59 protein-coding genes and 1 tRNA gene (1 of these 60 cut by a window edge) are annotated in these 55,555 nt (G+C 71.3%); 40 read left to right on the top strand and 20 right to left on the bottom strand.

Features of this window, described 5'->3' with window-relative positions:
* Together FCH28_RS37125 and FCH28_RS37120 are read right to left on the bottom strand one after the other, a co-directional pair.
* Positions 1-249: the start of an alpha/beta fold hydrolase gene (locus tag FCH28_RS37125; RefSeq protein ID WP_136744842.1), read on the bottom strand. 834 nt of this gene lie to the left of the window's left edge; only the first 249 of its 1,083 coding nucleotides appear in the window; it begins with the start codon at positions 247-249; the stop codon falls past the left edge of the window.
* Positions 246-1,835 (bottom strand): flavin-containing monooxygenase, encoded by a 1,590-nt coding sequence (locus FCH28_RS37120; RefSeq protein ID WP_136744841.1) that lies wholly within the window; start codon positions 1,833-1,835, stop codon positions 246-248. Before FCH28_RS37120 ends, FCH28_RS37125 begins: the two co-directional genes overlap by 4 nt.
* Positions 1,836-2,008: 173 nt before the next feature.
* Between FCH28_RS37120 and FCH28_RS37115 the strand changes: the two genes are divergently transcribed.
* Positions 2,009-2,815 (top strand): MerR family transcriptional regulator, encoded by an 807-nt coding sequence (locus FCH28_RS37115; protein ID WP_425472076.1) that lies wholly within the window; start codon positions 2,009-2,011, stop codon positions 2,813-2,815.
* Positions 2,816-2,891: 76 nt separating this feature from the next.
* On the opposite strand, the gene FCH28_RS37110 is transcribed toward FCH28_RS37115, so the two are convergent.
* Positions 2,892-3,695, bottom strand: coding sequence for an exodeoxyribonuclease III (locus FCH28_RS37110; protein WP_136744840.1), 804 nt, complete (start codon positions 3,693-3,695; stop codon positions 2,892-2,894).
* A 78-nt stretch (positions 3,696-3,773) separates the two neighbouring features.
* On the opposite strand from FCH28_RS37110, the gene FCH28_RS37105 reads away from it, so the two are divergent.
* From FCH28_RS37105 to FCH28_RS37090, 4 genes are all read left to right on the top strand, one after another.
* Positions 3,774-4,265, top strand: a complete 492-nt coding sequence (locus FCH28_RS37105) for a GNAT family N-acetyltransferase (RefSeq protein WP_136744869.1) — start codon at positions 3,774-3,776, stop codon at positions 4,263-4,265.
* 175 nt (positions 4,266-4,440) lie between these two features.
* On the top strand, positions 4,441-4,836 hold the full coding sequence (locus FCH28_RS37100) for a GntR family transcriptional regulator (protein ID WP_136744868.1): 396 nt from the start codon (positions 4,441-4,443) through the stop codon (positions 4,834-4,836).
* A 170-nt stretch (positions 4,837-5,006) separates the two neighbouring features.
* Complete coding sequence (locus tag FCH28_RS37095; protein ID WP_136744839.1) at positions 5,007-5,792, top strand: MerR family transcriptional regulator; 786 nt, start codon at positions 5,007-5,009, stop codon at positions 5,790-5,792.
* A 67-nt stretch (positions 5,793-5,859) separates the two neighbouring features.
* A complete protein-coding gene (locus FCH28_RS37090) occupies positions 5,860-7,146 on the top strand; it encodes a glycosyltransferase (RefSeq protein ID WP_136744838.1) in 1,287 nt (428 codons plus the stop codon).
* Between the two features lie 34 nt (positions 7,147-7,180).
* Here the strand turns inward: FCH28_RS37090 and FCH28_RS37085 are convergent, their stop codons facing one another.
* Positions 7,181-8,041, bottom strand: coding sequence for an LLM class flavin-dependent oxidoreductase (locus FCH28_RS37085; RefSeq protein ID WP_136744837.1), 861 nt, complete (start codon positions 8,039-8,041; stop codon positions 7,181-7,183).
* Positions 8,042-9,141: 1,100 nt separating this feature from the next.
* Here FCH28_RS37085 and FCH28_RS37080 point away from each other — a divergent pair.
* Positions 9,142-9,690 carry a hypothetical protein gene (locus FCH28_RS37080; RefSeq protein ID WP_136744836.1) on the top strand — a complete coding sequence of 183 codons (549 nt, stop codon included), beginning with the start codon at positions 9,142-9,144 and terminating at the stop codon, positions 9,688-9,690.
* Between the two features lie 909 nt (positions 9,691-10,599).
* Here the strand turns inward: FCH28_RS37080 and FCH28_RS37075 are convergent.
* Together FCH28_RS37075 and FCH28_RS37070 are read right to left on the bottom strand one after the other, a co-directional pair.
* A complete protein-coding gene (locus FCH28_RS37075; protein ID WP_169314351.1) occupies positions 10,600-11,283 on the bottom strand; it encodes an HAD family hydrolase in 684 nt (227 codons plus the stop codon).
* Positions 11,273-12,139, bottom strand: a complete 867-nt coding sequence (locus FCH28_RS37070) for a GntR family transcriptional regulator (RefSeq protein ID WP_136744835.1) — start codon at positions 12,137-12,139, stop codon at positions 11,273-11,275. Before FCH28_RS37070 ends, FCH28_RS37075 begins: the two co-directional genes overlap by 11 nt.
* A 137-nt stretch (positions 12,140-12,276) precedes the next feature.
* Here FCH28_RS37070 and FCH28_RS37065 point away from each other — a divergent pair, with 137 nt between their 5' ends.
* The 15 genes from FCH28_RS37065 to FCH28_RS37000 all read left to right on the top strand — a co-directional run bounded on the left by FCH28_RS37065 (position 12,277) and on the right by FCH28_RS37000 (position 20,225).
* On the top strand, positions 12,277-12,606 hold the full coding sequence (locus tag FCH28_RS37065; RefSeq protein WP_136744834.1) for an SCO3933 family regulatory protein: 330 nt from the start codon (positions 12,277-12,279) through the stop codon (positions 12,604-12,606).
* A 2-nt stretch (positions 12,607-12,608) separates the two neighbouring features.
* Positions 12,609-13,958, top strand: coding sequence for an FtsK/SpoIIIE domain-containing protein (locus tag FCH28_RS37060; protein ID WP_136744833.1), 1,350 nt, complete (start codon positions 12,609-12,611; stop codon positions 13,956-13,958).
* 84 nt (positions 13,959-14,042) lie between these two features.
* Entirely contained in the window at positions 14,043-14,225 is a 183-nt protein-coding gene (locus tag FCH28_RS37055; RefSeq protein ID WP_136744832.1) for a hypothetical protein, read from the top strand.
* Between the two features lie 70 nt (positions 14,226-14,295).
* On the top strand, positions 14,296-15,006 hold the full coding sequence (locus tag FCH28_RS37050) for a DUF2637 domain-containing protein (protein ID WP_136744831.1): 711 nt from the start codon (positions 14,296-14,298) through the stop codon (positions 15,004-15,006).
* Between the two features lie 14 nt (positions 15,007-15,020).
* Positions 15,021-15,200 (top strand): hypothetical protein, encoded by a 180-nt coding sequence (locus tag FCH28_RS37045; RefSeq protein ID WP_136744830.1) that lies wholly within the window; start codon positions 15,021-15,023, stop codon positions 15,198-15,200.
* Between the two features lie 3 nt (positions 15,201-15,203).
* On the top strand, positions 15,204-15,392 hold the full coding sequence (locus FCH28_RS37040) for a mobile element transfer protein (protein WP_136744829.1): 189 nt from the start codon (positions 15,204-15,206) through the stop codon (positions 15,390-15,392).
* A gap of 13 nt (positions 15,393-15,405) precedes the next feature.
* Complete coding sequence (locus tag FCH28_RS38450) at positions 15,406-15,561, top strand: hypothetical protein (RefSeq protein WP_169314350.1); 156 nt, start codon at positions 15,406-15,408, stop codon at positions 15,559-15,561.
* Between the two features lie 23 nt (positions 15,562-15,584).
* Entirely contained in the window at positions 15,585-15,926 is a 342-nt protein-coding gene (locus FCH28_RS37035) for a SpdD protein (protein WP_136744828.1), read from the top strand.
* Positions 15,927-15,937: 11 nt separating this feature from the next.
* Positions 15,938-16,177, top strand: coding sequence for a hypothetical protein (locus FCH28_RS37030; RefSeq protein WP_136744827.1), 240 nt, complete (start codon positions 15,938-15,940; stop codon positions 16,175-16,177).
* Between the two features lie 93 nt (positions 16,178-16,270).
* A complete protein-coding gene (locus FCH28_RS37025; protein WP_136744866.1) occupies positions 16,271-16,453 on the top strand; it encodes a hypothetical protein in 183 nt (60 codons plus the stop codon).
* Between the two features lie 5 nt (positions 16,454-16,458).
* Positions 16,459-16,665 carry a hypothetical protein gene (locus tag FCH28_RS37020; protein WP_136744826.1) on the top strand — a complete coding sequence of 69 codons (207 nt, stop codon included), beginning with the start codon at positions 16,459-16,461 and terminating at the stop codon, positions 16,663-16,665.
* Positions 16,662-17,369, top strand: a complete 708-nt coding sequence (locus FCH28_RS37015) for a DNA cytosine methyltransferase (RefSeq protein WP_136744825.1) — start codon at positions 16,662-16,664, stop codon at positions 17,367-17,369. Before FCH28_RS37020 ends, FCH28_RS37015 begins: the two co-directional genes overlap by 4 nt.
* Entirely contained in the window at positions 17,366-18,772 is a 1,407-nt protein-coding gene (repSA, locus tag FCH28_RS37010) for a replication initiator protein RepSA (RefSeq protein ID WP_136744824.1), read from the top strand. The genes FCH28_RS37015 and repSA overlap by 4 nt, the downstream gene beginning before the upstream one ends.
* Positions 18,769-18,978 carry a helix-turn-helix domain-containing protein gene (locus FCH28_RS37005; protein WP_136744823.1) on the top strand — a complete coding sequence of 70 codons (210 nt, stop codon included), beginning with the start codon at positions 18,769-18,771 and terminating at the stop codon, positions 18,976-18,978. Before repSA ends, FCH28_RS37005 begins: the two co-directional genes overlap by 4 nt.
* The gene (locus FCH28_RS37000; RefSeq protein ID WP_222852483.1) at positions 18,966-20,225 is read left to right on the top strand and encodes a site-specific integrase; all 1,260 of its coding nucleotides are present in this window, start codon (positions 18,966-18,968) and stop codon (positions 20,223-20,225) included. Before FCH28_RS37005 ends, FCH28_RS37000 begins: the two co-directional genes overlap by 13 nt.
* A 73-nt stretch (positions 20,226-20,298) precedes the next feature.
* On the opposite strand, the gene FCH28_RS36995 is transcribed toward FCH28_RS37000, so the two are convergent.
* From FCH28_RS36995 to galU, 7 genes are all read right to left on the bottom strand, one after another.
* Positions 20,299-20,371 (bottom strand) — tRNA-Ala (locus tag FCH28_RS36995).
* Positions 20,372-20,446: 75 nt separating this feature from the next.
* Positions 20,447-21,472, bottom strand: coding sequence for a divisome protein SepX/GlpR (gene sepX, locus FCH28_RS36990; protein ID WP_136744821.1), 1,026 nt, complete (start codon positions 21,470-21,472; stop codon positions 20,447-20,449).
* A 159-nt stretch (positions 21,473-21,631) separates the two neighbouring features.
* Entirely contained in the window at positions 21,632-22,261 is a 630-nt protein-coding gene (locus tag FCH28_RS36985; RefSeq protein ID WP_136744820.1) for a GNAT family N-acetyltransferase, read from the bottom strand.
* 14 nt (positions 22,262-22,275) lie between these two features.
* Complete coding sequence (locus FCH28_RS36980; protein ID WP_136744819.1) at positions 22,276-22,779, bottom strand: MogA/MoaB family molybdenum cofactor biosynthesis protein; 504 nt, start codon at positions 22,777-22,779, stop codon at positions 22,276-22,278.
* Positions 22,776-23,258: a cyclic pyranopterin monophosphate synthase MoaC gene (gene moaC / locus FCH28_RS36975; RefSeq protein ID WP_136744818.1), complete on the bottom strand. Its 483-nt coding sequence runs from the start codon at positions 23,256-23,258 to the stop codon at positions 22,776-22,778. The genes FCH28_RS36980 and moaC overlap by 4 nt, the downstream gene beginning before the upstream one ends.
* A gap of 63 nt (positions 23,259-23,321) precedes the next feature.
* Positions 23,322-24,638 carry a molybdotransferase-like divisome protein Glp gene (glp, locus tag FCH28_RS36970; protein ID WP_136744817.1) on the bottom strand — a complete coding sequence of 439 codons (1,317 nt, stop codon included), beginning with the start codon at positions 24,636-24,638 and terminating at the stop codon, positions 23,322-23,324.
* 4 nt (positions 24,639-24,642) lie between these two features.
* Positions 24,643-25,545 carry a UTP--glucose-1-phosphate uridylyltransferase GalU gene (gene galU, locus FCH28_RS36965; RefSeq protein WP_136744816.1) on the bottom strand — a complete coding sequence of 301 codons (903 nt, stop codon included), beginning with the start codon at positions 25,543-25,545 and terminating at the stop codon, positions 24,643-24,645.
* Between the two features lie 81 nt (positions 25,546-25,626).
* On the opposite strand from galU, the gene FCH28_RS36960 reads away from it, so the two are divergent.
* Positions 25,627-26,340, top strand: a complete 714-nt coding sequence (locus FCH28_RS36960; RefSeq protein ID WP_136744815.1) for a 5-formyltetrahydrofolate cyclo-ligase — start codon at positions 25,627-25,629, stop codon at positions 26,338-26,340.
* A gap of 88 nt (positions 26,341-26,428) precedes the next feature.
* Here FCH28_RS36960 and FCH28_RS36955 read toward each other — a convergent pair whose 3' ends face one another.
* Entirely contained in the window at positions 26,429-29,149 is a 2,721-nt protein-coding gene (locus tag FCH28_RS36955) for a penicillin acylase family protein (protein ID WP_136744814.1), read from the bottom strand.
* A 205-nt stretch (positions 29,150-29,354) separates the two neighbouring features.
* On the opposite strand from FCH28_RS36955, the gene FCH28_RS36950 reads away from it, so the two are divergent.
* From FCH28_RS36950 to mscL, 6 genes are all read left to right on the top strand, one after another.
* The gene (locus FCH28_RS36950) at positions 29,355-30,971 is read left to right on the top strand and encodes a potassium/proton antiporter (protein WP_425472077.1); all 1,617 of its coding nucleotides are present in this window, start codon (positions 29,355-29,357) and stop codon (positions 30,969-30,971) included.
* A 343-nt stretch (positions 30,972-31,314) separates the two neighbouring features.
* Positions 31,315-32,697, top strand: coding sequence for an MFS transporter (locus tag FCH28_RS36945; RefSeq protein ID WP_136744813.1), 1,383 nt, complete (start codon positions 31,315-31,317; stop codon positions 32,695-32,697).
* A gap of 68 nt (positions 32,698-32,765) precedes the next feature.
* Entirely contained in the window at positions 32,766-33,107 is a 342-nt protein-coding gene (locus FCH28_RS36940; protein ID WP_136744812.1) for an FmdB family zinc ribbon protein, read from the top strand.
* A 122-nt stretch (positions 33,108-33,229) separates the two neighbouring features.
* Complete coding sequence (locus FCH28_RS36935; protein ID WP_136744811.1) at positions 33,230-34,063, top strand: S-methyl-5'-thioadenosine phosphorylase; 834 nt, start codon at positions 33,230-33,232, stop codon at positions 34,061-34,063.
* Positions 34,064-34,307: 244 nt separating this feature from the next.
* Positions 34,308-34,592 carry a hypothetical protein gene (locus FCH28_RS36930; protein WP_136744810.1) on the top strand — a complete coding sequence of 95 codons (285 nt, stop codon included), beginning with the start codon at positions 34,308-34,310 and terminating at the stop codon, positions 34,590-34,592.
* A gap of 246 nt (positions 34,593-34,838) precedes the next feature.
* Entirely contained in the window at positions 34,839-35,342 is a 504-nt protein-coding gene (gene mscL / locus FCH28_RS36925) for a large conductance mechanosensitive channel protein MscL (protein WP_246103501.1), read from the top strand.
* A 40-nt stretch (positions 35,343-35,382) separates the two neighbouring features.
* On the opposite strand, the gene FCH28_RS36920 is transcribed toward mscL, so the two are convergent.
* From FCH28_RS36920 to FCH28_RS36910, 3 genes are all read right to left on the bottom strand, one after another.
* Entirely contained in the window at positions 35,383-35,613 is a 231-nt protein-coding gene (locus tag FCH28_RS36920; RefSeq protein ID WP_136744809.1) for a hypothetical protein, read from the bottom strand.
* A gap of 154 nt (positions 35,614-35,767) precedes the next feature.
* Complete coding sequence (locus FCH28_RS36915) at positions 35,768-36,976, bottom strand: GDSL-type esterase/lipase family protein (protein ID WP_187364013.1); 1,209 nt, start codon at positions 36,974-36,976, stop codon at positions 35,768-35,770.
* A gap of 123 nt (positions 36,977-37,099) precedes the next feature.
* Complete coding sequence (locus FCH28_RS36910) at positions 37,100-38,623, bottom strand: alpha/beta hydrolase (RefSeq protein ID WP_136744808.1); 1,524 nt, start codon at positions 38,621-38,623, stop codon at positions 37,100-37,102.
* A gap of 141 nt (positions 38,624-38,764) precedes the next feature.
* Between FCH28_RS36910 and FCH28_RS36905 the strand changes: the two genes are divergently transcribed.
* From FCH28_RS36905 to FCH28_RS36860, 10 genes are read left to right on the top strand one after another with little or no spacing between them, the layout of a single operon-like run.
* Positions 38,765-40,138, top strand: a complete 1,374-nt coding sequence (locus FCH28_RS36905) for an ATP-grasp domain-containing protein (protein WP_136744807.1) — start codon at positions 38,765-38,767, stop codon at positions 40,136-40,138.
* On the top strand, positions 40,135-41,004 hold the full coding sequence (locus tag FCH28_RS36900; RefSeq protein WP_136744806.1) for a Rossmann-like domain-containing protein: 870 nt from the start codon (positions 40,135-40,137) through the stop codon (positions 41,002-41,004). The genes FCH28_RS36905 and FCH28_RS36900 overlap by 4 nt, the downstream gene beginning before the upstream one ends.
* On the top strand, positions 41,001-42,164 hold the full coding sequence (locus FCH28_RS36895) for a PLP-dependent cysteine synthase family protein (RefSeq protein ID WP_136744805.1): 1,164 nt from the start codon (positions 41,001-41,003) through the stop codon (positions 42,162-42,164). Before FCH28_RS36900 ends, FCH28_RS36895 begins: the two co-directional genes overlap by 4 nt.
* The gene (locus FCH28_RS36890; protein WP_136744804.1) at positions 42,161-43,321 is read left to right on the top strand and encodes a mandelate racemase/muconate lactonizing enzyme family protein; all 1,161 of its coding nucleotides are present in this window, start codon (positions 42,161-42,163) and stop codon (positions 43,319-43,321) included. The genes FCH28_RS36895 and FCH28_RS36890 overlap by 4 nt, the downstream gene beginning before the upstream one ends.
* On the top strand, positions 43,305-44,756 hold the full coding sequence (locus tag FCH28_RS36885) for an MFS transporter (protein WP_136744803.1): 1,452 nt from the start codon (positions 43,305-43,307) through the stop codon (positions 44,754-44,756). Before FCH28_RS36890 ends, FCH28_RS36885 begins: the two co-directional genes overlap by 17 nt.
* The gene (locus FCH28_RS36880) at positions 44,753-45,634 is read left to right on the top strand and encodes a class I SAM-dependent DNA methyltransferase (RefSeq protein WP_136744802.1); all 882 of its coding nucleotides are present in this window, start codon (positions 44,753-44,755) and stop codon (positions 45,632-45,634) included. The genes FCH28_RS36885 and FCH28_RS36880 overlap by 4 nt, the downstream gene beginning before the upstream one ends.
* 30 nt (positions 45,635-45,664) lie before the next feature.
* A complete protein-coding gene (locus FCH28_RS36875; protein ID WP_136744801.1) occupies positions 45,665-47,311 on the top strand; it encodes an ABC transporter substrate-binding protein in 1,647 nt (548 codons plus the stop codon).
* A 41-nt stretch (positions 47,312-47,352) separates the two neighbouring features.
* The gene (locus tag FCH28_RS36870; RefSeq protein WP_136744863.1) at positions 47,353-48,315 is read left to right on the top strand and encodes an ABC transporter permease; all 963 of its coding nucleotides are present in this window, start codon (positions 47,353-47,355) and stop codon (positions 48,313-48,315) included.
* Positions 48,312-49,193 carry an ABC transporter permease gene (locus FCH28_RS36865; protein WP_136744800.1) on the top strand — a complete coding sequence of 294 codons (882 nt, stop codon included), beginning with the start codon at positions 48,312-48,314 and terminating at the stop codon, positions 49,191-49,193. Before FCH28_RS36870 ends, FCH28_RS36865 begins: the two co-directional genes overlap by 4 nt.
* 44 nt (positions 49,194-49,237) lie before the next feature.
* A complete protein-coding gene (locus FCH28_RS36860; RefSeq protein WP_136744862.1) occupies positions 49,238-50,872 on the top strand; it encodes an ABC transporter ATP-binding protein in 1,635 nt (544 codons plus the stop codon).
* 64 nt (positions 50,873-50,936) lie between these two features.
* Here the strand turns inward: FCH28_RS36860 and FCH28_RS36855 are convergent, their stop codons facing one another.
* From FCH28_RS36855 to FCH28_RS36845, 3 genes are all read right to left on the bottom strand, one after another.
* On the bottom strand, positions 50,937-51,194 hold the full coding sequence (locus FCH28_RS36855; protein WP_136744799.1) for a hypothetical protein: 258 nt from the start codon (positions 51,192-51,194) through the stop codon (positions 50,937-50,939).
* Positions 51,195-51,323: 129 nt separating this feature from the next.
* Complete coding sequence (locus FCH28_RS36850) at positions 51,324-51,857, bottom strand: AMP-binding protein (RefSeq protein WP_136744798.1); 534 nt, start codon at positions 51,855-51,857, stop codon at positions 51,324-51,326.
* Between the two features lie 192 nt (positions 51,858-52,049).
* Entirely contained in the window at positions 52,050-53,417 is a 1,368-nt protein-coding gene (locus FCH28_RS36845) for an MBL fold metallo-hydrolase (RefSeq protein WP_136744797.1), read from the bottom strand.
* Between the two features lie 244 nt (positions 53,418-53,661).
* On the opposite strand from FCH28_RS36845, the gene FCH28_RS36840 reads away from it, so the two are divergent.
* Both FCH28_RS36840 and FCH28_RS36835 read left to right on the top strand, forming a co-directional pair.
* Positions 53,662-54,462, top strand: a complete 801-nt coding sequence (locus tag FCH28_RS36840; RefSeq protein WP_136744796.1) for a GntR family transcriptional regulator — start codon at positions 53,662-53,664, stop codon at positions 54,460-54,462.
* Entirely contained in the window at positions 54,447-55,370 is a 924-nt protein-coding gene (locus FCH28_RS36835) for a sulfite exporter TauE/SafE family protein (RefSeq protein ID WP_136744795.1), read from the top strand. The genes FCH28_RS36840 and FCH28_RS36835 overlap by 16 nt, the downstream gene beginning before the upstream one ends.
* The last annotated feature ends 185 nt before the right edge of the window (positions 55,371-55,555 follow it).

Raw genomic sequence — 55,555 nt, 5'->3', positions numbered from 1 at the left:
GGCCGGGCTGCGGCCGTGGCCGCGCTGGTCGTAGACGATCACCTTGTGGTCGGTGGCCAGTTCGCGGACGACCGGGGCCCAGAAGGCGGTGGAGCAGGTCCAGCCGTGGGCGAGGACGACGGCGGGTGCGTCCTTGGGCCCGTGGATCTCGGCGTACAGCCGGGCGCCGTCGGCCGAGGTGACGGTGCGCGTCTCGCGCGGTGCGGGCGGCGCGTACGGCCCGCCGGTGACATGGGCGGCCCGACTCATGCGGAAACCTCGCTTCGCTCGGCAGCACCCTGGTCAGGTGACCGGTCCGTACCGGCAGCCACCGGCTTGTCCACCGGCTTGTCCACCGACTGACCAGCGGCCCGCGCCCCCGGCACCCGCAGCACCTCGTACTCCGCGAGATCGACCTGCCGCGTCACCTTCCTGAACTCCGAGGTCGTCCCCGGCCAGGCGGTGGTGTTGCGCCCGCTGGAGTCCAGATACCAGCTGTCGCAGCCGCCGGTGTTCCACACCGTGCGCTCCATCCGCTTCTGGATCTTGCGGGTCCACTCCTGCACCGCGGACGGCCGGGCGCTGAGCGCGATCTTCCCGCCGAGGATGTCGAGTTGCCGCATGAAGTCGGCCATGTAGTTCAGCTGGGACTCGATCATCAGGATCATCGAGCTGTTCCCGAGGCCCGTGTTGGGGCCGATGATGGTCAGGAAGTTGGGGAACCCGGCCGCGCTCGCACCGCGCAGCGACTCCATTCCGTCCTTCCACTCCTCGGCCAGCGTGGTGCCGTGGGCGCCGGTCACCCGGTGTGCGATCGGCATGTCCGTGACATGGAAGCCGGTGCCGAAGACGACCGCGTCCACCTCCGTCTCGCTCCCGTCCGAGCCGACCAGCACATTCCCCCGTACCTCCGTCAGCCCGGCGGCGACCACGTCCACATTCCGCCTGGTGAGCGCCGGGTAGTAGGTGTTGGAGAGCAGGATGCGCTTGCAGCCGATGCGGTAGTCGGGGGTGAGGGTGGCGCGCAGCGCCGGGTCCTTGACCGCCTTCTTCATGTGCGCCTTGGCCAGGCCCTCGATCAGCCCCAGCTCGTTGGGACGCTTGGTGAACGCGCTGACCTGGAGTTCCCTGATGCCCCACAGCAGGCCGCGGCGGGCGGCACGGGTGGCCGGGATCCTGGTGTGCAGCCAGCGCTCGGCGGCGGAGATCTTGCGGTCGGCGCGCGGCAGGACCCAGGCCGGGGTGCGCTGGAAGAGGGTGAGCCGGTCGACCTCGGGCTGGATGGCGGGCACGATCTGGATCGCGGAGGCGCCGGTCCCGATCATGGCCACCCGCTTCCCGCGCAGGTCGTAGTCGTGATCCCAGCGCGCCGAATGGAAGACCTTGCCGGGAAAGTCGTCAAGCCCCGGAATGTCGGGAATCTTGGGATCCGACAGCGGTCCGGTCGCCGACACGACGACATCGGCGGTGAGCGCCCCGCTCGCCGTATCGATCTCCCAGTGCAGCTCCTCGTTGCTCCAACGCAGGCTCCGCACATCGGAGTTGAAGCGGATATGCGGACGCAGCCCGAAGGTGTCCGTGACCCGCTCCAGGTACGCCCGGATGTGCGGCTGCCCGGAGAAGTTCCGCGGCCACTCCGGGTTGGGCGCGAAGGAGAAGGAGTACAGATGCGAGGGCACGTCGCACGCGCATCCCGGATAGCTGTTGTCCCGCCACGTGCCGCCCACCGAGTCGGCCCGTTCCAGGACCACGAAGTCGGTGATTCCCTGACGGCGCAGCCGTACCGCCGCGCCCAGGCCACCGAACCCCGATCCGATCACCGCCACCCGCACATGCCTCTGCTCGCGCTCGGCCATGCCGCCGCCTCCCGAGTTCGAAGTCCACATCCTCGCCCCAACCGCGCCAGCAATCACTGGCACAATGGGAGAGTAGGGCAGCGACGTACCGAGCGGTAGGGGTCCCGCGCCACGAAGTTACCGGCGGTCGCACCCCCGAGCCCCCCGAGGCGTTCCCGGCATAGGGTGAACAAGTGGCAGCGAATGAGAACGAAAAGGCGATCGCCGACGAGGACACCGTCGAGCGGCCCAAGACGCGCGAATTCCGAATGCCCGAGCTGGCCAAGGAAGCCGGCATCACGGTACGTACGCTGCGCTTCTACCGAGAGCGCAAGCTGATCCCGGCGCCGCGCCGGGAGGGCCGGATCGCCTGGTACAACGAGCATCATCTGGCCCGGCTGCGCACCATCGGCGCCCTCCTGGAGCGCGGCCACACCCTCGGCGGCATCGCCGAGCTCCTCGCCGCCTTCGAGAGCGGCCGGGACGTCGGCGAACTCCTCGGCCTGGAGGACTCGATCGTGACGCCGTGGTCCGAGGAGACCCCGGTCCGTCTCACGCCCGAGGAACTGGCCGACCACTTCAGCGAGGACATCAGCGCGGAGAACCTCGCCGCGTCCCTGGACCTCGGCTATCTCGCCGTCGACGGCGACGAGTTCGTCCACATCAGCCGCCGCCTCCTGGACGCCTCCACCGACCTCGTCGACAAGGGCATACCGCTCGCCGCCGTCCTCGAAGCCGCCCGCAAGGTACGCGCCCACGCCGACGCCCTCGCCGACATCTTCACCACTCTCGTCCGCACCCACGTCCTCGCCGACGTCCTGGACCGCACCGCCGACGAGCCCCCCACGGCGGAAGAGGCCGAGCGCATCGTGCAGACCATCGAGAAGCTCCGCCCCCTCTCCAAGGGCGTCGTCGAAGCGGAACTCTCCATGGCCATGGACCGCCGCGTCCGCAGGGAAATCGACGCATGGATGCGGGAGCGGGAGTGCGGGGACGACTGACTCGTCCCCGTAGCACGCGCCGCGACGGCGGTCGCCTCCTCAGGCCGTAACCCCCGTCAGAGGCCGTAGCCCACCGTCAGAGGTCGTAGACCACCGTCACCGGAGCATGATCACTCCACCGTGTGTCATAGCTCTCGGCCCGCTCCACGTACGCCTTCACCGCACGCCCCGCCAGGCCCGGCGTGGCCAGGTGGTAGTCGATCCGCCACCCGGCGTCGTTGTCGAAGGCACGCCCGCGGTACGACCACCACGAGTACGGCCCCTCGACATCCGGGTGCAGCGCCCGGACGACGTCGACATAGCCGCCCCGGGTCTCGTCGAGGACGTCGGACAGCCAGGCGCGCTCCTCCGGGAGGAAGCCGGACTTCTTTCCGTTGGCCTTCCAGTTCTTCAGGTCGGCCTCCTGGTGCGCGATGTTCCAGTCCCCGCACACCAGCACCTCACGACCCTCGGCCGCGGCACGTTTCCGCAGGTCGACGAGGTACGGCAGAAACTCCGCCAGAAAGCGTTCCTTCTCGTCCTGCCGTTCCGTGCCGACCTCGCCCGAGGGCAGATAGAGGCTGGCGACGGTCACGCCCGGCAGATCGGCCTCGACATAGCGCCCGCTGCCGTCGAATTCCGCCGAGCCGAAACCCACCTGGACCCGGTCCGGCTCGCGCCGCGTGTAGAGCGAGACGCCGGCCCGCCCCTTGGCGGCCGCCGGGACGTGCACGGTGTGCCAGCCGTCGGGGTCACACACCTCGTCCGGCAGCTGCGCCGCCTCGGCCCGCACCTCCTGGAGGCACAGCGCGTCAGCGCCGGTCTCCGCCAGCCACGGCACAAAGCCCTTCTTGGCCGCGGCGCGCAGCCCGTTCACATTCACAGACGTCACGGTGAGCATCCGGGCACCATACCGACCCGCTGAATCCTTTCCACCACCCGCCCGGGCGCCCGTACCCTTCTCGGAGTGGAGACCCGAATAGAGATACGCACCATCCGCTACGACCACCCCGACGCGGTCAAGCTCGATGAACTCGTCCAGCAGGAGTACGACCGGCGCTACGGCGACGGCGGCGATATGACCCCGCTGGCTCCGGAGATGTTCACGCCGCCCCACGGCATCTACCTGATGGCGTACGAGGACCGGCGTCCGCTGGCCACCGGCGGCTGGCGGGCCATCGAGGACCCGGCCGAGGGGTACGCGGCGGGGGACGCCGAGATCAAGCGGATGTTCGTGCTCCCGGAGGCCCGTGGGCGGGGGCTGGCGCGCCGGATCCTGGCCGCGCTGGAAGCGGATGCGCGGGCCGCGGGGCGTATCCGGATGGTGCTGGAGACCGGGACCAAGCAACCGGAGGCGATCGCGCTCTACACCTCCAGCGGCTACCGCATTCTGGACAAGGCTGACAAGTTCGGGCTCTACCGGACGTACGAGTCGAGCCGCTGCATGGCGAAGTCGCTGAGCGACGGCTAGGCCGCCCCGGCCCGGGACGGCCCGCCGCGGTCGCCGTTCCCTCTTTGGCGCACACCGGCACCCGTAGCACTTCGACTACGGTCGGATGACGGGGACGCAGTGGCAAGGGCCGGACGGCAGCCCCGGCGCAGAAGACACGGCCGGCGGCAGCGCCGGACACGTACACAGCGGTGAGGTGGTGAGCATGGTCGAATTCCGCATCGACCGCCGCAGTGGCGTCGCCACCTACCTCCAGATCGTCCAACAGGTCCAGCAGGCCCTGCGGTTGGGCATCCTGGTGGAGGGTGACCGGCTGCCGACTGCCGCGCAGGTCGCCGCCACGACCAAGGTCAACCCGAACACGACCCTGAAGGCCTACCGCGAGCTGGAACGCGAGGGCCTGGTCGAACCCCGGCCCGGCCTCGGGACCTTCGTCAGCCGCACCCTCGCCCGCCCCAAGTCGGCGGCGGACGCCCTGCTGCGCGAGGAACTGCGCTCCTGGATGGCGCGGGCACACGCCGAGGGCCTGGCCCGCGAGGACGTCCAGGCACTGGTCGACTCGGCCCTGGGGGAACGCTATCCACAGGAGTGAGGCCGGGGCGGCGGGGCGCTCCCATGGCGCCCTCCGCCACCCCGCTTGACCCTCACGTAACGTCAGGCCACAACCTGATCGGCGTACGGACACCATGATCCGTACACCGGTGCAGGCGCGCTCGAAGGAAGCTGCCGCCCACCGGGCACGACAGGACGAAAGGTGCTGCGATGGGCTACTCGGTCGGGCAGATCTCCGCTTCCGCTGGGATCACCGTGCGCACCCTGCACCACTACGACAAGTCGGGCCTGCTCTCCCCGACCGAGCGCACTCCCGCCGGCTACCGCGTCTACAGCGACGCCGACCTGGCCCGGCTCCAGCAGATCCTCTTCTACCGGGAGCTCGGCTTCCCCCTCGACGAGATCGCCACGATCCTGGAAGACCCGCGGGCCAACGCCCTCGACCATCTGCGCGCCCGGCACCGCGTCCTCAACGAGCAGATCACCAAACTGCAGCGTCTGGTCGAGGTCGCGGAGCAGGCCATGGAGGTCCAGCAGACCGGTGTGAAGCTGTCGCCCGACGAGCGGTTCGAGGTGTTCGGCGAGGTCACCTTCGACCTCACCTACGCCACCGACAGACAGCGGCAGTGGCACGACCGCGAGGGGCACCAGCAGGCCATGGCGCGGGCCGCCACGCACACCAAGGAGGACTGGGCGGAGCTCATGGCCGAGGGCGCGGAGTGGCGGCAACGGCTGATCGCCGCGTTCGAGGCCGAGGAGCCCGCGGACGGCGAGCGCGCCATGGACCTCGCGGAGGAGCACCGGCAGGGCATCATCCGCTGGTTCACCCCGTGCCCCACCGATATGCACGGCCGTATCGCCGACGACTTCGCCGCCGATCCCCGCGCGTTCGCCCTGCTCGTCCCCCCGAGCGAACAGCGTCCGGGACTCGCCGCCTACCTGCGCACGGCCGTCCACGCCAACGCCGTACGCCAGTCGCGCCCCGACGAGGCCTGAGGACGGCACGGCTCCGGCCCCGGCCCCGACTCCGGCCCCGCACACCACCGTTGAAGGGTGAAGTCCGATGAAGATCCTGATCACGGCTGCCGGGTCGTACGGCGATGTCGCCCCGTACACCGGCGTCGGCGCCCGCCTGCGCCACGCCGGACACGACGTCGCGCTCGCCACCCACGACGCCTACGCCCCCCTCGTACGCGCCGCGGGCCTGGAGTTCCGCCGGCTGCCGGCCGACCCACGCACCCGGCGCCCGGACAACGCCCCGGCCCCCGATGCCTCCCCCGGCGGCAAACGGGACCTGATGCGCCGGGCCGCCGCCTTCATCCAGGAGCTGGGCGGCGGCCTCGCCGAGGCCACCACCGAGAGCACCGAACTGCTGCTGCTCTCCACCACCACCGCACCGCTCGGCCGGCAGCTCGCCGAGGCATACGGCATACCGTCCCTGGAGCTCGGCCTCCAACCCAACGCCCCCACCGGCGACTTCGCCCCTCCCGTCAGCGGCGCCCGCTCACTGGGCCGCTGGGGGAACCGCGCCGCGGGCCGCCTCTCGCTGCGCATCGTCGACCGCCTCCACGGGGACGCGACCCGGGACCTGCGCGCCCGCCTCGGCCTGCCGCCCGCCTCGCCCCGTACGGTCCGCCGCCGCGCCGAAGCCGCCGGCCGGCCGGTGCTGCACGGCTTCAGCGAGGTGCTGGTGCCCCGTCCGGCGGACTGGCGCAGTGAGCTGGAGGTGGTCGGGAACTGGTGGCCCTGGCACGCCCCCGACGCCCAACTCCCGTCCCCCGTCGAGGACTTCCTCGCCGCGGGCCCGCCGCCGGTCTTCATCGGCTTCGGCAGCATGGCGGCCGGCCAGGGCGAACGGCTGAGCGGCCTCGCCGTACGCGCCCTGCGCCGCGCCGGGGTCCGCGGGGTGCTCCAGTCCGGCTGGGCCGGCCTGGCCACCGGGCCCGACGGGAACGCCGCGGCCGACGACATCCTCACGGTCGGCGAGGTGCCCCACGCGCTCCTCTTCCCCCGCATGTCCGCGGTCGTGCACCACTGTGGCGCGGGCACCGCCGCCGCGGGGCTGCGCGCCGGGGTCCCCACCGTCCCGGTTCCGGTCACCGCCGACCAGCCGTTCTGGGCCGCCCGGTTGGCCGCCCTGGGCGCCGCCACCACCCCGCTCCCCTTCAGGGCACTCTTCGCCGACGACGCGGTGACCCGCCTGGCCGAGGCCATCACCCAGGCCACCACGAGCCCCGCCCTCCACGAACGCGCCGCCGGCGCCGCCCGCCGCATGGCCTCCGAGGACGGCACCGGCGAGGTCGCCAAGGCCGTCGAGGCGCTCGCGGCGGCCGAGGGGTTGACGGATTAGAAGGGGCGGGCCGGCTCACCGCCCCGCACACGCCCTACAGAACCGGCGGGCCTTCCTCGATACGACGCAACACCGGCGCGAGCCGCTCCAGTTCGTCGTCCATGGGTCGGCGTTCGTCCCACCAGGTGGCGCCCGCGTCGATCAACGGCCCGATCAGGTCGCGCGCCCTGGCCCCCGCCGCCGGGCTGACGCCGCCGACGACGACTTCGAACGGCTTGCCCGCCCCGTCGTGCCGGTGCCTCCCGATGTAGTCCACCAGTTCACGGACTTCTCCGGCGGGCGGCGCGTGGCCGTGCCTGGCGGAGTGGAACAGGGGGACGGCGCCGTCCCATTGGGCGGCACGGCGCATCGGTCGGCGGTGCGGCCAGAACCCGCCGATCCAGACCGGCATCCGGGGGCGCTGCACGGGCGTGGGCAGCAGGCGTACGTCGTCGACCTCGTAGTGCCGGCCGTGATGGGTGACCGGCTCCCCCGACCAGTAGCGCTCCAGGAGATCCAGGCCCTCGTCGAGACGTTCGGCGAGCACGGCGGGATCCGTGGGTTCCCCGAAGCTGCCGTACTCGTCCTCGACCGGCCCGCCCAGGCCGGCACCGAAGATCACCCGCCCTTCGCTGACCCGGTCCAGAGTGGACACCTGACGGGCGAGCTGTTGGGGCCGCCGCCGGGCGACCGGCGTGACCAGGGTGCCGAGCTTGATCCGGCTGGTGGCCAGCGCCGCCGCGGTCAGCAGCATCCACGGATCGCCGAAGGACCGGTTACGGCGTTTCTCGTGCACCACGTGGTCCCAGATGAACAGGGCGTCCCACCCTGCCTCCTCTGCCGCGGACGCCACCGATGCGACCGTCCTCGCGTCGGCGAAATCTCCGAAGTTCGGGATGTTCATCGAGAAGCGCATCCCGGCATGGTGCTCCACGTCACAGCAGGGGAGCAATCGAAATATCCGGCCGCGGCGGTCGCGATGCCGTAGGGCCGAATTGACGGGCGGGGACGCGCTCTTGGGCGCGATGCGCGGCCGCACACCACCAGGGCTTCAAACGCCGAGATCCCGGCCGGACGGTGACCGTCTGACCGGGATCTCGTGTGCGGTGGACCTGAGGGGACTCGAACCCCTGACCCCCTCGTTGCGAACTACCGGCTGCAAGGTCGCTGAGGTCATCCCGCCTGATCAGCCGACCCATTCGGGCCAGGGACGGCCGCCAGAAGTCAGCGTGGTTGCGGTAATTCTCTGCTGTACGGCCGCGCGTGCGCTAGCCTTCATTTGGGCCGATCGCGCTGGCCTGTCTCCGTTGGGTGCCCACGTCGCCCTGGGAAGCGGACAAGGTTCTCCGAATCGCGCGTCCTTATCGCTGCATGTCCAGAGCGGTCGGGGCGTGGGACGGAACCGCAGGAAGCGCAGTGATGAACCGTACTCAGACCACAGTTGCCCGGAAGCCTCAGCAGAAATCTCGGCCCTCGCGGCACGCAGCTTGGGCCTTCTTGCCCGCAGGAGCGGTTGCCGGCCTGGGCACCGTTCAAACCTTGCCTATTCAACTCGTATGGATCGGCTTGTTCGTTTTGGGCCCCGCTCTCCTCGTCTTCCTGGTTTCGGCTTGCGTCCTGCTCTTCACAGGCACCACTGAGCAGCGGCGCAAGGGGGCGAGTTTTCTCTTGGAGCGCCTCCCGTGGCTGCGCTCGCGACCGTAGTCCTCAGTTCGCGCTTTGCGCCGTTCACTCTCGTACTAGCGCTAGCCGCCCATGCACTTGAGGTTCGTGCACGTCTCTAGCCCGGGGACGTACAGCGGAGGCTCCTTACCGGGGTTGGAGACGACCCACTCCACGGATCGGGGCTCCCCACAGCGGGGGCAGGATGACTTGTATTCCTGGGTCTCTTCCTCGGTGTATTCGCCGTGCTCGTTCATCTCCTCACAGTACGGCCGGACAGCCAGCGCCGCTGGCTGCCATGAGCTGGGTGCGTCATTACGGAAGGCGCGGCGCATTTTGTGGTTGGATTCACTAGTGGCTGACTACTGGAATGTGATCATTGGGTCGGCCAGTGCACTGTTGGGCACGACGGCCACTGGCTATTTCGGTCTGCGGCAGGGCTGGCAGAACAGTTACGAAAAGGAACGCGATCGAGAATCCCAGCGGTGGCTGGTCCATCGCGAGGCAAGACGTGCAGCTTGCAGCAAATTAGTCTCGAAACACTACGAGTTCGACAAGTTCGTGGAAGAGCTCTGGTCGAGCAGGCCGGGCGAGAATCGTCAAATCATTGCCGACACTGAGGTGACTGTCGCCAGCCTGCTCGAATTGGTCACTTTGGTGCAGCTTGAAGGCCCGCCAAGCGTCGGCAACGCAGCCGAATCTCTCGGTCGTGCTGACCAGGAGGTCGCCACTGAGCTGCAAGAGCTGAGCTACCAAGCCACCCGGCGGGACGATGACCGTAGCTTGAGTGAAATCACACTGCCAGAGGTCCGAGAGGTCGAAGATATCGATAGCCTGCGAAAAGGTAAACTTGAAGAGTTTATTCATGCAGCTCGGCAAGCTATCGGAGGCGAGTCAGGATAACTCGTGGGTGAATTGCGTAGCTGTTGAGTTGTTTTACTGCCCCGCTGGCCAACTGGTGCCCTCGCTGGTGGTGTGGGGAGATTTTGAGGTCTGGCCCTTGGGGTGAGAGATCTTGGGGCCTTACGCTGCTCCGCGAATCGGGCTGGCTCCCTTGCCTGCCCGCAATGGCCCGATCGGCCCCAAGATCTTAGAGGCTCGCCCCAAGGGCCAGACCTTAAAATCTCTCCGCGCCGCCGGCCCCGCCCCCACCTACCTCCTCACCACCCCTCATCCGCACTTTCCTCGCCGCCCTCGGGGCTCCCCGCCTGGAGCCCGCCCCTGAGACACGGGACGCCCTGTGTGGCTGCTCAGCCTGTGCCGGTGGTGGGTGGCTGTGGTTGGCCTGGTGGAAGGTATCGCCGGTGGTGTTGGTCGGTGGGGTGTCTGCTCGGTCCGGTGCTGCTTTGGGCGGGGCAATGCGTGTGTGGGTCACCTCGTGGCATCTGTGGTGGCGCGCGGCCTGGGGCCGGGCGGCGCGGGCCGTAGGCATGGCGCCGCCCGAGCCCCTGAGGGCCCGCGCCGGCCCGCGTGGCGGGCCGGTGTGGTGTGATCCATCGCGCCGGCTGTCCAAGCCGTTGGCCTGCGCGCCGGATGTCGAAGCCAAGAGCGCCCACAGGGCCAGAGCTACAGGCTGAAGGCTTTCCCACGGGGCTTGCCGCGAGACTCCAGGCCAATGCGGTGGAAGGTGGTTGCTGGCCTCAATCGGCTATCCCCGGGCTTCAACTGGGCGAATACCGTGCGATCGGCACCAGTAGAACCGGCAAGGGAACGGCAAGGTCCTGCGAGAGCTCCCGGAGTGCTCCCCACCTCCCCTTCCCCGCGCGAAGCGCGGGGCTTGATGAGGTAGAGAAACCTGTAACAGCTCCCCCCTCACCGCATCGCAGCTGAGATGGCCTCCATGTGCTCAATGACTGCCTCGGCGCCCGCTTCGGCGAATGCTTCGCGCTTGCGCGGCTTGTTGGCGTAGCCGATGGCTGTGCTGCCGGCCAAGTGAGCCGCCTGGATATCCGTGAGTGAATCACCGATGAGCACGCAGTCAGACGGGTCGACTTGCAGCAACTCGGCAGCTCGGAACAAGGAATGCGGATGCGGCTTCATGAGATCTGGACGGTTCACCGGTCGCCCAATGACTTCGCATACGTACATATCCAGTGAATGCCGCGCAAGAAACGAGCGGACACACTCCGCAGAGTTGTTGCTCACCACGGCAATCCGACGCCCTGTGGCTTTGGCCGCTTCAAGCGCTGACTCGGCTCCGGCTGTGGGATCACCTGCAACTGCTACGGCTTCGACCTCGGCATCAGTAAGGGTCTGTTCCACTTGCAACCCAAGTCTTTGATCGGCCTCGAAGGTCAACCGCAAGACTTCGAGCGGGTCGTCCGTCTCGGTCAGCTTGGCGCCCAACTCCGGATCGCGACTGGCGGCTTGCCGTGCCAGATCGCTCGCTACTCTCGGCGCCGGCAGACCGGCGAACACGTCACACAGCGGGCCGTCGAAGTCGAACAGCATTGCCGACGCTCGGGCGAGCGTTTTACTGAGGTCGTCACTGCCCATCGAGATCGAAGTCCCTTCCGATGGTCTCCCACACACTGTCGAACCACATGCGGGCCTGCTCTACCTGCTGGGTGCCGCTCGACGACTCGCTGTCGTTCACCGAATGATGGAAGAGCACGGTGTCCTTGCCCACCAGGTCGTAGATCTCGATCGCTTCGCCTTGGGCCACCACCTTGTTCGGCTTGATCGGGTAGTAGCCGAAGAACACGTCTTCACTGTTGATGACATACAGCTTGAAGAACTGGGTGCCGCTGTGAACACGCACGTCCACACGCGTATCTGGCACTAGGCCGAGGTGTTGCAGTTCTGCGATCGAGTCTCGAATGCTCCGCGTGTAACCAACCATGATGTCGTGCATCCGGTTGCGGAGGCGTACATCGTCCGCACAGTCTTCGCGACGTACCGGCGCTGCTTGAGGCACCGACATGTCCGGGACGAGTATGCGCACGGTGATGCTCGACGGGGTGAGTCGCCCCACGCGGATCTTGTCCAAGGGTTCTTGGAGCGCGCCGTGAAGGGTCTCGCTGGAGAATCCCGCGAAGTCGATGGTGACATCGCGGGAGGAGAACGCCTGCTCCACGTAGGGACGGAGGCCGGCGGGCCGCTCTGTCCGATTGCGGACATAGACACCACTGCCCTTGCGGGACACCACTAGACCTTCGTCTTCGAGATCCCGCAGAGCACGCTGAATCGTCGCCCGCGCGAAGCCGTACATCTCCGACAGCTTCTTGTGCGACGGAAGTTTCTCGCCGGGAGCGAGCCTCCTCGTGCGGATGGCCGCTCCAAGACTGCTTGCCACCTGCTCATACGGCGGCCGGTCGTCGTCTGGGTCTAGCGGGTCGGGAACGAAGGTCATGCGCCGATGGTACGCGCCGGATCGAACATTGGGACAGCCAGGACAGCCAGGTGTTGACATGACTAGCCAGGCTGCGTACGTTGGTCACGTAGCCAACACGGCTAGCCAAGTCAGTCACCTCGCTGAGGGGAAGTTTCATGCCTTCGTTCAAGATCGACACTTCGACCGCTGTGGTGTTCGTCGCGACCGCGCCGACTCCGAAGATCAAGAACAAGCAGACCGGCGAGATCGCCACCGATCATGAGACCGGCGCCCGGATGATGACGGTGGGCCTGCTGATCTCCGATGAAGGGGAGGGGAACCTCTACCAGGTGGCCGTGCCGGACACGGGCGTCCCGGAGGGGCTGGCCCCGGGCATGCCGGTCTCCGTGGTGGGGCTGAAGGCTCGGGACTGGGAGAACGAGATCAACGGGAAGCAGCGGCACGGCATTTCGTTCCGCGCGGCTGCGGTAGTGGCTGGAGTCTGATCATGTCGGACCTGACCACGGTGCTGGAGGTTGCGGGCGCTCTCGGGGGTGTCGGTGGCTTCGGTCTCGGCTACGCGAAGGTTTGCGCGCCGCGTGTGTACTGGTCGCTAGTGGGTCTGCCGGTCACGTGGGGCCGGTTCACGGTGAGGTACCGGTCGACGATGGATGTGTGCGGGTTGACGGTGCAGCCGTCGCGTCTGCGGGCGTTCATGGCCCGGAACATCGCCCGCCGTGAGGTTCAGCCGGTTCCGCCGAAGATCCGTCGCGTGCGGGGGACTTCGACTGGTCTGCGGGTCTCGCTCCGGCTTCCGGCCGGATTGGAGCCGGCGGATGTGGCGGCGGCCTCGGAACGGCTCCGGCACGCTTGGGGTGTCCACTCCGTCAACGTGGTGGAGACCAGGCCGGGTGTGGTCGAGCTGCGGATGACCGGCTACGACGTACTGAAGCGGGTGCGCATGCCGCGTCGCATCAAGACTGGGCCGATGGTGGTGCCGGTTGCTCTGCGCGAGGACGGCACGGCGTTCGTGCGCGATTACCGGAAGGTGCCCCACGGCCTGACGCTGGGCGCGAACCAGTCGGGCAAGTCGATGTATCAGCGCAACCTGGTCAAGGGTCTGGCGAAGCTGCCCGTGGGCCTGGTTGGCATCGACTGCAAGCGCGGCGTGGAACAGACCGCCTACGCGCCCCGCCTCTCCGCCCTGGCGACCACTCCGGAGGAAGCCTCCCGGCTCCTGGATGTGCTGGTCGAGGAGATGGAATCCCGCTTCGACCTGCTGAGCGTTCACGGGGTCTCGGACCTGTGGGACCTGCCCGAGAGTGTGCGGCCGGTGCCGCTGGTGGTCCTCGTCGATGAGGTGGCAGAGCTGTTCCTGACTGCCGCGAAGAAGGATGAGGAACGCCGGGATCGGATGGTCATGCAGATGGTTCGCCTGGGGCAGATGGCCCGTGCGATCGGCATCTACCTGGAGGTCTGCGGGCAACGCTTCGGCTCCGAACTCGGCAGGGGCGCCACCATGCTCCGCGCTCAGCTCACCGGCCGGGTCATCCACCGCGTCAACGACAAACAGACCGCCGAAATGGGTCTCGGCGACATCGCACCAGATGCGGTATTCGCCGTTACCGCGATCGCGCCCGACCGGCCCGGGATCGCGGTGGCCGGTGACTCCTCCGGTGGCTGGTCTCGTATCCGCACCCCGGAAACCTCGCCCGCTGAGGCTGCGGCGGTCTGCCGTGAGTACGCCCACCTGACGCCGAGCCTCCCGGCTCTGGCCCCGTTTCGGCCGGCCGTTCCCGCCGAGCCTGCGTCCGACGATGCGCCGTCGCTGATCAAGCCGCAGCCCGTCACCGACTAACACCCGCCCCACACGGTCGGCGTGACCGCCTCACGCCAAGTCCCTACCCCCGCCATGCCTCAAACAGAAGGAGCGGTGATTGCGATGGCCACCAAGAAGCCCGCCACGCGGAAGTCGCCCGCCAAGAAGCCGTGCCCGGACTGCAAAGACGTCGGCCAGACCTCCGAGACCTTCCAGGTCGGCGGCCGCAAGAAGCGCGAGAGCCGGCACAAGCAAGAGGCCCTGTGCCTGACCTGCTGGGGAACTGGCGAAGCCCCTACCGCCTGACCTGCTGGCGCCGGGCGGCAGGACCTACGCGCCCCGCCCGGCCCCGGCCCAATCCGGAAGGAGGACCGCGATGCGCCCCAAGCTGCGCCCCGATGCCGTACTCGTTCAAGCCGTGATCGCCGGTGCCCTGTCCTTCGCTCACCTCCACGACATCGCCGAAGCCGCGGGCCAACAGGGCTGGAAGGCCTGGGCCTACCCGATCAGCGTCGACCTGCTGTTTGTCGCCGCCTGGCGCCGACTTCGGGCCCTACGTGCCGACGACCGTGCGGCCCGTGCCGCCTGGACCTGGTTCGTCATCGCCCTGGTCGCGTCGCTCGGCGCGAACATCGCCACCGCCGGACTCCTCGACCTGGGCCACGTGCCCGCCTGGCTGCGCATCCTCGTCGCCGGATGGCCGGCCCTGGCCTTCCTCGGCGGCACGCTCCTTGCCCACACACCCGTGCCCCAACGCCCGGAAGTCGACAGCGATACGGAGCCTGCCCCGTCCGAGCCGATCACGGTGGACCGTGCTCCCGAGGTGGCGCCGGCCGAACTCCCCGCCATATCTCCGCCCGTGCCCGACCTGCCTGATGCGCCTTCGCCGGAAGTCGCCCCGTTGCGGCCGTCGCCCCCCGTCGCCGTGTCGGTGCCGGCTGTTCCTCCGGCGCTGCTCGATCACGCCCGGAAGGTCGCCGACACCCATCGCACCGCGACCGGATCGCCGATCGACGCCGAGACCCTCCGCGCTCGTCTGGGCATCCCGGCACCGCTCGCCGACTCGATCGCTGCCCAACTCACCTGACAGGAGAACCGATCATGCGTCCCGCAATCCAACTCGCCCTGCAGCTCTCCGCTGAGCTCACCCGCCGAAGCCGTTTCGTCGATGCGCTGCAACTCGGAGCGGCCGCGATTAATCAGGCCACCGACGCCGAGCGTGCCGAGATCCGCCAGTGGCTCGACGACCACACCGACGACTTCATCGGCCGGACGGACTGACCGATGCCGCGCCCGAACCGCTTCTACGACGTGATCCGCATCGGCCCCGTCCAGGTCGGCAGCCATTACGACGGACGCGGCCGCACCAAGCACACCGCCGCCTGCACCGCCCCCGGCTGCGGCTTCTCCGCCGACTACCGCGACCGCCCGGCGGCCGAACTCGCCGCCAAAACCCACCGCTGCAAGGCCTAGAAGGAGATCTCCCATGGACATTCCGCTCTGGCTCGCCGTGATCGTCGTCGGCTATCTCGGCATCAAGCTCGCCCGCCCGCCGTGGTGGCTGGTGGCCCTGCTCCTCCTCGGCGGCTTCCTCGTCGCCGGCAGCTCCCTCGGCCCCACCGTCGGCAACCTCCTGAAGTAACCCGACCCGAAAGGACATCCGAGATGTTCACCCCGAAGTACCCACTCCCCGACACCCCGCCGGCCCCGGCCGTGCCGGTTGTCTCGGCCAACGAGGGACATACCCTCGCCGTCCCTGTGGCTTCATCTCCGGCCCCGGCGCAGACAACGGCACCTGCACCGGTGCCCGCCATCTCGGCCCGGCCCACGGTCCAGCTCACCCCCGGCGGCCTGATCGCCGTCGGCGCCGGTGGCACCGCCGTGGTTCTCGTCGTCGGGACGGTCCTGGTCTCGATGCTCCTCGCGGTCGCCGTCACCGCCGTTGCCGTGGCGGTCTGCGCCGTCGTCCTCCGCTCGATCCTCACCAGCCGGCACACCAACCACTGAAAGGAACGGCTATGGGCTTCTTCAGCCGCAAGCAGGAATCCACCGAATCCGCCGACCCGACCATGACCGAACTCGGCCGTGAGTACGCCATCGCCAAGCGACACGGCGACCGCAAGACCGCCAACCGTCTCACCCGCGAGGTCGGCGGCAACGGCCGCACCGACGAGGAACGGGCTGCGTTCTGGAAGGGCGCCGACGACTACGACGCCATCCCGCCCGCCCACTCCAAGCGCCACAACCGCCGACGCTAAACGGCCCCCGGGGCGGCCTCGGTCACCAAACTTCCGCCGCCCCGGGCGCCTGCACCCCTTCCAGACCCAACGACCCGAAAGGGACTCCTCATGATGCCCGAAAGCACCCCCCGCGCCCGCATCTGCCGCGACTGCGACGGCTTCGACACCGTCGCCATCACCACCGGCACCCGCCACCACAACGGCACCCGCCAAACCATCACCGTCACCTGCCGCGCCTGCAACGGCACCGGCCACACCCCCTCCGCTCTCGCGCTCCACCGGATCGGGAGGTGACCACCATGTTCGGCCAGCCCCCCGCCGACCTCTACCCGACCGAGAACACCCCCGGCCTCCGGGTCCGGGCCGGCACTCGGTACACCAGCTCCCAGGGCGACTACATGTGCGGCGGCTGCGGCGCCGAAGACCACGCCAACGGCGACGACAACGTCAAAGCCCTCGTCGACGAGTACACCGACCACAAGAAGGCCTGCGGGGGACGCTCATGAACGCCACCGCACGCAACGGCCTCCGCGTCCTGGACCTGTTCTGCTGCTCAGGCGGCGCCGCCATGGGCTACCACCGCGCCGGCTTCGAAGTGGACGGCGTGGACATCCTCGACCGCCCTCGTTATCCCTTCACCTTCCACCGGGCCGACGCCTTGGAATGCCTGGCCCGGCTCATCGCCACCGGTGAGATCGAGCGCTACACGCTGGTCCACAACTCCCCGCCGTGCCAGGCCGGCTGTGCCCTGACCGTGGGCACCAACCACTCGCGCGGCTGGGGTGGCGAACACGTCCAGCTGATCCCCGAACTCCGCACGCTCCTGGACACCACCGGCCTGCCCTACGTGATCGAGCAGCCCAACGGCAAAGCCCCCGTCCGCCGCGACCTGTCCCTGTGTGGAGAGTCGTTCGGCCTCGGCGTCCTGCGCCACCGCGCCTTCGAACTCGGCGGTTGGAGCACTCCCCAACCGCCGCACCCACGGCATCGGGGGCACGTCAGGGGCTATCGCCACGGCATCTACCGCGACGGGCCGTACGTGGCGGCCTACGGCACCGGTGGAGGCAAGGCCACCGTTCCCGAGATGCAGACGGCCATGGGCATCACCTGGACCGACGTGCGCGAAGAACTCACCGAAGCCATCCCGCCGGCCTTCACCGAATGGATCGGCACCGCCTTCCTGACCTGCCGCCAGGAGGTGCTCCTGTGACCGACCCCGCCACCCTGGCGGGCCTGGACCCGGCCACCCTGGGCGATGTGCTCAGGGTGGCCGGGGATCCGGGCTTCGACCGCTGGCAAGACCAGATCCGCCGCACCGGAGGATGCGCCGACCCCATCCACCTCACCGGCTCCACCAAGACCCTCGACCCGGCCACCAAGACCGTCTTGCACACCTACGACACCGACAACGAGCCCGGTGGCCGACTCCGCGTCGCCTGCGGCAACCGCCGCGCCTCCCGCTGCCCCTCCTGCGCCTGGACCTACGCCGGCGACACCTACCACCTCATCCGCGCCGGCCTCACCGGCGACCCCGCCAAAGGCACCCCCAAAACCGTCCGCGACCACCCCCGCGTCTTCGCCACCCTCACCGCCCCCTCCTTCGGCCCCGTCCACAACCGACCCACCAACGGCGGCCGCTGCCGCTGCGGCACCCACCACCCCGACAACGCACCCGAATTGGGAACCGCCCTCAACCCGGCAAAGTACGACTACGCGGGTGCCGTCCTGTGGAACAACCACGCCTCCGACCTGTGGCGCTACTTCACCATCTACCTCCGCCGCGAGATCGCCGCCCGAGCCGGCCTCACCCAAAAAGCCGCCCGTGAACAGTCACGCCTGTCGTTCGGCAAGGTCGCCGAGTACCAAAAGCGCGGCGCCGTCCACTTCCACGCCGTCATCCGCTTCGACGGACCCACCGGCCCAGACACACCGCCCCCGCACTGGGCAACCCTCGGCCTGCTCACCGACGCCATCAGGGCCGCCGCAGCCCGGGTCAAAGTCGTCGTGCCGGCCAACGAGGAACACGGCTACGTCAAGGACTGGGACCTGCGCTGGGGCGACCAAATCGACGTCCAGCCCATCGGCGCCTTCGGCAACGGCGAAGACCTCACCGAACAGGCCGTCGCCTCCTACGTCGCCAAATACGCCACCAAGGCCGCCGAGACCACCGGGACCGTGGATCGCCGCGTTGGCAACCGCGAGGCAGCACTTCTCCTCGGCGTCCCCGAGCACCCCCGACGGCTGATGGAAGCCTGCTTCGACCTGGACAAGGCATACCCCGACCGCAAGCTGTCCGCCTGGGCACACATGCTCGGCTTCCGGGGCCACTTCTCCACCAAGTCCCGCCGCTACTCCACCACCCTCGGAGCGCTGCGCCAGGTTCGCGCCGACTACCGAGCCGCCCAACAACGCGCCGCCCTCGGCCTCCCCCACCCCGACGACGCCCCAGAGGCAACCACGCTCACCCTCGCCTTCTGGTCCTACGCCGGACACGGCCACACCCCCGGCGAATCCTGGCTCGCCGCCAACATCGCCCGCGACATCCAAGCCAACCGCGAAACCGCCCGCCAAGCACGCGCCGAACTCAACGACGAAGGAGACGACTGGACATGACCAGCACCGTGATCGAAAGGAAGTGGCACACCACCGCCGAAGTCGCGCAGATGCTCGGCTACGGCCTGTCCAAGACCAAAACGCTCGTGCTCACCGGCGAGATCCGCTCGATTAAGGACGGTCGCAACCGCCGCATCCTGCCCCGCTGGGTCGACGAATACGTCGAACGCCTGGCCCGCGAAGCTGAGATGGAGTGGTCGGCATGAGCGGCAAGCGAGGCAACGGCGAAGGTTCCATCTACCCCTACAAGAACGGTTTCGCCGCCTACGTCTGGGTCACCACCCCGGACGGCAAGAAGAAGCGCAAGTACGTCTACGGCAAGACCCGGGAAGACGTCCACGACAAGTGGATCAAGCTGCACGCTGAAGCGAAGAACGGGCCGGTGGTCACCAAGTCCCCGACGGTTGCGCAGTACCTCGCGTACTGGATGAAGGAAGTCGTCGAGCCCGATCTCAGGCCGAAAGCCGCCGAGACATACGGCATGCATGTCCGCCTGTACATCACTCCGGGACTCGGCTCGAAGCGGCTGGACAAGCTCTCCGTCCGTGATGTGCGGACGTGGATCAACAAGCTTCAAGCTCAGTGCCAGTGCTGCGCTCAGGGCAAGGATGCCGCGCGCCCCAAGGTGGACAAGAACCCTGCCCGCCGGCAGCGTTGCTGCGCGATCGGTCAGTGCTGCGGGCGGACCGTGTCTCGTCGAACCGTTCAGGACACTCGGACGGTTCTTCGATCCGCACTCAGCAACGCCATGCGGGAAGAGCTGATCTCCAAGAACGTGGCCAGCCTCGTCAAGGTGCGTTCAGCCGGTACTCAGAAGCCGAAGCCATGGACGGTGGAGGAGGCCAGGACCTTCCTCGAAGCTGCTCGGGCGGCTGGTGATCCGCTGTACCCGGCGTACGTCCTGGTCCTGGTGCTGGGCTTCCGCCGTGGTGAGGTGCTGGGCCTCACCTGGGACAGCGTGAATCTCGATGCCGGTGAGATCACGGTGGAACGGCAGTTGCAGCGGATCGCCCGACGGCTGGTGCACAGCGAGACCAAGACCGAGGCTTCAACTGCGGTCCTGCCACTGCCAGACATCTGCGTGACGGCTCTTCAGCTTCGCCGGAAAGCTCAGGAAGCGGCCAAGCAGGCGGCCGGCGAGCTGTGGTCGGACTCCGGCTTCGTGTTCACCACGCGGTACGGGACGCCGATCGAGCCGAGGAACTTCAACCGGGAGTTCGATGCGCGTTCGGTCAAGGCCGGCGTTCGGAAGATCCGCCTGCATGACACGCGCCACACCTGCGGCTCACTCCTCGCAGCGCTCGACGTGCACCCTCGGATCGCGATGCAGATCCTGCGGCACAGCAAGATCGCGGTAACCATGGAGATCTACACTCACGTACCGTCGGAGTCGACGCGGAAGGCGCTTCGGAAGCTCGGCAAGCACCTTGGCAATCAGGCGGATCCCACGTAGTTGCTGTACTTCGCTGCTGTACGGCGCGAAAAAGCCCCCACCGGATATCCCCGGCGGGGGCTTTGACGTGCGGTGGACCTGAGGGGACTCGAACCCCTGACCCCCTCGTTGCGAACGAGGTGCGCTACCAGCTGCGCCACAGGCCCTTGCGACGAGTGAAACTCTAGCATCTCGTTCGCGGTGCTCGGAAATCGCTTTCGGTGCTGGTCAGCGGAGGGCCGTCACTCGTTCGCCGCGCGCGGGCGGTCCTCGTTCTCGTACTGGTCGAAGAGGGGGGTGCGGCCGCGGGGGCGGCGGGCGGGGGTTTCGGGCTGGGGGTGGTCGGGGGCGGCGCTGGAGCGGGCGGAGCTCCAGGCGTCGTCGGCGTCCAGGTCCACGTGGCTGGTGGCGCGGGGGGCGACCGGGGCGGTGACGTACGTGGGGAGAGGGACGGGGACCGGTTCCCAGCTGCCGGAGACGGGGCGCGGGCGTTCGCGCTGCTGGTCGACCCACTCGGCGTGGTCGGTCTCCTCGACGAGGGCTCGGCGGCCCGCGGTGTGTGCCGGGGTCGCCGGGCGGGGCGGTTCCGGGGCGGGCTCGGCGGGGGCGGCGTCAGCGTGCGGATCGGCCTGGTGGTCGGCGGCGGGCGGCTGGTCGGCCGCCTGCTGAGGGCGGGGGCGGCCTTCCCGCAGCCGTTGCGCCGCCGCCTCCGCCTGGCGCTGGTCCATGGTGAAGACGAAGCGGCGGCGCTCCTGGACGCGGAGGTAGACGATGTACGCGGTGAGCAGGAGGGCGGGGATGGCGGGGACCCAGAGGAAGGGGAGGCCGCCGACGGCCGCCGCGATGGCGCCGATGGTGAAGGTGAGGAAGAGGATCGTGATGGTGCGCCTGCGGCGGGCGAGGACCTTGGCGCGCTTGGTGCGCTCGGCGACGGAGGGGCGCGGCGGGGTGACCGCCGTCACACGGGTGGGGGCGTCGTCGGAGTGCGCGGGGGCCGGTGCGGGGTCGCCGAAGGGCCGGACGTCGGCCGGGTCGGCCGCGGCGTCCGGGTCCTGCTCGTCGCCCGCATCGCCGGCGGGGCACTCCTCCTGCCCCTTGGCGTAGCGGCGTTGCATGGCCGCACGTCCGGACAGGAGCCGGATGGCAGTGCTGAAGCGCTCGGTCGGACGGGCCTCATTGAGCTCGTCCTGCCTACGGAGCCACATCGGCACCAAGTAGGCGGCCCAGGCCCCGACGATGACTGCGTAGATGAGGCCGCTGCTTCTCACGACTCACACGGTAGAGGGGTTTGCGTGGGGCCATCCGCCAATTGGGCCGGTGTGTCGCACGATCTGGCTGATATCTCGAACTTTTTTTGTGATTGTTGAGATCAGCACGCCGCGAATCCGGGCAATCCGTGAAGCGTTTCGAACATGCATTTCGAACACTTATTTTATTTGCGGGGGAGCACCGGGAGCTCCGGGTGTGCTCGGTTTCTGCTGCCGCCAGCGGTTGAGCAGCCCTTCCGGCACCTCTTCGGCGGTCAGGGCGAATACCGCGTGGTCGCGCCAGGCACCGTCGATATGGAGGTAGCGGGGGCGGATGCCTTCCTCGCGGAAGCCGAGTTTTTCGACGACCCGGCGGCTGGGGGTGTTTTCCGGGCGAATGCAGACCTCGATGCGGTGGAGTCCGACGGCGCGGAAACAGTGGTCGACGGCGAGCGCGACGGCGGTCGGCATGACACCGCGTCCGGCCACTTCCTGGTCGACCCAGTAGCCGATATGGCCGGAACACATGGAGCCCCAGGTGATACCGGCGACCGTCAGCTGACCGGCGAGCCGGCCCTGGTATTCGATGACGAACGGCAGCATCCGGCCGGCCTGCGCCTCGGCCCGCAGATGACGGACCATCTGCCGGTAGGTGGGGCGGTGCGGCGGCGGAACGCCGGGCGGGGGCGGCGGGATGGTCGCTTCCCAGGGGCGCAGCCAGTCGCGGTTGCGGCGGTTGACCTCGCGCCAGGGCCGCTGGTCGCGCAGCTTTATCGGGCGGAGGGAGACGTCTCCGTCCGTGAGGACCACCGGCCAGGACGCGTTCAGCTCGGGCTCCCGGAGGGTCTGGGGTGGTCGCCGCCGCGGATCTGGTCGACGGCGTGCGGGAGGAGCTCGGCAAGGACGGCGAGGCCGTCGCGGACGCCGCCCGTCGAGCCCGGGAGGTTGATGATCAGGGTCGTGCCGGCGACACCGGCGAGGCCGCGGGAGAGGGCGGCGGTGGGGACCTTGTCGCGCCCGGCGGCCCGGATCGCCTCGGGGATTCCGGGGACGTCGTAGTCCAGGACCCGGCGGGTGGCCTCGGGGGTGCGGTCGGTGGGCGAGAGCCCCGTGCCGCCGGTGGTGAGGATGACGGCGTACCGGGACGAGTCGACGGCCTGGCGCAGGGCGGCCTCCACCGGGTCGCCGTCGGGGACCACCTGCGGGCCGTCGACCTCGAAGCCCATGGCCGCCAGGCCCTCGGCGAGCAGCGGGCCGCCCTTGTCCGGGTAGACGCCGGCGGCGGCCCGGTTGGAGGCGGTGACGACCAGGGCGCGGGCGGGGCTCATGACCGGGTCCAGTCGCCGGACTTGCCGCCGGTCTTCTCCTCGACGCGGATGTCGGAGATGACCGCGGCCTTGTCGACGGCCTTGACCATGTCGACGACGGTGAGGGCGGCGACGGAGACGGCGGTCAGCGCCTCCATCTCGACGCCGGTGCGGTCGGTGGTCTTGACCGTGGCGGCGATCTCGACGGCGTCGTCGGTGACGGTGAGGTCCACCTTGACGCCGGAGACGGCCAGCGGGTGGCACAGCGGGATCAGGTCAGGGGTGCGCTTGGCGCCCATGATGCCGGCGATCCGGGCGGTCGCCAGTGCGTCGCCCTTGGGCACGCCCTCGCCCCGCAGCAATTCGATGACCTGCGGCGATACCAGGACACGGCCGCGGGCACGGGCGGTGCGGGCGGTGACGTCCTTCCCGGAGACGTCGACCATCCGGGCCGCGCCCGCCGCGTCGAGGTGGGTGAGGTGTTGCTGGCCGCTGCTCATCGTTCTCCTGCTTTGGACCGTGCCGCGCCTGTGGGACGACACCGTACCCGCAGCGGCGGACGGCTACCCGAGCAGGACGACGTCCACGGCGCCGCCCGCCGCGACCTCGGTGGTGTCCTCGTCCACGATGATCAGGGCGTTCGCGTGCGCCATGGCCTTGATCAGGTGGGATCCGGGGCCGCCGACGGGGGCGACCCGGCCGGTGGCGGGGTCGTAGGAGCCGCGCAGGAACTGCCGTTTGCCCTGGGGGGAGGAGGCGATCGCCTCGGTGCACTCGGCACGCACGGTGGGGCGGTGCAGCTCGGGCAGCCCCATCAGGGCGCGGATGGCGGGGCGTACGAACAGCTCGAAGGAGACGTAGGAGCTGACGGGGTTGCCGGGCAGCGCCAGCAGCGGGGTGCGCTCGGGGCCGACCAGGCCGAAGCCCTGGGGTTTGCCGGGCTGCATGGCGAGCTTGCGGAACTCCACCAGGCCCTCGTCGCCGGAGAGGTCGGTGAGGGTTTCCTTGACGACGTCGTAGGCACCGACGCTGACGCCGCCGCTGGTGACGAGGATGTCGGCCCGAATGAGCTGGTCCTCCAGGGTGGCGCGCAGCGTCTCGGCGTCGTCGGCGACGGCGCCGACGCGGTAGGCGATGGCTCCCGCGTCGCGGGCGGCGGCGGTGAGCTGGAAGCTGTTGGAGTCGTGGATCTGGCCGGGGCCCAACGCCTCGCCGGGCTGGACGAGTTCGCTGCCGGTCGACATCACGACGACCCGGGGGCGGGGGCGGACGGTGACGGTGCCGCGGCCGATGGCGGCGAGCAGGCCGATCTGCGACGGGCCGAGGACCGTGCCCGCCTTGAGGGCCGGCTCCCCGGCGGAGACGTCGCTGCCGCGGGCGCGGATGTGGGCGCGCTCGGTGACCGGGCGGTGCACCCGGACCTCGCCGGTGGCGTCCTGGGGGGCGGCGCTGGCGTGCCGCATCGTGGCGGCGGGGCCCTGGCCGGTGCCGCCGTCGGTCCACTCGACGGGGACGACGGCCTCGGCGCCGGGCGGCACCGGGGCGCCGGTCATGATGCGGGCGGCCTCCCCGGGGCCGACGACCGGGAGCTCGCCGCTGCCCGCCGCGACGTCGCCGATGACGGTGAGGGCGGCGGGGAACTCCTCCGTGGCGCCCGCGACATCGGCGACGCGGACGGCGTAACCGTCCATGGAGCTGTTGTCGAAGGGCGGCAGGGCCACCGGGACGGTGATGTCCTCGACCAGGACGCAGCCCTGGGCGTCGAGGAGTTGCAGCTCGATCGGGTCCAGCGGGCGGATCTTGGACAGGACGTCGTCGAGGTGCTCGGCCACCGACCAGACGCGGTCCTGGTGGCTGGTCTGGCCGGTGGTGCCGTTCAACGTCTTACATCTCCTCGGTGACATAACTGCGAAGCCAGGTCCGGAAGTCCGGGCCCAGGTCTTCACGTTCGCATGCCAGTCTGACAATGGCACGCAGATAGTCGCCACGATCTCCGGTGTCATAACGCCGGCCCTTGAAGACGACGCCGTGCACCGGGCCGCCGAGGGACGGGTCGGCGGCCAGCGCCTGGAGGGCGTCGGTCAGCTGGATCTCGCCGCCGCGTCCCGGCTCGGTCTTGCGGAGCACCTCGAAGACGGCCGGGTCGAGGACATAGCGGCCGATGATGGCGAGATTGCTCGGGGCTTCGGCCGGATCCGGCTTCTCGACGAGGTCGGAGACCTTGACGACGTCGTCGTCGCCGGTGGGGGCGGCGGCCGCACAGCCGTAGAGGTGGATCTGCGCCGGGTCGACCTCCATCAGGGCGATGACCGAGCCGCCGTGCTCCTCCTGCACCTCGATCATGCGCTGGAGCAGCGGGTCGCGGGGGTCGATGAGGTCGTCGCCGAGGAGGACCGCGAAGGGCTGGTCGCCGACGTGCGGAGCGGCGCAGAGCACGGCGTGGCCCAGGCCTCTGGGGTCGCCCTGCCGCACGTAGTGCATGGTCGCCAGGTCGCTGGATTCCTGGACGCGGGCGAGCCGGGACTCGTCGCCCTTGCGGTGCAGGGCCTCTTCGAGCTCGTAGTTGCGGTCGAAGTGGTCCTCGAGGGGGCGCTTGTTGCGGCCGGTCACCATCAGGACGTCCAGGAGTCCGGCGGCGGCCGCCTCCTCCACCACGTACTGGATGGCGGGCTTGTCGACGACCGGGAGCATCTCCTTGGGCGTGGCCTTGGTGGCGGGGAGAAACCGGGTGCCGAGGCCGGCTGCGGGGATGACAGCCTTGCTGATCCGCGTGTGCGATGGGGTCATGCGCGCCACCATAACCGGCCCTATCGGAAGGATGATGAGGGTCTGGTGAATAGAGCATGAGAGCGGGAGCAAGGGCGCACAGTGAGCGTTGATCACGGTAGAAAGCGCGGGTTGCGGCGGGATCTCCTGAAGGTTAGAGGAGCATTGCCGCCGGATGTCGTGGCGGCGAAGGGGGACGCGCTGGCCCGGAGAACGCTGGAACTGGACGAGTTGCGGGCGGCACGGGACGCGGCGCGCGGGCGTGACGCAGATCTCGAATCCTCCGCCGATCTTCCCGTTGGCGAATCGCCCGTTCCGGCCGTCCCGTTGACCGTTGCCGCATATGTCTCGATCGGCGGCGAGCCCTCCACCCGCGCCCTCCTGGACCGGCTGCGGGCGGCCGGGGTGCGGGTGCTGCTGCCCGTGCTGCTGCCGGACAACGATCTGGACTGGGCGCCCTACGAGGGCGCCGAGCGCCTGGTACGGGCGGGCCGCGGGCTGCTGGAGCCGGCGGGCGGGCGGCTGGGCCCGGAGGCCGTCACCGAGGCCGACGTGGTGCTGCTGCCCGGTCTGGCGGTGGACGGCCGCGGCCTGCGTCTGGGGCGCGGCGGCGGCTCGTACGACCGGGTGCTGGCACGGCTGGAGCGGGCCGGGGCCGATCCGGCGCTGGTGGTGCTGCTGTACGACACGGAGGTGCTGGACCGGGTGCCGGCCGAGCCGCACGACCAGCGGGTGCACGCGGCGGTGACGCCTTCGGGGGTGCACCGGTTCGCCCGGCCCGCCCGGGGCGGCACAAAGGCCCCTGAGCGGCCGTAGGGCCTGTCCGACGGGGCGGGCCCCGGAAAGCCGAGGGGCGGGCCGGAGGATCTCCGGCCCGCCCCTTCACCCCTTCTCCGTCATCGCGCTACGGCGACAGCGTCAGCGTGTCCTTGGCGCGCTTCTTGACGGCCGACTCGCTGAAGGCCCACGGCAGCAGTTCGCCCTTGGCCCACTTGTCGGTCTGGTCGAAGTAGTGCGCGTGGTACGCGTGCCCCGAGGCGCCGGTGAGGTTGATCCAGCGGGATTTGTCGAGGTCGGCGAGGTTGACGACCATCCGCATCGACGGGACCCAGGTGACCTTGTAGCCGCCCGCGGCGTTCCAGCCGGTGGCGTCCACCGCGGCCTCGCCGCCGCCGAGGTTCCACGGGCCGCGGTTGAACAGGCCCTGGAGGGGGCCGGGTCCGTCGGTGCCCAGGGTCTGGTTGTTGAGGAACAGCTGGTGCAGCCGTCCCCAGCTCCAGGTGTCGATGTTCTTGCCGAGCTTGGACGTCAGCTCGTAGCGGGCGTCCTGCATGGCGTGGGCGAGGAGCTCGTCGCGGTTCTTGTCGCCGAGCTGGCCGGGCCGGCTCTCGGTCTTCCACCAGGCGTTGTCCGGGTCGTCCAGGATGGTGCGGACGACTTCGTACCAGCGGTCGCCGCCGTCGGGCTGGGCGGAGTCGCCGGCCCGCTCGCCGCATTCGCGGACCAGCTTCTGGAGGTCGTCGGCGGGGCCGGTCTCGTTGGCCGGGCGGACGTTCAGGCACTGGCCCTCGACCCGCAGTTCCTTGGGCATCTTGTTGCCGAAGGCGAGCTTGAGGGTGTTGCGCCAGACCGCGTTGAAGTAGGCGGCCGCGGCGGAGTCGGGCTCCTGGGTGAAGTCCCAGCCCTCCAGGAGCTGCTGGGCGTCGCGGACGTACTTGTCCTTGATGTCGATCTTCGTGAGGTAGGGCGTCAGCAGCCGGGCGATCTCGCTGCTGTTGTCCTTCTGGAAGGTCTGCATGTCATCCGTGGAGACCTTGCCGCCGTCCTTGATCTTCGACTCGATGAGGTCGTTGATCCGCTGGCTGCGGGAGCCGTAGCCCCAGTCCTTGGTGATCAGGTACGGGTACTTCGCCTCGTCGACGACGGCCTGGTTGGCGGTGACGATGAAGCCGCGCTGCGGGTTGTACTCGTACGGCAGGGCCTTCTGCGGGATGTAGCCGGTCCACTGGAACTTCCGGTCCCAGCCGGGTGCCGGGAAGGTGCCGTCGACGCCCTTGGCGCGGACCGGGATCCGGCCGGGTGCCTGGTAGCCGATGTTGCCCTTGGTGTCGGCGTAGATCAGGTTCTGGGACGGGACCTCGAAGTGCTCGGCGGCCTTGCGGAAGCCGTTCCAGTCCTTGGCCCGGCCGAGCTCGAAGACGGCGTCCATGGAGTTGCCGGGGTCCAGCGCGGTCCAGCGCAGCGATACGGCGTAGCCGTCGCCGCGGTCCGGGGCGGCGTTGCCGACCGGCGCGTCCTTGCCGACCTTGGAGAGTTCGCCGTCGCGGTCGGAGACGACCGGTCCGTTGTTGGTGGCGCGGACGGTGATGTCGCGGCTCGGCCCGCCGGCGACCTTGATCGTCTCCTTGCGGGTGGTGAACGCCCGCTGCTTGCCGTCATAGAGGTACCCGTCGGCGTTGATCTTCTCCAGGTACAGGTCGGAGACGTCGGCGCCGAGGTTGGTCATGCCCCAGGAGATGTCCTGGTTGTGGCCGATGACGACGCCGGGCATCCCGGAGAAGGTGAAGCCCGCGACGTCGTAGTTGCACTTGGGCCCTGTGGTGCGGCAGTGCAGGCCCATCTGGTACCAGAGCGAGGGCATCTGGGGCGCCAGGTGCGGGTCGTTGGCGAGCAGCGGCTTGCCGGTCGTGGTGTGGGCGCCGGAGACGACCCAGGAGTTGGAGCCGATGCCGTTGCCGTTGGGACCGAGCAGCGCCGGGACCTCCTCCATGGTCTTGGACAGCGAGGAGAGCTGCGTCTGGAGGCCGGTGGCGGCACCGCCGATCCCGGACTGCGCGTGGGCGGCCGCGCCGCCCTTGGGACGGAACTGCTTGGAGGCGGGGTCGACCGCGCCGGCCTGGACGATCGGCTTGTTCCGCTTGTACGGGTACTGCGGGTAGAGCTCGGCGATCTGCTCCGGCGTGAAGCGGCTGGTCATCAGGGAGCGGTCGATCTCCTCCTGCATGTTGCCGCGCAGGTCCCAGGCCATCGCCTTGAGCCAGGCCACCGAGTCGACCGGCGTCCACTTCTCCGGCTTGTAGTCGTTCTCGAAGTCCAGCGCCGCGTACTCCAGGGACAGCGCCGCGCCCTCGTGGTCCTTGAGGTAGGCGTTGACGCCGTCGGAGTACGCCTGGAGGTATTTCTTGGTGCTGGGCGAGAGCTTGGTGTCGTATTCCTTCTGCGCGACGTGGTGCCAGCCCAGGGTGCGCAGGAACGAGTCGGTCTTGACCTGGCTCTTGCCGAACATCTCCGAGAGCCGGCCGGCCGTCATGTGGCGGCGGACGTCCATCTCCCAGAAACGGTCCTGGGCCTGGACGAATCCCTGGGCGCGGAAGAGGTCCTCGTCGGTGTCGGCGTAGATCTGCGGGATGCCGTTGGCGTCACGCGAGACGTCGACCGGGTTGGTGAGGCCCGGGAGCTTGAGCGAGCCGGTGGTCTCCGGGTAGGAGGCGCGTACGGTGCCGACCCCCCAGAACGCGCCGAGGCCGATGCCCGCCACCAGCACAAGCACGACCGTGATCAGTACGAGGCGGCCGCGCCGCCCCTTCTTCTTCTTTGGGGCTGGGCCGGACTTGTTGGCGGGCATCTCTGTCCTTCGAGGGGCAGGGTGGGAGTGCTGGAGCAACCATAGGCGCACGGGTTCGGCGACCCCTACGCGGAGTCACTGCCAGCAACATGAAACTTTCAAGTAATGGTAAATTGTTAGTCTCAGTAACTAGCTAAGGTAAGGAATCCCCCTCCCCCACCGCCGACCCCACCACCGGAACCCGTGCGAGGAAGGACCAGCTCCCCTGACTGTCGACCACCTCAACCAACTCCTGCTGATCTGCTCGCTCGTACTGCTCATAGCGGTGGCCGCGGTACGGCTCTCCTCGCGCAGCGGGCTCCCCAGCCTGCTCATCTACCTGGGGATAGGCATCGCCATAGGGCAGGACGGCCTCGGTGGCGTCGTCTTCGACAACGCCGAGCTGACCCAACTCCTCGGCTATTCCGCCCTGGTCGTGATCCTCGCCGAGGGCGGTCTGGGCACCAAGTGGAAAGAGATCAAACCAGCCCTGCCGCAGGCGGCGTTGCTCTCGACGGTCGGCGTCGCGGTGAGCGTGGGGGTCACCGCGGCCGGAGCGCACTATCTGGCCGGTCTCGACTGGCGCCAGGCACTGCTGATCGGCGCGGTGGTCTCGTCGACGGACGCCGCCGCGGTGTTCTCCGTGCTGCGCAACGTGCCGCTGCCCGCGCGCCTGACGGGTGTCCTGGAAGCCGAATCCGGCTTCAACGACGCCCCCGTGGTCATCCTCGTCGTGGCCTTCTCCGCTTCCGGACCGGTCGACACGTGGTACGTGCTGATGGGCGAGATCGCCCTGGAGCTGGCCATCGGCGCGGCCGTCGGACTGGCCATCGGCTGGCTCGGCTCGTTCGGCATGCGGCATGTGGCGCTGCCCGCGTCCGGCCTGTACCCGATCGCCGTCATGGCCATCGCCGTCTCCGCCTACGCGGCCGGCGCGCTGGCCCACGGGTCCGGCTTCCTCGCCGTCTACCTGGCCGCGATGATCCTCGGCAACGCCAAACTGCCGCACGCCCCGGCCACCCGCGGCTTCGCCGAAGGCGTCGGCTGGATCGGCCAGATCGGCATGTTCGTCCTGCTCGGCCTGCTGGTCACCCCGCACCGCCTGGTCGACGACTTCGTCCCGGCGCTGCTCATCGGCCTGATCCTGACGATCGTGGCCCGGCCGACGTCCGTCTTCACGGCGCTGCTGCCGTTCCGGATGCCCTGGCAGGAGCAGACGCTGCTGTCCTGGGCCGGGCTGCGCGGCGCGGTCCCGATTGTGCTGGCGACCATCCCGATGGTGAGCGATGTGCCCGGCAGCGAGCGGGTCTTCAACATCGTCTTCGTGCTGGTCGTCGTCTACACCCTCATCCAGGGCCCGACACTGCCCTGGCTCGCCCGACGGCTGCGGCTCGGCGACGGGAAGGAGGCGGCCGACCTGGGCATCGAGTCGGCGCCCCTGGAGCGGCTGCGCGGCCATCTGCTGTCCACGTCCATCGGCCCGGGGTCGCGGATGCACGGCGTCGAGGTCGGCGAACTGCGGATGCCCAAGGGCGCGGCGGTCACCCTGGTCGTACGGGACGGCGCCAGCTTCGTGCCGGCGCCCTCGACGGTGCTGCGGCAGGGTGACGAACTGCTGGTGGTCGCCACGGACCCGGTGCGCGACGCGGCCGAGAAGCGGCTACAGGCGGTCTCCCAGGGCGGCAAGCTGGCCGGCTGGCTGGGGGCGGGCGAGAGTGCCGCGATGGCGGCGGCCGCCGGGACGCGTACGGCCGGCCCGGTCGGCAGGGTCGAGGGAGCCCTGCGGCGGTTCCGGCCCGGCGCCCTCCGCGACCGGCGCGCCAAAGGGCGCGGCGCCCGCTGACCGACGGCGGCAGCCCCCGGGGCTACGCTTCCTGGCCTCTTCGGCCTCGGAATGTGCCGAAGATCTCCACTGATCTCAAGGAATTTTACGGGGAGCCCTGGTTAATCCCAGGGCTTCGCGCGCTTCGACCTGTAGTATGAAGAAGCAACATCAACGAACCACCTCTGCCTGACGCAGAGCTGGCGCGACCGCTCAGCGGCCGCGATCCCCTGCCACACGCAGCCACCGTTCCCCGGTGCGGATCACGCGGTATCACTCGGTCCTGCGCGAGAGGACAGCTCTCGGCGCGTTACCCGTGACGACCTCGCGGTGGCGCGCTACCAGGCGGCAGAAAGGCCCGGCCGTGGCATCCGCGGTCAAGGACTCCCGTCCTGGTTACGGACAACTGCTGCGCACCCCCGGTGCATGGACATTCCTGCTGCCCGGCTTTCTGGCCCGGCAGCCCTTCGCGATGCTGACCATCGGCATCGTGCTGCTCGTCGAATCCACCACCGGCTCCTACGGGGTCGCCGGCACGGTCTCCGCCGCGACCGGCGTCTCCATGGCCCTGTTCGCCCCGCAGAGCGGCAAGCTCGCCGACCGCTTCGGCCAGCGCGCGGTGCTGCTCCCCGGCGTCCTGGTGCACGTCGTGGGCGTCAGCGCCCTGATCACCCTGGCTCTCGCGCACGCCCCCCTGTGGGCGCTGCTCGCGGTGGCCGTCCCCACCGGCGCCTCCACGCCGCAGGTCGGCCCGATGGTGCGGGCCCGCTGGGCCGCCCGGCTCGGCGGCAGCCCGCTGATGCCGACCGCCGCCGCCTTCGAGTCGGTCACCGACGAGTTCACCTTCGTCGTCGGCCCGGTGCTGGCGACCGCGCTGTGCACCGGCGTCCACCCGGCGGCCGGCCTGATCGCGGAGGCCGTGCTGACGCTGGCCGGCGGCCTGCTCTTCGCCTCGCAGCGGCGCAGCCAGCCGCCGGTCCACCGGGCGCACAGCCAGGGCGGCCCGCGCGTCTCGGCGCTGTCGGTGCCCGGCGTCCGCGCCCTGATCGCGGCGTTCCTCGGCATCGGCGCCGTCTTCGGCGGCATGCAGGTCTCGCTGACCGCCTTCACCCAGGACATCGGGCAGCCCGGCATCAACGGCCTGCTCTACGGGATCTTCGCGGGCGGCAACATGCTCGCCGGCATCGCCTGCGGCGCGATCGCCTGGAAGGTCGGCCCGCGGCGCCGTCTGCTGGTCGCCTACGGGCTGCTGGCGCTGGCCACCACCCCGCTGTGGGCGGTGACCTCGGTGCCGCTGCTGGGCGCGGTCGGCCTGGTCGTCGGACTGTGCATCGCCCCGGCGCTGATCACCGGCTACACGCTCGTCGAGTCGCTGGTGCCGGCCGCCGCCCGTACCGAGGCCTTCACCTGGCTGACCGGTGCGGTCGCGCTGGGCCAGGCGGCCGCGGCCACCGCGTCCGGCCAGCTGGCGGACCGCTTCGCGCCGAGCGCCGGTTTCCTGGTGCCGCTGGCCGGCACGGTGCTGGCCCTGACGGTGCTGCTGGCGCTGCGCGCGCACCTGGTGCCGCGCTCGTCGACGCTGATCGTCGGCTCCGCCGACCGGACCCCCGGTTCGCCCGCCGATTCGCCGGCCGATTCGCCGGCCGAGTCCCCCTCCGACGCCTTCGAGCGGGAGCTGAACCGGAGCCTGGACGAGGGGTCGGACGAGCGTGGGGTCGGTCACCGTATGCCGGTCACAGTGGACTGACGGGCCGGAATACTGCACTATGGATCGTCGTTAGCACTCATCGAGTGAGAGTGCCAGGAGGAAGTCAAGTGCCGACCTACCAGTACCAGTGCACCGCGTGCGGCGAGGGCCTCGAGGCGGTCCAGAAGTTCACCGACGACGCGCTCACCGAGTGCCCCAGCTGCGACGGACGCCTCAAGAAGGTGTTCTCCGCGGTCGGCATCGTCTTCAAGGGCTCCGGCTTCTACCGCAACGACAGCCGCGGCTCGTCGTCCAGCAGCAGCCCCGCGAAGTCCTCCTCGACCACGAGCAGCACGTCCTCGTCGTCCTCGGACTCGTCGAGCTCCGGCTCCTCGTCGAGCGGCTCCGACAAGAAGACCTCGTCCTCGACGTCTTCGTCCTCGGCGTCCACCAGCAGCTCGGCCGCCTGACCCACGCTTCCCGGACCCCGCCGTCGCCGACGGCGGGGTCCGCCGCGTTTCCGGCGGGCCCTTCGAGCTCTTGAAGAGCAGGGCCCCTCGCACCTGCCGTCCGCCCCGATAGTGTGACCGGCATGGCTGACGCGGAGATTGGCGTTATCGGCGGGTCGGGTTTCTACTCCTTCCTCGATGATGTGACCGAGATCACGGTGGACACCCCGTACGGAAGCCCCAGCGACTCGCTGTTCCTCGGGGAGGTCGCCGGCCGCCAGGTCGCGTTCCTGCCCCGGCACGGCCGCGGGCACCACCTCCCGCCGCACCGGATCAACTACCGCGCCAACCTCTGGGCGCTGCGCTCGGTCGGGGTGCGCCAGGTGCTCGGCCCCTGCGCCGTGGGCGGCCTGCGCCCCGAATACGGCCCCGGCACACTTCTCGTTCCTGACCAGCTCATCGACCGTACGAAGGCCCGCGCGCAGACCTACTTCGACGGCAAACCGCTGCCCGACGGCAGCATCCCCAACGTCGTCCATGTGACCTTCGCCGACCCGTACTGCCCCACCGGGCGCCGGGCCGCGCTGGCGGCGTCCCGCGGCCGCGACTGGGAGCCGGTCGACGGCGGCACCCTCGTCGTCATAGAGGGGCCGCGCTTCTCCACCCGCGCGGAGTCGCGCTGGCATGCCGCGCAGGGCTGGTCGGTGGTCGGCATGACCGGCCACCCCGAGGCCGTCCTGGCCCGCGAGCTGGGCCTGTGCTACACGTCGTTGACGCTGGTCACCGACCTGGACGCAGGCACCGAGACCGGCGAAGGCGTCTCCCACGAGGAGGTCCTCAGGGTCTTCGGCCAGAACGTGGGCCGGCTCCGCGAGGTGCTCTTCGACGCGGTGGCCGCACTGCCCGACAGCACGGCACGCGACTGTCTGTGCGTGGGCGCGCACGACGGCTGGGACCTGGGGATCGAGCTGCCGTGACGGCAGGCGGCCGAGGCCGGGGAGCTGACGGGGTGGACGGGATGGGCGGGACGACGGCTCGGCGCGAGCTGAGCTGAGCTGACGGGGCCGGCTCCCCCTCACGGGTGGCCGAGTTGTCCACAGGGCCGGGGTCGTCCACAGCCCCGAGCGGGCCTCGGCGAATTCCGGCACGGTGGTGATCGCCGGCCCGGACACCAGGTCCGGTCATCGACTCCGACCCTCCGCACCGCAGGCGGTGACCACCATGCCCCGTCCCTCCAGCCTGTCCCTCCACCCCACCGATCACCCCACCGACGACTCCCTCCCCGCTCCGCCTCTCCCCACCCCGCCACGGTGTGAAGTGCCCCACTTCGAACCGGTACGGGCGGGTGGCTTCCGGCACCGGCGGCGACGGACCACACGACAGCGGATGCTGGCCGCCGGTCTGGCGATGACCGCCGCAGCACTGGCCACCGGCATTCCGACCGGCGCCGTACGCGCCGCACCCGCACCCGGCTGCCCCGCCTCGACGGCCATCGGAGCGCGATAGCCATGCGCCAAGATCGAGTGGCATCCGCCCCCTGCCCACGCAACACTTCTGCGAGCGGCCGGGCAGCTGCCGCGCGCCCGAGCCGGCGCGTCCCCGTCGCCGACACCGCCCCGTCGACCCGCACTGACGCACCCGTCGATCGCCGGTTCGTGTTGAGCGACTGGACACCTCTGCCCTGCCCTGACGTAAGTTGCGGTGCTGACTGTGATTGCACCGTCCGTCGTGAGCATGGAAAGAGGCTGTCAGGTGAGCGAGAACAAGGGCGTGATTCAGGGATTCAAGGAATTCCTGATGCGCGGCAACGTCATCGAACTCGCGGTCGCGGTCGTCGTCGGTGCTGCGTTCACGAACATCGTCCAGGCGGTGGTCAAGGGCGTGATCAACCCGATCATCGGCGCCCTCGGCTCGCAAAACCTCGACCATTACAAGGCTTGCCTCAGCGCCAGCTGCCACCCGGACAAGAAGACCGGCGAATTCACCGACGGCATCTACATCCTGTGGGGCTCGGTGCTCAGCGCGGCACTGACGTTCCTGATCACCGCCGCGGTCGTCTACTTCCTCATGATCCTTCCGATCAACAAGTGGAAGGCCCGCCAGGACGCCAGGAAGCCGCTCGACGACGGCCCCGCGGACCCGACCGAGATCGAGCTGCTCACCGAGATCCGCGACGCGCTGATCGCACAGCGCACCGGCTCACCCTCCGCGAACGGCTCCACCGCGGGCACCATCGGCCACCAGAAGACGCAGTAGCGGGCGACCACGGCCGGCACAGGCCGCCTCATCGCCTCGCTCAGAGGTGGTGGGGCGGTTTTTCGTCCAGGAAGCGGGCCAGGTCGGCGGCGCTGTCGGTACGGGTCGTGGAGCCCTCGCCCCAGCCGCGGTCGGTGTCGTCCGAGGACTGCTGGTTCAGCGGGTCGTCGAAGATCAGCGCGGCGGCGTTCCGGGGCGCCGGGCGCGGGGCCGGCTCGGCCCGGGGCGTCTGGGGCTCGGCGTCCGGTTCGCGTTCAGGGATGGTGCTCACCTCTTCAGGGTACGGGCGGCCGGACGGTGAGCCGCGGTCGGCGCCGGCCACCGCGCCGATCCGGGCACCGAGGTGGGCACCGAGGTGGGCGGCCGCCCGGCGCCTGCGCCGCCTGGGGCCGGTCCGACGGGCCGGGGCCGGGGTCGGAAAGGCCCTACTCGCCTCCGGCGGCGAACGGGCCGCCGGCGGCGAAGGCCCGCTCGGCGAAGCGCTCCCCCATGCGGTGGTGCGTGGCGGCGTCCGGGTGGATCCCGTCGGGCAGCGGCAGCTCGGCGAAGTCCGCCTCGCCGTAGAGCACCAGGCCGTCGAGGTAGTGCAGATTCGGGTCGTCGGCCGCCCGCTGGTCGACGATGCGGGCGAGCTGCTCCCGGATGATGGTGAGCGTCAGCCGCGAGCGGTCCGACGGGTCGCCGAGGGCCCGGAACCGGAGCTTCCCGCCGTCGAAGTCCGGTGCGCCGGGGCCCGGTGTGTGCTCCTGGATGGGGCACAGGACGGAGGAGACGACCAGCAGCGGCGTGGTGGGGTGCCCGTCGCGGATGGTGTCGAGGAAGCCGTGCACCGCCGGGGCGAAGGCCCGCACCCGCATCAGGTCGTGGTTGACCAGGTTGATGCCGAGTTTGAGGCTGATCAGGTCCGCGGGGGTGTCCCGCATGGCGCGCGCGACGAACGGATCGAGCAGGGCGTTGCCGCCGAAGCCCAGGTTGATCAGCTCCACCCCGCCCCGGGCGGCGGCCAGCGCCGGCCAGGTCTCGGTGGGGCCCTCGGCGTTGGTCCCGTGGCTGATCGAACTGCCGTGGTGCAGCCACACCCTGCGGCCACTGTCCGGCGCGGCCTCGACGGGGGCGTCGGTGCGCAGCGCGATCAGCTCGGTGGTCTCCTTCTGCGGCAGCCAGATCTCGATGTCCTTCTCGCCGGCGGGCAGCCCGGTGAACCGTGCGGTGCCGGGCGGTCCCGGGCGGGTGACGACGGTCTGGGTGGTCAGGTCGATGGTGACGACGTTGCCGCCCGGCACCGCGGTCCGGCCGATGCGGCGACCGTCGACGACCAGGTCGTAGCTGCCGTCGGGAAGGGGTGGGGCGCCCTGGTAGACCGTCTTCGTGGGGAGCGCGTCCAGCTCCACGGCGGTGGCCCGGGTGCGGAGGACGAGACGCACACCGGAGGGCTGAGCCTCCATCATGGCCAGGTTCGGATCGGGGAACTGCTTGCGGGCCCAGGCGGGCAGCCGGTGCGGCAGCAGGCCGTGCGCCGTGCGTTCCACATCGAGGGCGCCGCGGAACATGCGCGGTTCGAGGGGAGTGGTGATCCAGTCCGTCACGCTGGCCTCGTCACGGGCGTCAGGGCCGTCGTTGAGCTGGGAGTTCATGACCTCAGCCTGCCAACCGGACGCCGGATCCGCATATGGATTTACGCACGGCGGGTCGGTGGGCGGGGCGGTGGGCCCCGCCGCGTCACAGGTCATGGGCCGCGGGGCGCCGGTCCGCTACCGCTACGGCAGTCCCGCCCCCGCGCACCGCACATCGTCAGCGGGCACCGCCCCGTCGACCAGATAGTCCGCCACCGCGTCGTCCACGCAGCGGTTCCCCCGGCTGGCGAACACGCCGTGCGAGTAGTCGTCGTCCAGCGTGATCAGCCGCGAGCCCGGCAGCGTACGGCGCAGCGCGTGGGCGCCTTCGACGGGGGTGACGGGGTCGTGCGCGGAGGCGACGAGCAGGACCGGCGGCGCCTGGGGGCTGCCGAGCGGGGTGCGCCGTTCGGGTTGCCGTGCCCAGTACGCGCAGGCGCTCGCCTCCAGGCCGGTGAGCAGGGGCAGCGGGTCGAGCCGGCGCAGCCGACGGATGTCGGCGAGTACACGGGCGGGCCGGGGTCCGGGCCCGTCGGCGCATTTCACGGTGCGGTTGGCGGCTTCGTAGGTGCGTGACGCGGGCCCGGCGAAGTCCTCGGCCGGCCGCAGTCCGTCGGCCGAGCCGTCGCGCAGATAGCGGCGCAGACCGTCGCCCAGGCCGGCCCAGCGTTCGGTGCGGCCGAGCGCGCGGTAGACGGCGCGGTCGAATTCGGCGGGGCCGAAGCCTCCGGCCGGGTGGGCGGCCAGGCCGCTGCGTACGCGTGCGTAGGAGGCGCGTACGGCCTGTGGGGTGTCGCCGAGGCCGTGGCGGGCGGGGTCGCGGGCCAGCCAGTCGAAGAGGACGGCGCGTTGCCGCAGCAGTGCACGGGCCTGCCGGACGTCGAAGTCGTGCCAGTCCCAGGGGCCGACGACGCTGTCCAGGACCATCCGTCCGACGCGGTGCGGGTGGGCGGCGGCGTAGGCGGCGCCGAGGTAGCTGCCGTAGCTGACGCCGAGGAAGCCGAGGGTGGGTTCGCCGAGGGCGGCCCGCAGCGCGTCCATGTCGTGGGCGGTCTGTTCGGTGGAGAGGTGGGGCAGTGCCGCGCCGACGCCGTGCGCGCAGTCGGCGGCGAGCTGCCGGAGCTCGCGCAGATGGGCGCGTTCCGCCGGGCGGTCGCGGGGGACGGGGTCGGGCCCTGGCGCGTCGAAGAGGCCGCCCATGGGCCCGCAGTCGGCGGGGGCGCTGCGGCCGGTGCCGCGGGGGTCGAAGCCGATGATGTCGTAGCCGCGCCTCACGGATTCGGGGAGCTTGGCGCGTTTGGTGACGGCGTATCCGAGTCCGGAGCCGCCGGGGCCGCCGGGGTTGACCAGGAGGACACCGCGGCGTTCGGCGGGGGTTCCGGTGGCGCGGACGCGCGAGACGGCGATGGCTATCCGCCGTCCGTCCGGGTGGTCGTGGTCGAGGGGTACGGCGAGGGTGCCGCATTCGACGTGGGCGGGCGGGGCGGGGGCCGGGACGGAGTCGGGGCAGGCGCCGAAGGTGAGGGGCGGGGCGGCGGCGGTCGCGGTGCGCGGCGGGGCCGCGGGGAGTGCGGCGGCAACTACCAGGCACACCACGGCGGTTCGGCGCGCCGTTCGGCGTAGCGGTGACAGCGGCGTCCGGGGAGGCCGGGGGTGCGGGGAGGGCATGGGGGCTCCATCGAGGCAGGACCAGACATGACAATGAAAATGATTATCGATATCGTATGGCTACGGTCAACACGGATCCATGGCCCCCGGGGCTCCCCTCGGCCTGCCCGGATCCGGCAGCACGGCGCGGGATGAGGAGTCATGGGGCATCTGTTGATGGTCGAAAGCTGGGTCGGGTCGATGAGCCGGCTGCTGCCACGCGCGATCGCCGAGGCCGGCCACACGTTCACGTTCCTGACCCGCGATCTGCACCACTACCTGCGGTCCGCGCCCGAGGGGGCGGACCATCCGCTGCTCGGCGCCCGCAACGTGCTCACCGCCGACACCAACGATCTGCCCTCGCTGCTGCCCCAAGTGGCGCGGCTGCACGAGGCGTTGGGCTTCGACGGGGTGCTGAGTTCCTGCGACTACTACCTGCCGACGGTGGCCCGGATCGCCGGTCACCTGGGCCTGCCGGGCCCCACCGCCGACTCCGTCACCGCGGCCTGCCGCAAGGACGAGACCCGCCGCACCCTGGAGCAGGCCGGGGTGCCGGGCCCCCGCTTCGCGGTCTGCGACGGCTTCGCCGCGGCATCGGTCGCGGCGAAGGAGATCGGCTATCCGCTGGTGTTCAAGCCGGTGGACCTGTGCGCGGGGATGTTCGTACGGCGCGTCGACGACGAGCGGCAGCTGGCGGACGCACACCGGGACCTGGACGCGTTCCCGGTCAATGCGCGCGGCCAGCTGCGCTCCCCCGCCGTTCTGCTGGAGGAGTTGCTGGACGGGCCCGAAGTCAGCGTCGAGACGGTGTCGTTCGACGGCCGCACACAGGTGGTCGGCGTCACCGACAAGAGCGTGGGCGGGGCGCCCGGGTTCATCGAGACCGGCCATATGTTTCCCGCCCCGCTCGGCGCCGACGAGACCGCGGCGGCCGTGGACACCGCGCTCGCCGCCCTCGCCGGGCTCGGCCTGGACCGCGTCGTGGCGCATACGGAGATCAAGCTCACAGCGCGCGGACCACGGGTCGTCGAGGTCAATCCCCGCCCGGCGGGCAACCGCATCACCGAACTCGTCCGGCATGTCACCGGCATCGACCTGGCCCGCGCCTGCGTGGACCTCGCCCTGGGGCGGGAACCCGATCTGACCACCCGTCCGACGGGGGTGGCCAGCGCCGCGATCGGCTTCCTGCTGCCGCCCGATGGCGAGGGCGGCGCGGTCGGCGCGGACGGCGCGGACGGCGCGGACGGCGCGGACGGCGCGGACGGCGCGGACGGCGCGGACGGCGAGGTCGGCGAGGGAGGCGTCCTGGAGGGGTACGGCACCGCCACGGGACCGGATCCGACGGCGGGGCTCGAAGCGCTGACCGGAGTCCTGGAGGTGCGGCTCGCCGAGCCCGGCACACGGGTGCGGCCGGTCGCCGACAACAACGGCTATCTGGGGCACATCATGGCCACCGGCGACGGGAACGGCTCGGCGCGGGAGCGGGTCGCCGAGCTGCTGGACACGGTGCGGCCGCGGGTGGTGGCGGCCCGATGACCCCTCTCATACAGACTGGAGCGGCCCCGAAGCCGACGCCCCGCCTGACCTCCTGGGAGAGCCTCGCCGCCCTCCAACAGGCCGTAACGGAAGGCGAGTTGGGCCCGGATCCGCGCTCCCTCCGGGTCTCCACCGCCTTCGCCACCAGCCAGGCCGTACGCCATGACGGGCGCGGCCGCGGCTACCGCAACGAGGTACTCAGCCTGCGCCTCGGCGCGGCCGTCGGGTCGTGCGCCGCCGAGCCGGGCGGCCTGCCGGAATCCGCGGTCGAGGACGCGGTCGGCGCGGAGGTGGCCGCGTTGCTCGCGCATCCGCTGCCCGTGGTGCGGATCGCCGCCCTCGACGCGTATCTGATGCATATCGCCCCGCACACACCCGGGTTCGGCGCGCGCCCTGTGGCGCTGCCCGCCGGGTCGTCGCTGGAGAAGTCCCGGGCCAGGGCCGGGTCCGTGGTGGAGCTGCTGGCCGGGTGCGGGCTGCCGGCCGGGGCCCGGGTGCTGGTCGTCGGTGTCGTCAACTCCCTGCTGGAAGCGCTGCGTTCGCGAGGGCTGCGGTATGTGCCGTGCGATCTCAAGGGCGGCCAGACGGAGTGGGGTGAGCCGGTGGAGACCGATGCGCCGGCCGCGCTGGGCCGTTGTGACGCGGTGCTCGCCTCCGGGATGACGCTCGGCAACGGGACCTTCGAGCCGCTGCGCGCGCGGGCCGCCGCCGACGGGCTGCCGCTGGTGATGTTCGCGCAGACCGGCAGCGCGGTGCTGCCCCGCTTCCTGGGCGCGGGCGTGCACGCCGTATGCGCCGAGCCGTATCCGTTCTTCTGGCTGGACGGCGGGCCCGGCACCATCCACCACTACGGGGGAAGCCGATGACGACCTCGGCCCTGGAAACCGAGCCGGCGTCGCCCGGCCTTTGTACCGAGGCCCTCCCGGGCGCCGACGCCGGACTGCTGGCACTGCTGGGACGTACCCCGCTGGCCAGGATCAGCGGCGATCTGCCCGGCCCGCATCCCGGGTTCTGGGCCAAGCTCGAAGGGCACGGCGTCGGCGGGATGAAGGCCCGCGCGGCGGTGTCCATGCTGCTGGGCGCGCGCGAGCGCGGTGAACTGCGGCCCGGCGCGCCCGTGGTGGAGTCCACGTCCGGCACCCTCGGCGTCGGCCTCGCGTTCGCCGGGCAGGCGCTGGGGCACCCCGTCGTCCTGGTCTGCGACACCGAACTGGAGCCGTCCATGCGGCGGCTGCTGCGGGCCTACGGGGCGCGCCTGGAGCTCGTCGACCGGCCGGCGGAGCGCGGCGGCTGGCAGGCCGCGCGGCTGGCCCGGCTGCGCGAACTGCGCACCGGGCTGCCCGGTGCGTACTGGCCCGACCAGTACAACAACCCCGACAACACCGCCGGTTACGCGTCGCTCGCCGCCGAGCTGGCCGCCGAGCTGCCGCGACTGGACGTGCTGGTGTGCAGCGTCGGCACCGGCGGCCACAGCGCCGGCATCGTGGCGCCGCTGCGCCGCCGCTGGCCCGCGCTGCGGCTGGTCGGGGTGGACGCCACCGGTTCGACGATCTTCGGGCAGCCCGCACGGGCCCGGCTGATGCGCGGACTCGGCAGCAGCATCCATCCCCGCAATGTGGCCTACGAGGCGTTCGACGAGGTGCACTGGGTCGGCCCGGCGGAGTCGGCGGACGCCTGCCGGCGGCTGGCCCGTACCTGCTTCGTCAGCGGCGGCTGGAGCACCGGGGCCGCCGCGCTGGTCGCCGCCTGGGCGTCCCGGGCGCACCCCGGCGCGGTCGTCGCCACCGTCTTCCCCGACGGGCCGCACCGCTATCTGTCCACCGTCTACGACGACGACTTCACCACGGCGCACGGTGTGGACTGCGCGGCGGCCCGCACCCGTCCCGTCGAGATCCCGCACCCGGGCGCGGCGGAGGCGACGGGCTGGACGCGCTGCACGACGGTCGTGGACCCGTGTTCCGCCGCGACCGCTTCCCCACGGACCACTGCCCCCTCCCCCAACCCCGCACAGGAGGCAACGCCATGAAGACCACCGTGCGCACCACGCGCCTCGAACTCGCCGAGCCGCTGCGGATCTCCCGCAGCACGATGGCGGCCCGCGACGCCGTCTGGCTGACCGTCGAGCGGGGCGGGCTGCGCGGCCACGGCGAGGCGGTGGCCAGCGCCTACTTCGGCCTGGACGCCGGGACGCTGGTACGGCTGCTCCACGAGGCGGCCGCCGCCGTCGAGCGGTGCGGCGACCCGGAGACCGCGCTGGGCGCCGTACGGGCCGGCGAACTGGCCGGGCCCGGTACGCCGCCCGCGGTGACCGCGGCGGTGGAGTCGGCGCTGCTCGACCTCGTCGGCAAGCGCGCCGGTGCCTGCGTGCACCAGCTGCTGGGCTCGCTCACCCCGCCGGCCGCCGCGACCGCCCGCACCATCGGGATCACCACCCCGCGGCGCGCCGCGGTCCTCGCGCACGGCCTCGCCGAGGCCGGTTTCACCCTCATCAAGGCCAAGGCGGGCGCCGCCTCCCCCGAGGAGGACCTGGAGCGGGTCCGGGCGATCCGCGAATGCGCCCCGCACGCCCGCCTGTTGCTCGATCCGAACGGCGCCTGGAGCCTCGCGCAGGCCGAGGAGCTGCTGCCCCGGTACGCGGAGCTGGGGGTCGAGGCCGTCGAGCAGCCGATCGCGCCCGGCACCCCGGAGGCGCTGGCCGCGCTGGCCGCCGGCTCGCCGCTGCCGCTGATCGCCGACGAGGACGCCGTGTCGTACGAGGACGCGCGGCGGCTGGCCGGCCGGGTGCAGGGCATCAACGTCAAGCTCGCCAAGTGCGGCGGGGTCCATGCGGCGCTGCGGATCGCGGAGTTGCTGGCCGGCAGCGGTACGGACCTGATGCTGGGCTGTCTGACGGCCAGCACGCTCGGCATCGCCCCGGCCGTCCATCTCGCCGACCGGGCCCGGTGGCTGGACCTGGACGGGCATCTGCTGCTGGCCCACGACCCGTGGACGGGGATCGGCGGCGCCGACGGCACGGTACGCGCCAGCGACCGGCCGGGCCTCGGCATCCGGCCGCGGACGGCCGGCTATCCCACCGCGACCACCCCGACGGGCCGCGTAACCGCGACCACCCCGATGGACCCGACACCCGCAACCACCCCGATGGACCCGATAGAAAGGCCCCGCCGTGCAGACCTGGCGTGAGATGCGGGAGTTCCCGCTCGCGATCCGCCTGCTGCTGATCAACCAGCTCGGCGTGAACACCGGCTTCTACCTGCTCATTCCCTATCTGGCCACGCACCTGGGCGACGACCTGGGGATGTCGGCGGCGGTCGTCGGGATCGTGCTGGGGGTGCGCAACCTCAGCCAGCAGGGGCTGTTCCTCATCGGCGGTTCGGCCGCCGACCGGCTGGGCGCCCGGCGGGTGATCATCGCCGGATGTGCGCTGCGGACCGTGGGCTTCGCCCTGTTCGCGCTCGGCGACGGACTGCCGGTGCTGCTCGCCGCTTCCGTGCTCAGCGGGCTGGCCGGGGCGCTGTTCAACCCGGCCGTACGGGCCTATCTGGCGCAGGAGGCGGGCGGGCGTAAGGCGGAGGCGTTCGCGCTGTTCAACGTGTTCGCGACGACCGGGGCGCTGATCGGGCCGCTGCTGGGCAGTGCGCTGCTGCTGGTCGGCTTCCGGGCCTCGGCGATCACCGCGGCCGCGATCTTCGCGCTGCTGACCGTGGCGCAGGCGGCCGTACTGCCCGCCCGCGAGGCGCCGCCGGCGACGTCCAGTGTGCTCGGCGACTGGCGCGAAGTGCTCGGCAACCGGGCATTCCTGGCGTTCGCGCTGGCCATGGTCGGCATGTTCACCATGGAGAACCAGCTGTATCTGCTGCTGCCCGACGGGGCGCGGCGGGCGACCGGCTGGGCGGGGGCCGCCGGGATCGTGTTCCTGACCGGGACGCTCGCCAATCTGACGCTCCAGCTGCGGGTGACACGGGCGCTCAAGGAACGCGGCAGCCGGGGCCGGTGGATCACCGTCGGGCTGGCACTGATGGGGCTGGCGTTCGTGCCGCCGATGGCGGTGGCGGGCGCCGGCCACCCGGACGGGACGGGCGCGGCCGTCGTCGCGCTGCTGCCGGTGCTGGCCGGGGCGCTGCTGCTCTACCTCGGCGTGATGATCGCCCAGCCGTTTGTGATGGAGCTGATTCCCGGCTTCGGACGCACCGAACTGACCGGCACGTACTTCGGGGTCTTCTACGTCGTGTCGGGAGTGGCGGCCGCGGCCGGCAACGCCGTCGTCGGCTGGGCGATGGACATCGGCGGAGCACGCGGTGCGCAGTGGCTGCCCTGGGCATGCTGCGTCGCCTTCGGCCTGCTTTCGGCGGCGGGCGTGGGGTGGCTGCGGCGGCTGCGGGCACTGCCCGGACGTACGGCGGGGGCCGGCGGGACGGGGGCCGGCGACGGTGCCGGTGCGGCGGCCGACCGGACCGCGGCGGATGCAGCGAACGCGGCGAACGCACCGACCGCGACGGCGACCACGGCTGACGCGACCACGGCCGGCACGGCCACGGCCGCCCCGACGACCGACGCCGCGGCCACCAACGCCCCCGCCACCAGCACCACACCAGCGGGCGGAGGCCCGAGCCGATGACGAACCCAACTGCCGGCATCCCCACTGCCGCCGTCCCCACTTCCGCCATCCCCATTTCCGTCACCCCAACTGCCTCCATCCGCACGCCGTTTGACGGAAATCTGCTCACCGACAACCCCGAGCTCTACGAGGCCCGGTTCCCCGACGCCGAAGGGCTTGCCGCCCGCTGGGCCGAGGACACCCTGCGGCGCCACCGCGCCGGACGCCGGGTGCTGGACCTGGGATGCGGCACCGGCCGGGACGCGGCGCGGCTCCAGGCGGCGGGCCGCCAGGTGGTGGGCGCCGACCTCTCCGACGCGATGCTGGCGCACGCCAGACGGCACCACCCCGGCCCCGCCTACGCACGCGCCGACCTGCGCCGCTTCGATCTCGGTGCGCGCGCCTTCGACGCGATCGTCTGCCTGGACAGCGCCCTGCTCTACTGCCACACCAACGACGAGCTCGACGGGCTGCTGGACTCCTGCCGCCGGGCCCTGGAGCCGGGCGGGCTGCTGATCGCGGAGCTGCGCAACGGCGCGTACTTCCTGGGCCGTACGGAGCTGCTGGACGCGCCCGCGGAGAACCGGTTCGCGTGGCGGGGCACGACCTACCGATCCCGGACCACGCTGTCGGTCGACCGGACCGCGCAGCTGCTGCGCCGCAGCCGGGTGTGGACCGCCGACGACGGGACGCCGCCGGTGGAGCAGCGCTCCGCCTGGCGGCTGCTGCTCCCGCTGGAGCTGCGGCGCTTTCTGACCGCGCACGGCTTCACCGTCCTCGCGCTTCACGACGGTCCGGGGCCACGCACCGAGCCCCGCTGGCAGGAGGGCGATGCGCCCGGCGACCGCACCGACGCCGATCGGCTGCATGTCGTCGCACGCCTGACCTCCACCCACTGAAACACCGTTCCCTTCCCAGGAGTTGCCGCCATGAGAGAAGACCTGCCCGCCGCCGCCCCGGATCCCGCCGTACCCTCGCCGGATCCCTCCGCCCCGTCCGCGGGTCCCGCCGTCCCGTCCCCGTTGCGCCGCCGCGGGTTCCTGATCGGTGCCTCGGGCGCCGCCGCGCTGGGCGCCCTGGCCCTCGCGGGCTGCGGCTCGGGCGGCGGCTCCGAGGACGCGTCCGACGGCGACCAGGGCCCGCCGCGGCGCGGCGGCCGGCTGCGGGCCGCGTTCGCCGGCGGCGGGGCGAACGAGACCCTCGACCCGCATATGGCCGGCCTGTTCTCCGACGTGGCCCGCGCCAAGGCGCTCTACGACAAGCTCGCGGACTTCGGCGACGATCTGACGCCGCGGCCCCGGCTCGCCGCGAAGTGGGAGCCGAACAAGGCGCTGGACCGCTGGACGGTGACCCTGCGCAAGGCCGCCTTCCACAACGGCCGGCCGGTCACCGCCGCCGATGTCCTGTTCAGCTACCGCAGGATCGCCGACCCCAAGAAGGCGTTCCGTTCCAAGGCCGACCTCGATCCCATCGACCTCAAGGCGAGCCGGGCCGTCGACAAGGCCACCGTCGAGTTCCGGCTGAAGCGCCCCACCGCCGAATTTCCCGACATCCTGGCCGCGTTCGGCGCCTATATCGTCCCCGAGGGGACGGAGTCGTTCACCAAGCCGGTCGGCTCGGGCCCCTTCCGCCTGGTCTCCTTCTCCCCCGGCAAGTCCACCGTGCTGCGCCGCTTCGACGACTACTGGGACGGCGCCCCGTACCTCGACGAGCTGGAGTTCGTCGCCGCCGACGAGGAGTCCGCCCGGATCAACGCACTGCTCGGCGGACAGGTCGAGTACGCGCATGAGCTCAGCCCCACCACGGCGCGCGCGCACGAGCGCGGCGGGCAGGTGCGGATCGTCCGGCTGAAGAACAGCGCGATGCAGGCGTTCGCGATGAAGACCGACCGGCCGCCGTTCGACGACAAGCGGGTCCGCGAGGCGTTCTTCCTGATCGCGGACCGCGCGGAGCTGGTGCGCGGCGCGTTGTCCGGCGCCGGCGAGATCGGCAACGACCTGTTCGGCAAGGGCTATGCGTACTACGCGAAGGATCTGCCGCAGCGCGCGCAGGACCTGGATCGCGCCCGCCACCTGCTGAAGCAGGCCGGCGCGGAGAACCTGAAGGTCACCCTCGACACCTCGGACGTCGCTGCCGGCTTCACCGAGGCGGCCGGTATCTTCCGCGACCAGGCGGCCAGGGCCGGGGTGCGGATCACGGTGAAGAACCACAACCCGGACAGCTACTGGAGCGACATCCTCGACTCCGGCACGCTCTGCTCGTACCGCTCCGGCGCCATGCCCATCGAAACGCATATCTCCCAGCGGCTGCTGACCGGCTCCACCACCAACGCCACCAAGTGGCGGCACAAGGATTTCGACGCGCTCTACCAACAGGCGCAGTCCACCGCCGACCGCGACGAGCGGGCCGCGCTCTACGGGCGGATGCAGCGCCGGCTGCACGCCGAGGGCGGTTTCCTGGTGTGGGGGTTCGCGGACTGGATCGTGGGCACGGCGAAGAACATCCGGGGCGTGGCACGCAACGCGCCCGCCAACTCCCTCGACTGGGCACGCTTCGACAAGGTCTGGCTGGCGTGAGCGGTCCGCCTTCCTTCGCGGGCCTGCGCCCCTTGGCGAGCCTGCGCTCCTTCCCGGGTCTGCGCTCCTTCGTGGTACGGCGGCTGCTGCTGGGCGCGGGCCAGACCGCGGCCGTCGTCCTGCTCGTCTTCGCCCTCACCGAGGCGCTGCCGGGAGATGCCGCCGTCGCCCTCGCCGGCGACCAGCCCGACCCGGCCCGTATCGCGGCGATCCGCGAGTCCATGGCGCTGGACCGGCCGGCGTACGAGCGGCTGGCGCACTGGGCGGGGGCCCTGCTGCACGGCGACTTCGGCCGTTCGCTGGTCACCGGCCGCCCGGTGACCGACTACCTGGCCGACGGGCTGGCCCCCACCCTGCTGCTCGCCGCGCTCACCGTGACCCTGCTGGTGCCGGTGGGCACCGGGCTCGGGGTGCTGGCCGCGCGCCGCGAGGGCGGCCGCGCCGACCGTCTCATCAGCTCGCTCACGCTGGGCGTCTACGCCGTTCCCGAATTCGCCTTCGGCGTGCTGCTGGTCTTCGTCTTCGCGCTGCGTCTGGGCTGGCTGCCGCCCACCGCCGTCGGTTACGGCGCCGATCTGCTCGCCCACCCGGAGGCGCTGATCCTGCCGGTGGCGGTGCTGATGGCCCGCCCCGTGTGCTCGATCAGCCGCCTCGTACGGGCCGGCATGATCGACGCGCTCGCGTCCCCCTACGTCGCGCAGGCCCGCCGCTACGGCATCGCCCCGGCCCGCATCCGCTACGCGCACGCCCTCCCCAACGCCGTCGCCCCCGCCACCCAGCAACTGGCCCGCACCGTCGACTGGTTGCTGGGCGGCGTCATCGTCGTCGAGGCGCTGTTCGTCATCCCCGGCCTCGGCACGGTCCTGCTGGACGCGGTCAAGGCCCGCGACCTGCCGGTGGTACAGGGCCTGGCGGTGGTGTTCGGCCTGGTCTCGGTCGTCCTCAACCTCGGCGCCGATTTGGTCGTGCACCACCTCGCACCGCGTACGGGAGTCGCCGCATGAGACCCCTGCGCCTGCGTGCCCGCCGCCCCGGGTTCCTCGACCGCCCCGGCCGCTTCGCCCTCGGCGCGCTGCTCCTCGCCCTGCCCCTCCTCCTCGCCCTCCTGGGGCCGTTGCTGACCGGCCCGCCCGGCCCCCGGCAGGCCGCGTTCACCGCCCCCGCCGGCCATCTGCTGGGCACCGACTTCGCAGGTCAGGACGTCTGGCGGCAGGTGCTCCTGGGCGGCCGCTCGGTCGTGCTCATCGCCCTGGCCGCCACCGTCCTCTGCTACGCCCTCGCCCTCCCCCTCGCGTTCGCCGCCGCTCTGACCCACCGCACATGGCTGGAAGAGCTCCTGATGCGGCCGCTGGACGTGCTGCTGGCCGTGCCGTCCCTGCTGATGGTGCTGCTGGTCGCGACGGTGTTCGACCCGGGCGCGGTCGGGCTGGCGGTGCTGGTGGCCCTGGTCAATGTGCCGGACGCGGCCCGCATCGTCCGGGCGAGCGCCGCCGAGGCCGCCGCCCGCCCGGCGGTGGAGGCGCTCCGTATGCAGGGCGAGGGCTGGTGCCGTATCGCCCTCGGCTACGTGGCCCGCTGCTGCCTGCGCACCCTCGCCGCCGACGCGGGCGTGCGGATGACCGGGGTGCTCTATCTCGTCGCCACCGCCGCGTTCCTCGGCGTCGGCGTCGCCCCGGACGCGGCGGACTGGGCGGTGATGGTCGACCGCAACCGCACCGGCCTGTTCGTCCAGCCCTGGGCGGTGGTGGTGCCCGCCCTGCTGATCGTCGGCCTGTCGATGGGCACCAACCTGCTCGGTGACGCGGGCCTGGCGGGGCGGAACCGCGCCGCCGCACGCCCCCGTACGACGCCGCGCCCCCGTACAACGAAGGGACAGCCTTGACCCCGACCCCGACCCCGACCGCGGAAGCGGGTGCCGCCCCACCGATGGCGTCCCTCTCGGGCCTGCGCGTCGACGTGGCCGGCCGGCGCATCCTCCACGACATCTCGCTGACCGCCCGCGCCGGCACGGTCACCGCGCTGGTCGGCGCGTCCGGCAGCGGCAAGACCACCACGGGACTCGCCCTGCTGGGCGAGTACCCACCGGGAGCGCACGTCGAGGGCCGGGTGCGGGTGGCGGCGGACGGCCCCGTCGGCTACATACCGCAGCATCCGGCCGCCGTCCTCAACCCCGCCCGGCGGGTCGGCGCGCTGCTCCACGACATCGCCCGCTCCCAGCTTCCCCGGCTCCCCCGCCGCGAGCGCCGCCCGGCGGCCCGCGCCCGCGTCCTGGAGGCTCTCGCCCAGGCCCAGCTCCCCGAAGGCGCCGCGGGCGAGGCCCTGTTGCGCCGCTACCCCCACCAGCTCTCCGGCGGCCAGCAGCAGCGCGTGGTGCTGGCCCAGGCGCTGCTGCTGGGCGCCCGGGTGATCGTCGCGGACGAGCCCACGACCGGCCAGGACGCCCTGACGAAGCGCCGCATCGTGGCGGAACTGGACCGGGTGGCGCGCCGGGGCATCGCCCTGGTCCTGCTCAGCCACGACCTGGACGTGGTGCGCGAACTGGCCGACGAGGTCGTGGTGCTGCGGGACGGCCGGGTGGTCGAATCCGGGCCCGCCGGGCGGGTGCTCGGCGCCCCTGACCACCCCTGGACCCGCGAACTCCTCGCGGATCCGGCGCCGACGGGCCCCGACGACAGCACACCCCTGCACGAGACACCCCCGCACGAAGCGCCCGCACACGGGGCACCCCCGCACGAAGCACCCCCCGCCGGCGCCGTCATCCGCGTCGCCGCCGCCCGCTACCCCTCCCGCTCCGGAGCCGGCTCCGGTGGCAGCGCGACCGCCCTGCGGGACATCGACCTGGACGTGGCCGCCGGGGCGTGCCTGGCGATCGTCGGCCGCTCCGGAAGCGGGAAGACGACCCTGGGCCGGTGCCTGGCGGGCCTGCACCGGGACTGGGACGGCGCACTGACACTGGCCGGAACTGCCCTGCCGAGCAGCATCAGAGCACGCTCGACGCCGCAGGTCGCAGCGGTGCAGTACGTCTTCCAGGACGCACGCGCTGCGTTCGACGAACACCGGTCGGTGCTGGCCCAGACCGCACGAACGGCGATCCGCCTACGGGACGTGCCCGCGGACGAGGCACTCAAGGAGGCACGCACGGCCTTCGCCCGGGTCGGCCTGACGCCCGACCTCCACGACCGCCGCCCGGCGCGGCTCTCCGGCGGCGAACTCCAACGGGCGGCGCTGGCCAGGTCCTTGCTCGCGCACCCGAGTGTGCTGATCTGCGACGAGATCACCTCGGGGCTGGACGCGGTGAGCCGCCGCGGCATCGTGGAGCTGCTCGGCGGCCTGCTGCGGGAGCCGACCGCGCCGAGCCTGCTGCTGATCACCCACGATCTGGACACGGCGGCGGCACTGGCGGACGAGATAGCGGTACTCGACGCCGGCGAGATCGTCGAACGGGGCCCGGCGGAACGCGTGCTGACGGCCCCCGCGCACCCCTTCACCACCTCACTGGTGGCGGCGGCCCGGTGGCACGGCCACGTCCGGGGCCCAGGTAGGACATCGGCGGCACGCTGACTCGGACAGGCCGTGAACAGGCCGTGAACAGGCGTGGACAGGCGTGGACGGGCGTGGACGGGCCCTAGTGGCGGGCCACCGCCGCCGGGACCGCCGTGCCCCCGCCGGGCCCGCAGGCTCGGGCCGTTTCGATGTCCAGGAGTTCGAAGCCACCACGGGGGCAGGTGTAGCCCTTCTCCGGTTTCGGGGGCTTGCCTTCGTGCCGGATTCCGTAAGCGCTTTGGGCGTGCTGGTGGCCGTATGTCGCTATCGCCCCGACGAGCGCGAGCGCGCTGAGCCCGAGGATGGCGATCCCGAGGCTCCATCGGATGAGGCTTTGCATGGCGTGTCCCCCGTGGTCTGGTCCGGACGACCCTACTCGGGGCCGGACGAGGCAGCTGTGGCCGCCCTCACCGGCGCGATCACCCGTCGCCGGCACGCACCGGCCGGCGGTCCGATCCGCTGTCACTTGTCACCTATCGGCGAGCGCCTCGTGCCACCAGCGGTCGCGGCCCGGCGTCCAGGACACCGGGCGTGCGCAGCGGTTCACCACCAGGACCGTGCGGTCGCGGGAGCCGCCGGACGAAGTGCCGCGCGCCAGGGCGTGGTCGAGGCGTGCCTTGACGGGGCGGATGGCGCCGTCCCAGAACGCCGCGTCGGCGGTGATCAGCACCCGCGCCTCCGACTCCCGGGTGCGCGCGACCAGTTCAGGGACGGTCAGCGACACCGGCAGCGTGGTGCGTATCGCGTCCAGCCGGCCGCAGGCGAGGGTCGCTATCACCGACTCCGGGACCAGGGGCAGATGCACCGCGACCTTGTCACCGGCCCGGACCCCGAGCCGGGTCAGCGCGGCCGCCGCCCGGTCGGCCTGGTCGAGGAGCATGCCGTAGGTCAGCTCCTCCATCCGGCCCGGTTCCCCGGACCAGGTGAGGGCGATCCGCGACGCGTCCGGCTCCGGCACTTCCCGGGCATCGTCTGCCTGCTCTGAGGTCACACTGCGCAACATGCGGATCAGCATGTAGATCAGCGATCAACAATCGCTGAACATCCGTTGTACGAGGTCGCGCCACCCGTTTCGCACCTGCGTACGGCGGCCTGCGGGACGCCCGAGCGTAACTGCCCGCCTTCGGGCGCGTTCAATCCTCCTTCCCTGCCTCCTTGTCCGGCCTGTCGCCCTCTCCGGCCCTCCCAACTCCCCTCAGCCCCGCTTCGACGCCTCGTAGCCGCCGACCACATCGCGTACGTCCCCGAACCCACGCGACTCCAGCAGCGCCGCCGCGATCACCGAGCGATTGCCGCTGCGGCAGTACAGGACGACCGGGCGGTCCGGGTCCAGCTGTGCGAGCCCGTCGGCGAGCGTGGCCAGGGGGATGTTTCGGGCGCCGGGCAGCGCGCCCGCCGCGTATTCGGCGGGGTTGCGCACATCGATCAACTGACTGTCGGTGGAAGCGAGTTCATCGATCCGGATGCGGCGGCTGCGGGAGGTGAGCGCGGGCTCGCGGGTCAGCGTCGTGGCCGGGTCGGGCAGATGGCCGAGCACCCGGTCGTAGCCGATGCGGGCGAGCCGGAGGCGGGCCTCGGTCTCCTTCCCCGGGTCGGCGACCAGCACGATCGGGGTGCCGGGGGCCATCACACTGCCCGCGTACTCGGCGAACCGGGTGTCCAGGCTCGTATGCAGGGACCCGGTGAGATGGGAGCAGGTGTAGGCGGCCAGGGAGCGGCAGTCGAGAACGGCGGCGCCCTGTTCGTCGCGGGCGGTGAGCGCCTCTTCGAGGGTGAGCGCCGCGAGCGGCGCTGCATCCATCAGCGGGTGACCGTCGCGGTTGAGGGCCGCGTCGTGTGCGAAGTAGGCGGGGGTGGCGGGCTGGTCCGCGGTGACCAGGCGGACGAAGTCGGCCTCCGGCATGGGCTGCAACGCGTAGTTGAGGCGGCGCTGGTCGCCGATGGTGGAACTCGTCTCGGCGGAGAGGCTGCGGCCGCAGGCCGAGCCGGCGCCGTGTGCGGGAAAGACCCGGGTCGCGTCCGGGAGGGTGAGCAGTTTGGTGTGCAGCGAGCGGTGCAGGCGCAGGGCCATGTCGTGCGGGGTGTGCCCGGCGGAGGAGAGCAGATCGGGGCGGCCGACGTCCCCGACGAAGAGTGTGTCTCCGGTCAGCACGCCGAACGGGACGTCGTCATCGGGGTGTTCGTGGACGACCAGGCAGATGGATTCCAGGGTGTGGCCGGGGGTGGCGAGGACGGTGAGGGTGACCCCGCCGCCGCCCTCCGCGCCGAGCGAGATGCGCTCGCCGTCCCGTAACCGGCGGATGGGGAAGCCGGTTTCGGCGGCCTCGCCGAAGGCGATGGTGGCGCCGGTGGCCCGCGCCAGTTCGAGATGGCCGGAGAGGAAGTCGGCGTGAATGTGCGTCTCGATGACGAGCTCGATGCGCAGGCCGGCCGCGTCCGCCTCGCGCAGGTAGTCGTCGATGTCGCGGCGTGGGTCGACGAGAACGGCCCGCCCGGTGGTCTCGTCGCCGATCAGATACGACGCCTGGGAGAGGCAGTCGAGGTAGTACTGCGCGAAGTGCACGGTCGGCCTCCAGGGGTGGGGCGCACGGAGCCCGTAGGGGCGCGGGCGGGTCGGCGGCTGGGCGCGCGACCCGCAAGGCCCTTACGGGGCAGGTGCGTTGTGCGGATGCACGGATGTACGTACATTAGACAGGTACATTAGGGAGCCGGGTGACGCGGCGACAAGTCCACCGCGTCACCCGCGACATGCCACGTACGTCCCGCACCCGCCCGCACCGCCCCGTACGCCCGCGGAGGAACCCACCATGACGACCGAGCCGCCGGACGGCGCGCACGGGCCGCGCCCCCTGGACCGGCGCTCGCCGCTGCCCCTGTGGGCCCAGCTCTTCGACGATCTGCGCCGCCGGATGCAGGCCGGCGCGTTCACCGAGGAGTTCCCTGCCGAGCATCGGCTCACCGCCGAGTACGAGGTCAGCCGGCACACCGTCCGCGAGGCGCTGCGCAAGCTGCGCGCCGACGGCCTGGTGATCGCCGAACGCGGCCGCGCCAGCCGGCTCGACACCCGGCGCATACAGCAGCCGCTCGGCTCGCTCTACAGCCTCTTCCGCGAACTGGAGGGCCAGGGCGTGGAACAGCGCAGCGAGGTGCTGCGGCTGGAGCGGACGGCGGACGGCACCGTCGCCGGGCATCTGGGGCTGATCCCGGACGCCCCGCTGATCGTGCTGGAGCGGCTGCGCCTGGCGGACGGCGAACCGCTCGCCCACGACACCGCGTATCTGCCCGCCGAGATCGCCGAGCCGCTGCTGGAGACCGACTTCGGGCACACCTCGCTCTACGGGGAGCTGTCCCGCCGCTGCGGGGTGAAGGTCACCGGCGGCCGGGAGCGCATCCAGCCGTTCCTGCCGGACATCCGGCAGGCGTGGCTGCTGGGACTGGCCGACCGGGAGCCGGCGTTCGCGATCGAGCGGCTCGGCCGGGCCGGGGAGCGGCCGGTGGAGTGGCGGGAGACCGTGGTGCGCGGCGACCGGTTCACCTTCGTCGCCGAGTGGTCCGACGACAGCCGGGCCGTCGCCCTCGCGCCGCGTGCCGCGTGTCCGTCGTCATAGCCGCGGCGCTGCCGTGCGGGCTGCTGATCGGGCTGTTACTGGGCGCGCTCGGCGGCGGCGGTTCGATCCTGGCCGTGCCGGCGCTGGTCTATCTGCTGGGCCAGTCGGCGCACGACGCCACCGCGGGCGCGCTGGTGGTGGTCGCGGTCGGCTCCGTACCGGGACTGGCCTGCCACGCCCGTGCGGGCAGGACCCGCTGGGCGGCCGGCATGGCGTTCGGCGCGCTGGGCACGGCCGGGACCTACGTGGGCTCCCGGTGGAGCGCGGCCGTGGCGCCGACGGTGCTGATGACCGCGTTCGCGGGCCTGATGTTCGTGGTGGCGGTCGCACTGGTGTTACGGAGCCTGCGGGAGCGGCGGGCGGCGAAGCCGGCGACGGACGCGGCCTCGGGGGAGGTGGCTGACGCGGGGGCGTTACGGGCGGCCCCGGATGCCCAGGACCCCACGGAGGCCCAGGACTCCCCGGGCGCCCACCCACCGACTCCCCCACCGGCTCCCCCTCATACGCACCCCGCCCGCATCACTCGCCCCGTTCGCCTCGCCCGTATCGCCCGTATAGCCGCGACCGCCACCGCGGTCGGGCTGCTCACCGGCTTCTTCGGCGTCGGCGGCGGCTTCCTCGTCGTACCGGCGCTCACCCTCGTGCTGGGCCTGGAGATGCCGGTCGCGATCGGCACCTCGCTCCTCGTCATCCTGATCAACTCGCTGACCGCACTGGCCACTCGGGCCGGTACCGGCGCCCTGGACTGGCCGCTGCTGACCGCCTTCGCGGCCTGCGCCGCGATCGGCAGCTACCTCGGCAACCGCCTCACCACCCGCCTGCCCGCACAGACCCTGACCGCCGCGTTCGCCGCCCTGGTCACCCTCCTCGCCGTCACGATGGCGGCCGCCGCCATCCCCCGCCTCTAGCCCTGTCCCCCCAACCCAGGAGGATCCGCATGACCGTTCCAATTAAGTGAGCAGGAGAGAGTCTTGGACCCACACCTGTGCACTGCGGACATCCCGAACGGTTTTGGATGTCCGGCTGGTTCCCCGCGTTCTCATCACCTCCGTCCGGGCGCGCAGCTCCTGGCTGCGGTCCGTGACGGAGTGGC

It is taken from the genome of Streptomyces piniterrae (assembly GCF_005048155.1).
Taxonomy (GTDB): Bacteria; Actinomycetota; Actinomycetes; order Streptomycetales; family Streptomycetaceae; genus Streptomyces; species Streptomyces piniterrae.
Note: the sequence above shows the minus strand (reverse complement) of the source record. Positions and strands in the feature narration are given on the sequence as shown.

Bases quoted from the DNA above. Each gene is read 5' to 3' on its own strand.
- FCH28_RS37120 (WP_136744841.1), bottom strand. From the start codon at position 1,835: ATGGCCGAGCGCGAGCAGAGGCATGTGCGGGTGGCGGTGATCGGATCG.
- FCH28_RS37110 (WP_136744840.1), bottom strand. From the start codon at position 3,695: ATGCTCACCGTGACGTCTGTGAATGTGAACGGGCTGCGCGCCGCGGCC.
- FCH28_RS37095 (WP_136744839.1), top strand. From the start codon at position 5,007: ATGGGCTACTCGGTCGGGCAGATCTCCGCTTCCGCTGGGATCACCGTG.
- FCH28_RS37090 (WP_136744838.1), top strand. From the start codon at position 5,860: ATGAAGATCCTGATCACGGCTGCCGGGTCGTACGGCGATGTCGCCCCG.
- FCH28_RS37085 (WP_136744837.1), bottom strand. From the start codon at position 8,041: ATGCGCTTCTCGATGAACATCCCGAACTTCGGAGATTTCGCCGACGCG.
- FCH28_RS37075 (WP_169314351.1), bottom strand. From the start codon at position 11,283: ATGGGCAGTGACGACCTCAGTAAAACGCTCGCCCGAGCGTCGGCAATG.
- FCH28_RS37070 (WP_136744835.1), bottom strand. From the start codon at position 12,139: ATGACCTTCGTTCCCGACCCGCTAGACCCAGACGACGACCGGCCGCCG.
- FCH28_RS37065 (WP_136744834.1), top strand. From the start codon at position 12,277: ATGCCTTCGTTCAAGATCGACACTTCGACCGCTGTGGTGTTCGTCGCG.
- FCH28_RS37060 (WP_136744833.1), top strand. From the start codon at position 12,609: ATGTCGGACCTGACCACGGTGCTGGAGGTTGCGGGCGCTCTCGGGGGT.
- FCH28_RS37055 (WP_136744832.1), top strand. From the start codon at position 14,043: ATGGCCACCAAGAAGCCCGCCACGCGGAAGTCGCCCGCCAAGAAGCCG.
- FCH28_RS37050 (WP_136744831.1), top strand. From the start codon at position 14,296: ATGCGCCCCAAGCTGCGCCCCGATGCCGTACTCGTTCAAGCCGTGATC.
- FCH28_RS37045 (WP_136744830.1), top strand. From the start codon at position 15,021: ATGCGTCCCGCAATCCAACTCGCCCTGCAGCTCTCCGCTGAGCTCACC.
- FCH28_RS37040 (WP_136744829.1), top strand. From the start codon at position 15,204: ATGCCGCGCCCGAACCGCTTCTACGACGTGATCCGCATCGGCCCCGTC.
- FCH28_RS38450 (WP_169314350.1), top strand. From the start codon at position 15,406: ATGGACATTCCGCTCTGGCTCGCCGTGATCGTCGTCGGCTATCTCGGC.
- FCH28_RS37035 (WP_136744828.1), top strand. From the start codon at position 15,585: ATGTTCACCCCGAAGTACCCACTCCCCGACACCCCGCCGGCCCCGGCC.
- FCH28_RS37030 (WP_136744827.1), top strand. From the start codon at position 15,938: ATGGGCTTCTTCAGCCGCAAGCAGGAATCCACCGAATCCGCCGACCCG.
- FCH28_RS37025 (WP_136744866.1), top strand. From the start codon at position 16,271: ATGCCCGAAAGCACCCCCCGCGCCCGCATCTGCCGCGACTGCGACGGC.
- FCH28_RS37020 (WP_136744826.1), top strand. From the start codon at position 16,459: ATGTTCGGCCAGCCCCCCGCCGACCTCTACCCGACCGAGAACACCCCC.
- FCH28_RS37015 (WP_136744825.1), top strand. From the start codon at position 16,662: ATGAACGCCACCGCACGCAACGGCCTCCGCGTCCTGGACCTGTTCTGC.
- FCH28_RS37005 (WP_136744823.1), top strand. From the start codon at position 18,769: ATGACCAGCACCGTGATCGAAAGGAAGTGGCACACCACCGCCGAAGTC.
- FCH28_RS36980 (WP_136744819.1), bottom strand. From the start codon at position 22,779: ATGAGCCCCGCCCGCGCCCTGGTCGTCACCGCCTCCAACCGGGCCGCC.
- moaC (WP_136744818.1), bottom strand. From the start codon at position 23,258: ATGAGCAGCGGCCAGCAACACCTCACCCACCTCGACGCGGCGGGCGCG.
- galU (WP_136744816.1), bottom strand. From the start codon at position 25,545: ATGACCCCATCGCACACGCGGATCAGCAAGGCTGTCATCCCCGCAGCC.
- FCH28_RS36955 (WP_136744814.1), bottom strand. From the start codon at position 29,149: ATGCCCGCCAACAAGTCCGGCCCAGCCCCAAAGAAGAAGAAGGGGCGG.
- FCH28_RS36935 (WP_136744811.1), top strand. From the start codon at position 33,230: ATGGCTGACGCGGAGATTGGCGTTATCGGCGGGTCGGGTTTCTACTCC.
- FCH28_RS36930 (WP_136744810.1), top strand. From the start codon at position 34,308: ATGCCCCGTCCCTCCAGCCTGTCCCTCCACCCCACCGATCACCCCACC.
- FCH28_RS36915 (WP_187364013.1), bottom strand. From the start codon at position 36,976: ATGAACTCCCAGCTCAACGACGGCCCTGACGCCCGTGACGAGGCCAGC.
- FCH28_RS36910 (WP_136744808.1), bottom strand. From the start codon at position 38,623: ATGCCCTCCCCGCACCCCCGGCCTCCCCGGACGCCGCTGTCACCGCTA.
- FCH28_RS36905 (WP_136744807.1), top strand. From the start codon at position 38,765: ATGGGGCATCTGTTGATGGTCGAAAGCTGGGTCGGGTCGATGAGCCGG.
- FCH28_RS36900 (WP_136744806.1), top strand. From the start codon at position 40,135: ATGACCCCTCTCATACAGACTGGAGCGGCCCCGAAGCCGACGCCCCGC.
- FCH28_RS36895 (WP_136744805.1), top strand. From the start codon at position 41,001: ATGACGACCTCGGCCCTGGAAACCGAGCCGGCGTCGCCCGGCCTTTGT.
- FCH28_RS36890 (WP_136744804.1), top strand. From the start codon at position 42,161: ATGAAGACCACCGTGCGCACCACGCGCCTCGAACTCGCCGAGCCGCTG.
- FCH28_RS36880 (WP_136744802.1), top strand. From the start codon at position 44,753: ATGACGAACCCAACTGCCGGCATCCCCACTGCCGCCGTCCCCACTTCC.
- FCH28_RS36875 (WP_136744801.1), top strand. From the start codon at position 45,665: ATGAGAGAAGACCTGCCCGCCGCCGCCCCGGATCCCGCCGTACCCTCG.
- FCH28_RS36865 (WP_136744800.1), top strand. From the start codon at position 48,312: ATGAGACCCCTGCGCCTGCGTGCCCGCCGCCCCGGGTTCCTCGACCGC.
- FCH28_RS36860 (WP_136744862.1), top strand. From the start codon at position 49,238: ATGGCGTCCCTCTCGGGCCTGCGCGTCGACGTGGCCGGCCGGCGCATC.
- FCH28_RS36855 (WP_136744799.1), bottom strand. From the start codon at position 51,194: ATGCAAAGCCTCATCCGATGGAGCCTCGGGATCGCCATCCTCGGGCTC.
- FCH28_RS36850 (WP_136744798.1), bottom strand. From the start codon at position 51,857: ATGTTGCGCAGTGTGACCTCAGAGCAGGCAGACGATGCCCGGGAAGTG.
- FCH28_RS36840 (WP_136744796.1), top strand. From the start codon at position 53,662: ATGACGACCGAGCCGCCGGACGGCGCGCACGGGCCGCGCCCCCTGGAC.